Origin of the sequence: Synechocystis sp. PCC 6714 (assembly GCF_000478825.2) — a bacterium.
Taxonomy (GTDB): domain Bacteria; phylum Cyanobacteriota; class Cyanobacteriia; order Cyanobacteriales; family Microcystaceae; genus Synechocystis.
The window spans coordinates 2,878,190-2,935,860 of the sequence record NZ_CP007542.1; the positions used below are offsets into that span (position 1 = coordinate 2,878,190).

Annotated in this window: 55 protein-coding genes and 2 tRNA genes (2 of these 57 running past the window's edge); 25 read left to right on the forward strand and 32 right to left on the reverse strand. The window is 49.0% G+C overall.

Annotated features, from left to right (window positions below; all coding sequences use genetic code 11):
* Positions 1-4,368, reverse strand: the 5' portion of a protein-coding gene (locus D082_RS13160; RefSeq protein ID WP_028947200.1) for a response regulator. 33 nt of this gene lie to the left of the window's left edge; 4,368 of the gene's 4,401 nt are visible here — the first part of the coding sequence; it begins with the start codon at positions 4,366-4,368; its stop codon lies off the left edge, out of view.
* A 51-nt stretch (positions 4,369-4,419) separates the two neighbouring features.
* Positions 4,420-4,492, reverse strand: a tRNA-Ile gene (locus D082_RS13165).
* Positions 4,493-4,674: 182 nt separating this feature from the next.
* Between D082_RS13165 and cax the strand changes: the two genes are divergently transcribed.
* Entirely contained in the window at positions 4,675-5,793 is a 1,119-nt protein-coding gene (gene cax / locus D082_RS13170; RefSeq protein ID WP_028947199.1) for a calcium/proton exchanger, read from the forward strand.
* 21 nt (positions 5,794-5,814) lie between these two features.
* Here the strand turns inward: cax and dcd are convergent, their stop codons facing one another.
* Positions 5,815-6,396 carry a dCTP deaminase gene (gene dcd, locus D082_RS13175; protein WP_028947198.1) on the reverse strand — a complete coding sequence of 194 codons (582 nt, stop codon included), beginning with the start codon at positions 6,394-6,396 and terminating at the stop codon, positions 5,815-5,817.
* A gap of 195 nt (positions 6,397-6,591) precedes the next feature.
* Here dcd and D082_RS13180 point away from each other — a divergent pair, with 195 nt between their 5' ends.
* The gene (locus D082_RS13180) at positions 6,592-7,986 is read left to right on the forward strand and encodes a cation:proton antiporter (RefSeq protein WP_028947197.1); all 1,395 of its coding nucleotides are present in this window, start codon (positions 6,592-6,594) and stop codon (positions 7,984-7,986) included.
* A gap of 566 nt (positions 7,987-8,552) precedes the next feature.
* Here the strand turns inward: D082_RS13180 and D082_RS13185 are convergent.
* Entirely contained in the window at positions 8,553-8,744 is a 192-nt protein-coding gene (locus tag D082_RS13185) for a hypothetical protein (RefSeq protein ID WP_028947196.1), read from the reverse strand.
* A 321-nt stretch (positions 8,745-9,065) separates the two neighbouring features.
* Here D082_RS13185 and D082_RS13190 point away from each other — a divergent pair.
* Positions 9,066-9,155: transfer RNA gene (locus tag D082_RS13190), tRNA-Ser, on the forward strand.
* Between the two features lie 344 nt (positions 9,156-9,499).
* Here the strand turns inward: D082_RS13190 and D082_RS13195 are convergent.
* From D082_RS13195 to D082_RS13230, 8 genes are all read right to left on the reverse strand, one after another.
* A complete protein-coding gene (locus D082_RS13195) occupies positions 9,500-10,444 on the reverse strand; it encodes a F0F1 ATP synthase subunit gamma (protein WP_028947195.1) in 945 nt (314 codons plus the stop codon).
* 132 nt (positions 10,445-10,576) lie between these two features.
* The gene (gene atpA / locus D082_RS13200; RefSeq protein ID WP_028947194.1) at positions 10,577-12,088 is read right to left on the reverse strand and encodes a F0F1 ATP synthase subunit alpha; all 1,512 of its coding nucleotides are present in this window, start codon (positions 12,086-12,088) and stop codon (positions 10,577-10,579) included.
* Between the two features lie 61 nt (positions 12,089-12,149).
* Positions 12,150-12,707 carry an ATP synthase F1 subunit delta gene (gene atpH, locus D082_RS13205; protein ID WP_028947193.1) on the reverse strand — a complete coding sequence of 186 codons (558 nt, stop codon included), beginning with the start codon at positions 12,705-12,707 and terminating at the stop codon, positions 12,150-12,152.
* On the reverse strand, positions 12,707-13,246 hold the full coding sequence (locus D082_RS13210) for a F0F1 ATP synthase subunit B (protein WP_028947192.1): 540 nt from the start codon (positions 13,244-13,246) through the stop codon (positions 12,707-12,709). Before D082_RS13210 ends, atpH begins: the two co-directional genes overlap by 1 nt.
* Before the next feature lie 25 nt (positions 13,247-13,271).
* A complete protein-coding gene (locus D082_RS13215; RefSeq protein WP_028947191.1) occupies positions 13,272-13,703 on the reverse strand; it encodes a F0F1 ATP synthase subunit B' in 432 nt (143 codons plus the stop codon).
* A 116-nt stretch (positions 13,704-13,819) separates the two neighbouring features.
* Positions 13,820-14,065, reverse strand: a complete 246-nt coding sequence (gene atpE, locus D082_RS13220; protein WP_010871369.1) for an ATP synthase F0 subunit C — start codon at positions 14,063-14,065, stop codon at positions 13,820-13,822.
* A gap of 193 nt (positions 14,066-14,258) precedes the next feature.
* On the reverse strand, positions 14,259-15,005 hold the full coding sequence (gene atpB, locus D082_RS13225) for a F0F1 ATP synthase subunit A (protein WP_028947190.1): 747 nt from the start codon (positions 15,003-15,005) through the stop codon (positions 14,259-14,261).
* Between the two features lie 152 nt (positions 15,006-15,157).
* Positions 15,158-15,664 carry an ATP synthase subunit I gene (locus D082_RS13230; RefSeq protein WP_238546730.1) on the reverse strand — a complete coding sequence of 169 codons (507 nt, stop codon included), beginning with the start codon at positions 15,662-15,664 and terminating at the stop codon, positions 15,158-15,160.
* Positions 15,665-15,859: 195 nt separating this feature from the next.
* Here D082_RS13230 and D082_RS13235 point away from each other — a divergent pair, with 195 nt between their 5' ends.
* From D082_RS13235 to D082_RS13255, 5 genes are all read left to right on the forward strand, one after another.
* The gene (locus D082_RS13235) at positions 15,860-17,242 is read left to right on the forward strand and encodes a YcjF family protein (protein ID WP_081857665.1); all 1,383 of its coding nucleotides are present in this window, start codon (positions 15,860-15,862) and stop codon (positions 17,240-17,242) included.
* Positions 17,243-17,288: 46 nt separating this feature from the next.
* Positions 17,289-18,599 (forward strand): sensor histidine kinase KdpD, encoded by a 1,311-nt coding sequence (locus D082_RS13240; protein ID WP_028947187.1) that lies wholly within the window; start codon positions 17,289-17,291, stop codon positions 18,597-18,599.
* Between the two features lie 41 nt (positions 18,600-18,640).
* Positions 18,641-19,717 carry a DUF4350 domain-containing protein gene (locus D082_RS13245; protein ID WP_038531688.1) on the forward strand — a complete coding sequence of 359 codons (1,077 nt, stop codon included), beginning with the start codon at positions 18,641-18,643 and terminating at the stop codon, positions 19,715-19,717.
* A 52-nt stretch (positions 19,718-19,769) separates the two neighbouring features.
* On the forward strand, positions 19,770-20,714 hold the full coding sequence (locus tag D082_RS13250) for a MoxR family ATPase (protein WP_028947186.1): 945 nt from the start codon (positions 19,770-19,772) through the stop codon (positions 20,712-20,714).
* Positions 20,715-20,908: 194 nt separating this feature from the next.
* Positions 20,909-21,265, forward strand: coding sequence for an iron-sulfur cluster assembly accessory protein (locus D082_RS13255; protein ID WP_028947185.1), 357 nt, complete (start codon positions 20,909-20,911; stop codon positions 21,263-21,265).
* Positions 21,266-21,361: 96 nt separating this feature from the next.
* On the opposite strand, the gene D082_RS13260 is transcribed toward D082_RS13255, so the two are convergent.
* The 3 genes from D082_RS13260 to D082_RS13270 form a co-directional block, all read right to left on the reverse strand.
* Positions 21,362-22,351, reverse strand: a complete 990-nt coding sequence (locus tag D082_RS13260; protein ID WP_028947184.1) for a DMT family transporter — start codon at positions 22,349-22,351, stop codon at positions 21,362-21,364.
* A 44-nt stretch (positions 22,352-22,395) separates the two neighbouring features.
* Complete coding sequence (locus D082_RS13265; protein WP_028947183.1) at positions 22,396-23,064, reverse strand: HAS-barrel domain-containing protein; 669 nt, start codon at positions 23,062-23,064, stop codon at positions 22,396-22,398.
* 135 nt (positions 23,065-23,199) lie between these two features.
* Positions 23,200-23,982: an ABC transporter ATP-binding protein gene (locus tag D082_RS13270; protein ID WP_028947182.1), complete on the reverse strand. Its 783-nt coding sequence runs from the start codon at positions 23,980-23,982 to the stop codon at positions 23,200-23,202.
* Between the two features lie 258 nt (positions 23,983-24,240).
* On the opposite strand from D082_RS13270, the gene D082_RS13275 reads away from it, so the two are divergent.
* Positions 24,241-24,753, forward strand: coding sequence for a hypothetical protein (locus D082_RS13275; protein ID WP_028947181.1), 513 nt, complete (start codon positions 24,241-24,243; stop codon positions 24,751-24,753).
* Between the two features lie 219 nt (positions 24,754-24,972).
* Entirely contained in the window at positions 24,973-25,827 is an 855-nt protein-coding gene (locus D082_RS13280) for a DUF4922 domain-containing protein (protein ID WP_028947180.1), read from the forward strand.
* A 52-nt stretch (positions 25,828-25,879) separates the two neighbouring features.
* Here D082_RS13280 and hemE read toward each other — a convergent pair whose 3' ends face one another.
* The 6 genes from hemE to D082_RS13310 form a co-directional block, all read right to left on the reverse strand.
* Positions 25,880-26,932 carry a uroporphyrinogen decarboxylase gene (hemE, locus tag D082_RS13285; RefSeq protein WP_028947179.1) on the reverse strand — a complete coding sequence of 351 codons (1,053 nt, stop codon included), beginning with the start codon at positions 26,930-26,932 and terminating at the stop codon, positions 25,880-25,882.
* 114 nt (positions 26,933-27,046) lie between these two features.
* Positions 27,047-28,888, reverse strand: coding sequence for a DUF5942 domain-containing protein (locus D082_RS13290; protein ID WP_028947178.1), 1,842 nt, complete (start codon positions 28,886-28,888; stop codon positions 27,047-27,049).
* 327 nt (positions 28,889-29,215) lie between these two features.
* Positions 29,216-29,569 carry a DUF3593 domain-containing protein gene (locus D082_RS13295; RefSeq protein WP_081857666.1) on the reverse strand — a complete coding sequence of 118 codons (354 nt, stop codon included), beginning with the start codon at positions 29,567-29,569 and terminating at the stop codon, positions 29,216-29,218.
* Positions 29,524-29,838: a DUF2499 domain-containing protein gene (locus D082_RS13300; protein WP_028947176.1), complete on the reverse strand. Its 315-nt coding sequence runs from the start codon at positions 29,836-29,838 to the stop codon at positions 29,524-29,526. Before D082_RS13300 ends, D082_RS13295 begins: the two co-directional genes overlap by 46 nt.
* Before the next feature lie 227 nt (positions 29,839-30,065).
* Positions 30,066-31,589 (reverse strand): ammonium transporter, encoded by a 1,524-nt coding sequence (locus D082_RS13305; protein WP_028947175.1) that lies wholly within the window; start codon positions 31,587-31,589, stop codon positions 30,066-30,068.
* A gap of 276 nt (positions 31,590-31,865) precedes the next feature.
* Positions 31,866-32,516, reverse strand: coding sequence for a bifunctional 4-hydroxy-2-oxoglutarate aldolase/2-dehydro-3-deoxy-phosphogluconate aldolase (locus tag D082_RS13310; protein ID WP_255356954.1), 651 nt, complete (start codon positions 32,514-32,516; stop codon positions 31,866-31,868).
* A gap of 89 nt (positions 32,517-32,605) precedes the next feature.
* Here D082_RS13310 and D082_RS13315 point away from each other — a divergent pair, with 89 nt between their 5' ends.
* The 5 genes from D082_RS13315 to D082_RS13335 all read left to right on the forward strand — a co-directional run bounded on the left by D082_RS13315 (position 32,606) and on the right by D082_RS13335 (position 38,655).
* Positions 32,606-33,610 (forward strand): hypothetical protein, encoded by a 1,005-nt coding sequence (locus D082_RS13315; RefSeq protein ID WP_028947173.1) that lies wholly within the window; start codon positions 32,606-32,608, stop codon positions 33,608-33,610.
* Between the two features lie 45 nt (positions 33,611-33,655).
* Positions 33,656-36,094: an HD family phosphohydrolase gene (locus tag D082_RS13320; RefSeq protein ID WP_028947172.1), complete on the forward strand. Its 2,439-nt coding sequence runs from the start codon at positions 33,656-33,658 to the stop codon at positions 36,092-36,094.
* 356 nt (positions 36,095-36,450) lie between these two features.
* Positions 36,451-36,693 (forward strand): hypothetical protein, encoded by a 243-nt coding sequence (locus D082_RS13325; RefSeq protein WP_028947171.1) that lies wholly within the window; start codon positions 36,451-36,453, stop codon positions 36,691-36,693.
* A gap of 422 nt (positions 36,694-37,115) precedes the next feature.
* Positions 37,116-38,237, forward strand: coding sequence for a sodium-dependent bicarbonate transport family permease (locus D082_RS13330; RefSeq protein WP_028947170.1), 1,122 nt, complete (start codon positions 37,116-37,118; stop codon positions 38,235-38,237).
* A gap of 85 nt (positions 38,238-38,322) precedes the next feature.
* Complete coding sequence (locus D082_RS13335; RefSeq protein WP_010872646.1) at positions 38,323-38,655, forward strand: hypothetical protein; 333 nt, start codon at positions 38,323-38,325, stop codon at positions 38,653-38,655.
* 311 nt (positions 38,656-38,966) lie between these two features.
* Here D082_RS13335 and D082_RS13340 read toward each other — a convergent pair whose 3' ends face one another.
* Both D082_RS13340 and psb29 read right to left on the reverse strand, forming a co-directional pair.
* On the reverse strand, positions 38,967-39,890 hold the full coding sequence (locus D082_RS13340) for an NAD(+) kinase (protein ID WP_028947169.1): 924 nt from the start codon (positions 39,888-39,890) through the stop codon (positions 38,967-38,969).
* A 29-nt stretch (positions 39,891-39,919) separates the two neighbouring features.
* Positions 39,920-40,639: a photosystem II biogenesis protein Psp29 gene (gene psb29 / locus D082_RS13345; protein WP_028947168.1), complete on the reverse strand. Its 720-nt coding sequence runs from the start codon at positions 40,637-40,639 to the stop codon at positions 39,920-39,922.
* Between the two features lie 71 nt (positions 40,640-40,710).
* Between psb29 and D082_RS13350 the strand changes: the two genes are divergently transcribed.
* The 4 genes from D082_RS13350 (at position 40,711) to D082_RS13365 (ending at position 43,502) form a co-directional block, all read left to right on the forward strand.
* On the forward strand, positions 40,711-41,232 hold the full coding sequence (locus tag D082_RS13350) for a hypothetical protein (RefSeq protein WP_144428746.1): 522 nt from the start codon (positions 40,711-40,713) through the stop codon (positions 41,230-41,232).
* Positions 41,233-41,358: 126 nt separating this feature from the next.
* On the forward strand, positions 41,359-42,756 hold the full coding sequence (locus tag D082_RS13355) for an IctB family putative bicarbonate transporter (RefSeq protein WP_028947167.1): 1,398 nt from the start codon (positions 41,359-41,361) through the stop codon (positions 42,754-42,756).
* A gap of 300 nt (positions 42,757-43,056) precedes the next feature.
* Entirely contained in the window at positions 43,057-43,245 is a 189-nt protein-coding gene (locus D082_RS13360; RefSeq protein ID WP_028947166.1) for an NblA/ycf18 family protein, read from the forward strand.
* 74 nt (positions 43,246-43,319) lie between these two features.
* Entirely contained in the window at positions 43,320-43,502 is a 183-nt protein-coding gene (locus D082_RS13365) for an NblA/ycf18 family protein (protein ID WP_028947165.1), read from the forward strand.
* A gap of 181 nt (positions 43,503-43,683) precedes the next feature.
* Here D082_RS13365 and D082_RS13370 read toward each other — a convergent pair whose 3' ends face one another.
* The gene (locus D082_RS13370; protein ID WP_028947164.1) at positions 43,684-44,004 is read right to left on the reverse strand and encodes a DUF2605 domain-containing protein; all 321 of its coding nucleotides are present in this window, start codon (positions 44,002-44,004) and stop codon (positions 43,684-43,686) included.
* A gap of 83 nt (positions 44,005-44,087) precedes the next feature.
* Positions 44,088-44,699, reverse strand: a complete 612-nt coding sequence (locus tag D082_RS13375) for a hypothetical protein (RefSeq protein ID WP_028947163.1) — start codon at positions 44,697-44,699, stop codon at positions 44,088-44,090.
* A 61-nt stretch (positions 44,700-44,760) separates the two neighbouring features.
* Here D082_RS13375 and galE point away from each other — a divergent pair, with 61 nt between their 5' ends.
* Positions 44,761-45,756, forward strand: coding sequence for a UDP-glucose 4-epimerase GalE (galE, locus tag D082_RS13380; protein ID WP_028947162.1), 996 nt, complete (start codon positions 44,761-44,763; stop codon positions 45,754-45,756).
* On the opposite strand, the gene D082_RS13385 is transcribed toward galE, so the two are convergent.
* From D082_RS13385 to efp, 5 genes are all read right to left on the reverse strand, one after another.
* Positions 45,753-47,486, reverse strand: a complete 1,734-nt coding sequence (locus tag D082_RS13385; protein WP_051738946.1) for an alpha/beta hydrolase — start codon at positions 47,484-47,486, stop codon at positions 45,753-45,755. The genes galE and D082_RS13385 overlap by 4 nt on opposite strands.
* 270 nt (positions 47,487-47,756) lie before the next feature.
* Positions 47,757-48,806 carry a fatty acid desaturase gene (locus D082_RS13390; protein WP_028947161.1) on the reverse strand — a complete coding sequence of 350 codons (1,050 nt, stop codon included), beginning with the start codon at positions 48,804-48,806 and terminating at the stop codon, positions 47,757-47,759.
* Between the two features lie 214 nt (positions 48,807-49,020).
* Positions 49,021-50,616, reverse strand: a complete 1,596-nt coding sequence (locus tag D082_RS13395; RefSeq protein WP_028947160.1) for a glucose-6-phosphate isomerase — start codon at positions 50,614-50,616, stop codon at positions 49,021-49,023.
* Between the two features lie 260 nt (positions 50,617-50,876).
* The gene (accB, locus tag D082_RS13400; RefSeq protein WP_028947159.1) at positions 50,877-51,341 is read right to left on the reverse strand and encodes an acetyl-CoA carboxylase biotin carboxyl carrier protein; all 465 of its coding nucleotides are present in this window, start codon (positions 51,339-51,341) and stop codon (positions 50,877-50,879) included.
* A 108-nt stretch (positions 51,342-51,449) separates the two neighbouring features.
* Positions 51,450-52,013 (reverse strand): elongation factor P, encoded by a 564-nt coding sequence (gene efp / locus D082_RS13405; protein ID WP_028947158.1) that lies wholly within the window; start codon positions 52,011-52,013, stop codon positions 51,450-51,452.
* A 192-nt stretch (positions 52,014-52,205) separates the two neighbouring features.
* Between efp and D082_RS13410 the strand changes: the two genes are divergently transcribed.
* Positions 52,206-53,267: a peptidylprolyl isomerase gene (locus tag D082_RS13410; protein ID WP_238546731.1), complete on the forward strand. Its 1,062-nt coding sequence runs from the start codon at positions 52,206-52,208 to the stop codon at positions 53,265-53,267.
* A gap of 337 nt (positions 53,268-53,604) precedes the next feature.
* Positions 53,605-54,828, forward strand: coding sequence for an ABC transporter permease (locus tag D082_RS13415; RefSeq protein ID WP_081857667.1), 1,224 nt, complete (start codon positions 53,605-53,607; stop codon positions 54,826-54,828).
* Between the two features lie 150 nt (positions 54,829-54,978).
* On the opposite strand, the gene D082_RS13420 is transcribed toward D082_RS13415, so the two are convergent.
* The gene (locus D082_RS13420; RefSeq protein ID WP_028947155.1) at positions 54,979-55,476 is read right to left on the reverse strand and encodes a transcriptional repressor; all 498 of its coding nucleotides are present in this window, start codon (positions 55,474-55,476) and stop codon (positions 54,979-54,981) included.
* 225 nt (positions 55,477-55,701) lie between these two features.
* On the opposite strand from D082_RS13420, the gene D082_RS13425 reads away from it, so the two are divergent.
* Both D082_RS13425 and D082_RS13430 read left to right on the forward strand, forming a co-directional pair.
* Positions 55,702-55,914 (forward strand): DUF2839 domain-containing protein, encoded by a 213-nt coding sequence (locus D082_RS13425; protein WP_010873662.1) that lies wholly within the window; start codon positions 55,702-55,704, stop codon positions 55,912-55,914.
* Positions 55,915-55,950: 36 nt separating this feature from the next.
* Positions 55,951-57,186: an N-acetyltransferase gene (locus D082_RS13430; protein ID WP_238546732.1), complete on the forward strand. Its 1,236-nt coding sequence runs from the start codon at positions 55,951-55,953 to the stop codon at positions 57,184-57,186.
* 81 nt (positions 57,187-57,267) lie between these two features.
* Here the strand turns inward: D082_RS13430 and yidD are convergent, their stop codons facing one another.
* Positions 57,268-57,504 (reverse strand): membrane protein insertion efficiency factor YidD, encoded by a 237-nt coding sequence (gene yidD / locus D082_RS13435; protein ID WP_028947153.1) that lies wholly within the window; start codon positions 57,502-57,504, stop codon positions 57,268-57,270.
* 21 nt (positions 57,505-57,525) lie between these two features.
* Here yidD and D082_RS13440 point away from each other — a divergent pair, with 21 nt between their 5' ends.
* On the forward strand, positions 57,526-57,671 hold the 5' portion of the coding sequence (locus tag D082_RS13440; RefSeq protein WP_202963085.1) for a DNA adenine methylase. Its footprint extends 772 nt past the window's final position; the window shows 146 of its 918 coding nt (coding positions 1-146); the start codon lies at positions 57,526-57,528; the stop codon falls past the right edge of the window.

The window sequence follows — 57,671 nt, forward strand, 5'->3', positions numbered from 1 at the left end:
CGTTAGGGCGTCTACCACAGCGGTGTGCAAACTTCGACAATGGTGAATTATTTGGGTGACAGAACCTGACCCTAGATTACCCGATCCGGCCTCTTTTTCCAGTTGCTTGCAAAACAACGAAAATTGCTCTGCCCCTAAGGAAGCACTGCTGGATTTGAGGGAGTGGGCCGCCCGTTTAACCCGCATTAAATCCTCCACTTCCAGGCCCGCCACCAATTCGTCCATCAGCTTTTGGCTTTCTAGACAGTAACAAGCCACCATTTCCCCAAATAATTCCCCATCCCCGCCACAGAGTTCATCCCGCAAAAAGGCGATGGCCCCAGGATCTATGGCATCCAGGGGAAGCATAGGAACCTTACTAGGATTGCTTAGATCATTGGTGGTTGGTTCTTCTACGGTCAAACTTTTTTCCTCTGGGATGGTAGTTTTTTTCCCAGCCTTGGAAGCATTGATCAGGGCAGATGTATCTTGCAATACTTTTCGCAGTTGGCTAATGGCAATGGGTTTACTGATGTGGTCATCCATGCCGGCATCTAAACAGTCTTGGCGATCGCTGGCCATGGCATTGGCGGTCATGGCCACAATACGGGGTTGACGCTCCGGTGGTAGGGTTTGGCGGATCTGACGACAAGCAATTAAACCATCCATCACGGGCATTTGTACGTCCATCAATACCAAATCATAGTTTTTCTGCATCAATGCTTCGATTACTTCTTGCCCATTGTTGGCGATCGCCACCGGGTAACCCAAATTATTCAGCATCTGCTGGGCCACCTTCTGATTAATCAGATTATCTTCGGCTAAGACTATTTGCAGGGGAGGCTGTAACTTGGTGACGTTTTCCTCCGTCAAGGAACTATCTAGCTGAGTTGCTTCAATAAACTCAGGCAGGCCATCCAGACTGAACTGTAGTTGATGGTCGGCAATATCACCGGAGCATTGGAACAGATTGGCCAAAGTTTCAAATAAAAGAGATTGACGCACCGGCTTATTGAGCACCATTTGGAAGAGAGATAAATCATCCGTTTCTAACACCAGACCAGAGGAAAGCAGAATTATTGGCAAATCATTACCTTGGGGAAATTGTCGTAGATGTTGGGCCAGGCTAGCACCATCCATATTGGGCATTTGTAAATCCAAAATGGCCACATCCAGACTGGAACAGCGGGCAAACCAATCCAGGGCCGATTCCCCATCGGCAAAACAGTGACAGATTAGTCCCCAGGTTTGGCATTGCTCCTGCAAAATGCGGCGATTGGTTTCGTTATCGTCCACAATTAACACCTGTTTGCCCTTCATTTGTTGCACAGCATCCGCTTCCCCCAGGGCCGGTGCCTGGGCCGTGGTCAGAATGTGGAAACTGAACATGGAACCCACACCCGGTTCACTAGTTACGGCCAAAACTCCCCCCATCATTCGGGTTAGACGCTGGCTAATCACCAAACCCAAACCGGTGCCTCCATATTTGCGGGTGGTGGAAGAATCCACCTGGCTAAAGGATTTGAACAGGCGATCGAGGCGATCGACCGGGATGCCAATGCCCGTATCCCGCAGGTTGAAACAAAGGCGATGGCTGGGATGGGGTAAATCCAAAATAGTTTCGTAGGATTGGCTGGAGTCAAAAGGTTCCGCCCTGACTGTTAGAACCACTTCCCCTTTCTCCGTAAATTTGAGTGCGTTGCCAATTAGGTTGGAAAGAATTTGTCTTAATCTCACCTGGTCCCCCAAAATCCGGGTAGGGGTGCGGGGGTCGATGCCATAGGTCAGTTCCAAGTTTTTGACTCGGGCAATGGGGCCAAACATTTCAAATACCCCTTCAATGAGGGGTCGTAACTCAAATGCTTGGGTTTCCAACACCAACTTATCGGCTTCAATTTTGGAAAAGTCGAGAATATCGTTGATGATAGTCAGCAGAGTTTCCCCACTTTGACGGATGGTTTGGACGTAGTCTATTTGTCGGGGGTTTAGATCCGTCATAATCAGTAGTTCTGTCATGCCAATCACCCCGTTCATCGGTGTGCGAATTTCATGGCTCATCATGGCCAGAAATTCACTCTTGGCCCGGTTGGCGGCTTCGGCGGCCCATTTAGCTTTTTCTAGTTCGAGGTTTTTCTGGGCTAATTCTCGACGACGTTCCCGCTCTTTTTCCAACAGAGCTGCTTGGGCCAGGGCAATGCCCATTTGTTCGGCGATCGCCTCTAGGAGTTCAATTTCATCCGCCGTCCAAACCCGCTGTCGGTCGCATTGATGGAGAGCAATAATACCATTAGCCCTACCTTGATAGGATGTACGGACTGCCAGGAAGGACTGCACCTGGAAGTGACGATAAAATTCCTTGGAGCCAGTGGAATTCAAATCCTGGTCTATATCCACCACTGCCATGGCCCGATCGCCTTGGATAATGAGAGGATCGTAGGCATGGTCGACCACTATTTCCCCCGCCAGGAGAGAGGCAAAACTTCCTCCCAAATATTCCGCTACTACGGGTACCTGGAGGGTAGTAGCCTCCGAGTAATTATGGAGCAGGCAACGGCTCACTGCAAAGGCGTCCCCCACCTGCCGAGCCGCCGTTTGAAAAATTAAAGTTGGTTGTAAACTACGGCGGATTTCTTGGCTAATTTTCCGCATTAACAAAATTTGGGTAAGCTTTTTCTGGAGTGTTTCTTGGGCCTGTTTACGGTCAGTGATATCCATACAGGAACCCACATAACCCATAAATTTTCCGTCTTCTAGGTAGCGGGGTGCCCCTACGTTGACAATCCAGCGATATTGTTGGTCTGCCCGTTGGTAGCGGTATTCCAGCTCAAATCGCTGACGGGCGCCCCAGGATTGGGAATACACTGCAAGGTAATGGCCCCGGTCATCGGGGTGAATGCCTTTTAGGTAACCTTGCCCCAATTCCGCTTCCAAGGTGGAGCCCCGAAACTCTAACCAAGATTGATTAACGAAGGTCATTTTTTGGTCTTGATCCGCCACCCAGAGCATTATGGGGGAAGTGTCGGCCATCATGCGAAAGCGAGCTTCACTTTCCTTAAGGGTTTTCTCCGCTTGTTTGCTAGAGGTAATTTCAAAGCGGATGGCGAGGTATTGATAGGGCTTGCCATCACTGTCCAAGAACGGAACAACAGTGCTATCTACCCAGTAGCTTTGGTCGTACTTATTTTTATTTTTGATTTGCCCGTGCCACACTTCTCCGGCGGCAATGGTCTGCCAAAACTGCTGAAAGAACTCCGGTGGATGATAACCGGAATTCACTAAACGGTGGGTGTTACCAATCAACTCTTCCCGGCTATAACCTGACACCTGCAAAAATTTATCGTTAACGTAGGTAATTACCCCTTGGGTATCCGTGATGGCCACAATGGCGGCTTCGTCCAGGGCTGTTTTTTGCACCGCCAATTCCTGCAGGGTAATTTGCAAGCGCTCTTCAGCAGTTTGTTGCTGTTTGACTAAGTCGCTCAGTTGTTCCCCGTGTCTGCGACTTTTTTGCAGATAATAAACGGCGATCGCCACAGCCCAAGCCATGATCAAACCGCTCACCAAAGTCCAATCGGACCAGGAGGATTTGTACTGGTCGAGAATCAGTGGCCCCGGCACTAGTTGTAATTGCCAATAGCTGACCATGGTTTCCGCTAAGGGCAGGGAGTTATCCCATGCCAGTGTTTTCAGCAAAAAAATGTCCTGGGCCCATTCCTGGGGCACGTCGTTATAGACCAACTGGTTATCTTCAAAGATACGCAGGCCATAACTCCGAAGATTGCTATTTTCCACACTTGCATGGCTGGCCAAGGGGCGGACAGCGTCGATGAAACGGTTCAGTTCAAAAACCCCCACCACAAAACCATCAAACTCTTTATCGACAAACAGGGGAACACAGACTAAAAATCCCTTGCCCCCTTGAACCAAATCAATAACCTTGCTGACCGTCGTTGTCCTTGTGCGGGCCGCCATTTCCAAAGGAATTTGGCGATCAAGGTTGGCATTAGTGTGGCCAATGACCTGCCCATTGCCTTTTAACGGTTCAATCCACCGCACCACAAATTCTGAATCTACCCATTCGATCGCCTGATAACCACCAAAACTTTTCGCCTGGGCCCTAGCATCCAAGGACCATTCTGTTTGCTCCATTCCCGCTGGCGACCTTTCCCAGCGCCGGGCCATTTGCTCCAGTTGTTGGGTGTGAAAATTAAGTTGATTTTCAATCTGTTCGTGGATATTGGTCAGTCGATTGTCGAGAATCTGCTGAAGCTTCTGTTGGGATTGGGAGCGGAGAGAAAGGTAGGTATTCACCGCCATAACCGATAACCCTACCCCGATCACGACTGGCAATATTGGAGAAAGCAGGGGACGGCCCAGGGGAAATTTCATATCAAGCTATGGATGGCGTCCAGCACAGCGTTGCGACACTTCAAAGTCTAGTCCAGGGTACAGGAGTTGAACCTGTCTAGGGCGAATTATGAGTTCGCTGCCTCAACCGCTCGGCCAACCCTGGTGTTTATTGTCCCGACACCATATTGTAAACCACCACCAACCGCTACGGAGCAGGGAACTGATCGCCCATTTTGTCTAGGCCGGGTGGTCTAATTTTGAGATTTCCTAGGGCATAATGAATCGAGCTATCCAAAATTGCTCATCAAAAACCCATCTTCCCATTTCAATGGCGATCGCCAGGTTATGTCCACCAAAAGTAAGATTTTTCTAATTCTGCTGGTTTTTTGTCCCCTCTCCTGGGCCTCCCACTGGTTGGGTTGGGGGGAAACGACCGTGTTTATTCTGGCGGGTTTGGCCATTGTGCCCTTAGCGGCCTTTATGGGCACCGCCACCGAGGAAATTGCTGTGGTTATTGGCCCCAACGCTGGCGGGTTACTCAATGCCACCTTTGGCAACGCGACGGAACTAATTCTGGCTTACATTGCCCTCAAGGAAGGATTGATCGATGTGGTTAAGGCCACCCTGACGGGGTCAATCATTGGCAACCTACTCTTGGTGATGGGCTTCGCCGTACTGTTGGGGGGGCTGCGCTACAAGGAACAGAGTTTCCAACCGATCGCCGCGCGCCTAAATGCTTCCACCATGAATTTGGGGGTGGTGGCAATTCTTTTGCCCACAGCATTGCAATACACTTCCACCGGTGTAGCAGAAACGATTCTGCAAAATTTATCCGTAGCAGTGGCGGTGGTGCTAATTGGCGTTTACATGCTCTCCCTGGTATTTTCCATGGGCACCCATGCCTACCTCTACGATGTGGGGTTAGCGGAAAATATGGAAATGCCCGAAGCAGGGGAAAGTTTACCTACGCCCGAACCGCCTACGGAGGAAGAAAAACCCAACCTCTGGCTTTGGACCGGGGTTTTGCTGGCCGTCACCCTGGGGGTAGCAGTGGAATCGGAGTTATTGGTGGGCTCCTTGGAGGTGGCCACGGAATCCCTGGGATTAACTCCCCTGTTCACCGGGGTAATCCTCCTCCCCATCATTGGCAACGCCGCTGAACACGCTACCGCTGTCACTGTGGCCATGAAAGACAAAATGGATCTGTCCATGTCTGTGGTGATGGGATCGAGCCTGCAAATTGCCTTCTTCGTTGCTCCGGTGTTGGTGATTATCGGCTGGGCGATCGGTCAACCGATGGATCTAAACTTCAATCCGTTCGAGTTGGTGGCCGTATTAGTGGCGGTGTTGATTGTCAATTCCATTAGTGGCGACGGTAGTTCCAATTGGTTAGAAGGGGTTTTACTTTTGGCGACCTATGCCATCATTGCCCTGGCCTTTTACTTCCATCCCACCCTTATCTAGGACCTAGTTCTCGGGAAAACACTAAACTCGAGGTAATGTTACCGCTTGGGGCTGATTTTGATATTTGCCCCTCCTGGTTTCATAGCTAATGTCGCAATCTTCCCCTTCGAAAAATAGTAATTGCACAATGCCTTCGTTGGCGTAGATACGACAGTCGGCACTGGAAGAATTGGAAAATTCTAGGGTCAGATGACCGCACCACCCCGCTTCCCCTGGCGTCAAATTGGCGATGATACCGGCCCTAGCATAGGTACTTTTCCCAATGCAAAGCACAGTGACATTGGCGGGGATAGCTAGTCTTTCCACTGCCACCCCCAGACCGTAGGAATGGGCCGGCAAAATAAAATAAGTACCGCTGTCATCGCTGTGGAGTTGGGTCTGTTCTAAATTGTGGGGATTAAAATTTTTGGGGTCAACTACAGTACCAGGAATATGACGAAAAATACGAAAATCTGCTGCTGAAAGGCGAATATCGTAGCCAAAACTGCTCAAACCAAAGGAAATAGCTGGTTTTCCCCCTATCTGACGCATTAGTTTGGGCTCAAACGGCTCAATCATGCCTTGGGCGGCCTGGGTACGGATCCAAATATCGTTCTTGATCATGGGCTAAAGTAGAGGGCATAAAGCGGCAATTATTATCCCCTGTTCAGGCCCAGCATTTCAGATTTGTCCCCATAAGCTTCAACTTCGAGTCCTGTGAATGGTTTTGATTATATTTGGTTATATTTTCAGAGTCCTACACCACTAAAAATTTGGGAGCTTTTGCCTTATCCTGCTTAGAGACGACATCCACTGTAAATTTTTATGAACCCATTACTCTCCCCTTTGTGGCCTTTTATTGCCACCACCGTAGAAACAGGCACGGAAACAGAAATAGCCCCATTGGTTTTGGCAGGGGTACTCCTCAGCCTGGTGGTGGTCTATTTTGCCAGTAAGTTGGGGGGGGAAGTCTGTCTCCGGCTTAATTTACCGCCGGTGCTGGGGGAATTGGTTGGGGGCGTATTAGTGGGGGTTTCGGCTCTCAAGCTATTGTTATTTCCTGAAGGGGGACTGGCGCCGGAAGATTCCCTAATCATTCAGTTATTGATGGGGTCAGCGGATTTATCCCCAGAAGCGGCTCAGTCGGTCTTTAGTGCCCAGAGTGAGGTAATCTCTGTCATTTCTGAGTTGGGGGTAATTATTCTCCTGTTTGAAATTGGCTTAGAGTCTAATCTCAAGGAACTGATTCGGGTTGGCCCCCAGGCGGCGATCGTCGCAGTGGTAGGGGTAGTGACCCCTTTTAGTTTGGGCACCATTGGTCTGATGACCATTTTTGGGGTAGCGCCCATTCCAGCAATTTTTGCGGGGGCCGCCTTAACGGCTACCAGCATTGGTATTACAGCTAAGGTATTGGCAGAAATTAACCGTTTGAGTTCCAATGAAGGGCAAATTATTATTGGGGCGGCGGTATTGGACGATATCCTCGGCATTATTGTGCTGGCGGTGGTGGGCAGCCTGGTGAAAACTGGGGAAATCCAGATCAGCAATATCATTTATCTAATACTCAGTGCCACTGGTTTTGTGGTGGGTTCAATTTTAATCGGTCGTTTACTCAGCCCCTTCTATGTCAGCTTGGTCAACCGCATGAAGACCCGGGGACAGTTGCTCTTGGTTTCCATTTGCGTGGCTTTTGTCCTTTCCTACATCGCCCAAATTGTGCAGTTGGAAGCTATTTTGGGTTCCTTTGCGGCGGGTCTGATTTTGGCGGAAACGGAAAAACGGGAAGAGCTTGAAGAACAAATTCTCCCCCTAGCAGACTTTTTTGTACCGGTATTTTTTGTTTGTGTGGGGGCTAAAACCGATGTCAGTGTGCTCAACCCCGCTGTGCCCGCTAACCGGGAAGGTTTAATCATCGCTGCCTTTTTAATCCTGGTGGCAATTGTTGGTAAAGTAGTCACCGGTTTCACCCTGGTGGGCAACTCCGAGCTGAACAAATTGGCGATCGGGGTGGGAATGATTCCTCGAGGAGAAGTGGGTTTGGTGTTTGCTGGGGTAGGAGCCGCTAGTGGCGCTTTGGATCCCGCCACCGATGCCGCTATTATCGTTATGGTCATTGTTACCACCTTTGTGGCTCCTCCCTGGTTGCGGGCAGTATTTGAAGGTAAGAAAAAGGAAGAAGTCCCACAAAAAAACCTTCCTACCCCAGAACAATAAACTGGGTAATTCCCCCTCCATGCTGACTGATCGCTTTAGATGGGTTGCGGTCTACCAAAAATATTCACAGTACCTCGCCCATCACTGATAGGTTTTGGTGGTTAAGCGACCCTGGTGATAGTGAATAATTGTGGCACCGTGACTCAAGCAATAAAGCGAACATAGGATATCTCCTCCAGTAGGCTGCCCAGCAGTGAAGGTTAATAGGCTAATAATCTACCAGAGCAAACAGTAATTCAATTGAATAGATTAGTTTTCAGTCCTGCTTGGGGGCACAAAGTGAAGATTAGATGAAATCCCTGCAGAATTGACCTGACGGGGATTCATACTCAGAGCAGGGGACTAATTAAGAGGTTAAGAAGGAGAAAATCTTTGGTGTGATTCAAGGGATATTGCTGCATATCCTCTAGGGTTGCTGCAAGAATGCGTCAATGAATGGAACAGCGAAGCAATGACAATATTCACTTTTCTCAGTCAGGGCTATCCCCAGCCTTGGGCCATCGAAAGTATGTTAAGTCTCTATGTATTGTCGAAGTAGAGATTAACCCACCCCAATAATCAGTAGTTTAAAGGGAGTGGTTTAGTTGGGAGAGGCAATGGCCCATGAGAAAATATACGACTAGGGTAGCCGCCGCCGCCGCTGCCACCAAAGTTCCCGCCAGCATCAAAGAAAATTCCTGCTCTTCGATCGCCTGTTGCATTAAGTGGAGCGACCAAGCCACCAAAGCCACATCAAAAATGAGAATGGGCACCAACATATGTAACAAAATGTAAACCTTTCCGTTACATTCTAATCTATTCCCCAGCAGTGGGAATCAAAAATCTGAGAATTTAAGCTTTTCTCCGGTTTTTCGGCAATGTTAATGCCATTTTTTATCTGAATCTCTGATCCTCTAGAATCTATTCACTTTTGCCAATGACCAATGCCCTAGGGAAAAGCTAGTTCAAAGTGAACTACACAGACCATTAACAAGCAATTTAGTGCTCTCAGATTGTTTGTCCCCCGAGGAAGATAACAATTTGCTGGTCTAGGCAGTCCTAAGACGTCATTGTTTGCTATGATATTGAACTGTCAGTCTGGAGAGATGGCTGAGCGGTTGAAAGCGGCTCCCTGCTAAGGAGTTATGGGGTTTATAGCTCCATCGAGGGTTCGAATCCCTCTCTCTCCGTTTTTTTCTTAGAGATAATTTATTGGATACTGTCTCCGTTGCTTAGGAAACGATCTTTTCCTTTGCCTGCGTAGTGATCATGAACAGTGGTTAACGTTAAATATTGACGGATTACCTAGGTTGCAGAGAATGAGTTGATTAAGACCGTTGAAAATTCTTTTCTGCCATGGAGATAAAGTTGCAGGCTTGCGAGCGACGGTGTTCCAAGTGCCCTACTTTTGCCAAGGATACGGGGATTTTTCTACGATGCTCCGGATACCTTCAGAAAAATTAGGTTGAGCAAGGAACAAGAAAAAACCCCCACTGCTAAGAGCGGGAGTCTGTCAAAAAGATCACTAAATCGGCTAGAGGGAATTAGCCCCTGCCACCACTTCCAAAAGTTCCTGCGTAATTGCCGCCTGACGGGCTTTGTTATAGGACAAAGTGAGAGTGCCAATTAACTGTCCAGCGTTGTCACTGGCATTGCTCATGGCAGTCATCCGAGCCGCTAGCTCGCTGGCCGCCGACTCCTGCAGAGCCCGTAGCAATTGATTAGTGTTATATAAGGGCAACAAAGCTTCTAGAATTTGCACTGGATCCTGTTCAAAAATCATATCCTGGGGAAATGTTTCCACCGGAGCTTCCAGTTTTTCCCGTTCCACCTGGAACTTGCCTCCCCGGGTGATTAAACGGAAGATTTCGTCATCGGGGGCTTCTAATCCTTGGGGAGACAGGGGAAACAGGGTTTGCACCACCGGTTGGGAGCTAATCAGAGACACAAAACGAGTGTAAATTAGCTCCACCCGATCCACTGCCTCAGAAACAAACAAAGCCACCAGGGAATCCGCAATTTGGGCCGCTTCTGATGCGTTGGGGATTTGTTCTAAATTTGCATAGCTAGCGGCTACATCGTAGTCCCGTCGGCCAAAATACTGTTTGGCTTTACTACCTACCAATACCAGCTTGACGGCAATGCCTTGGCTTTTTAATTCCTTGGCCCTTTGCTCAGCCCGCTTAATGGCATTGACGTTATAGCCACCGCAGAGTCCCCGATCGCCAGTGACCACCAGGAGAGCCACGGATTTAGGTTCCCGTTCTTCAAACAAGGGCAATTCGGTTTCCGCAAAGGAAAGACGGTTTTGCAAGTTATAAAGTACCTGGGCTAAAGCATCGGCAAAGGGACGGGTAGAAAGCACCTGTTCTTGGGCCCGGCGCACCTTAGCGGCCGCCACTAGACGCATTGCTTCAGTAATTTTTTTTGTATTTTTGACCGACTGAATCCGGTCACGAATCGCTTTAAGGTTAGGCATAGGACGTTACACCCGTTAAATTTATCTTTTTTAATGTTCTGGAGCCTAAATATCGATCCCTAACACCAGGGGCAGGGGAAAAGTCGAGGTTTAACCCCAACCATTCCCCCCAACTCACCGATAGGGCAATGATTAGGCGGCAAAACCTTGGGTGAATTCTTTAATCCCTTCTTTCAACAAAGTTTCGGCTTCCTCACTCAGAGCTTTGGTGCTACTGATGATTTCTACGTACTTAGCTTTGTTGGCCTTGAGATAATCCCGCAGACCTTGGGAAAATTCGGTCACTTTGTCCACAGGAATGGTGTCAATGTAACCATTTAAACCGGCATAGCTGATGGCCACCTGTTCCCACACAGACAGAGGGGAATTTTCAGGTTGTTTCAGCAGTTGACGCAAACGCTGGCCCCGGGCCAATTGGGCTTGGGTAGCAGCGTCCAAATCGGAAGCAAATTGGGAAAAGGCTTCCAATTCCGCGAACTGAGCTAGTTCCAGTTTCAATTTACCAGCCACTTTTTTCATGGCTTTGGTTTGGGCGGCCGAACCTACCCGGCTTACCGAAATACCGGCGTTGATGGCAGGACGGAAACCAGCGTTGAATAGGTCAGTGGAAAGGAAAATTTGACCGTCGGTAATGGAAATTACGTTGGTGGGAATGTAGGCAGAAACGTCCCCAGCTTGGGTTTCAATCACCGGCAGGGCGGTCATGCTTCCACCACCGAGGGCATCGCTCAATTTAGCCGCCCGCTCTAACAAACGGGAGTGGATGTAGAATACGTCACCGGGGTAAGCTTCCCGACCGGGGGGACGACGCATTAACAGGGACATTTGACGGTAGGCCTGGGCTTGCTTGGACAAATCGTCGTAGATTACCAGGGTGCTCTTGCCTTGGTACATGAAATGTTCCGCCAAGGTGGCACCGGTGTAGGGGGCCAAATATTGCAGGGTGGCAGGGTCATTAGCATTGGCGGCCACCACGATGGTGTAGGCCATGGCACCTTTTTCCGTCAGGGTGTCAATGATTTGAGCAACGGTGGAAGCCTTTTGGCCGATCGCCACGTAAACGCAAATTACGTCTTCGGACTTCTGGTTAATGATGGTGTCAATGGCGATCGCCGTTTTACCGGTTTTACGGTCTCCAATGATCAACTCCCGCTGACCCCGACCAATGGGAATCATCGCGTCGATGGCGGTAATACCAGTTTGCATTGGCTCACAAACGGATTTCCGCTCAATAATCCCAGGAGCGGGGGATTCCAACAAACGGGTAGCAGTGGAAGTAATGGGGCCTTTCCCGTCGATGGGGCGACCAAGGGAATCCACCACCCGACCCACCATGGCATCCCCTACGGGAATTTGGGCAATCTGGCCAGTGGTTTTAACGGTACTGCCTTCTTGGATACCGAAACCGTCCCCCATCAACACCGCACCGACGTTATCCTCTTCCAGGTTCAGGGCGATACCAATGGTGCCATCTTCGAACTCCAGCAACTCCTGGGACATAACCTGCTCCAGACCGTAAATCCGCGCAGTACCATCTCCCACCTGGAGCACTGTACCCACGTTGGAAACCTGGACGCTCTGATCGTAGGACTCGATTTGCTGGCGGATAATACTGCTAATCTCGTCGGGTCTAATGCTTACCATAGTCTTAATTTTCCGTTGAAAAAGTGAATATAAAGCGTCGCTGGGCGACGGAAATTAACTGCTAGAGAGTGGCCCCGAGACTCAGACCAACCCGGCGGAGTTGACCCCGCAAACTGGAATCAAACACCTGGGAACCCACTTTGATGACAATGCCACCGAGGATGTCCTCGTCCACTTTGGTTTCTAGTTCCACTGCCTGGGCCCCAGTGAGTTGTTTAACTTTTTCCTTCACCCGATCCTTTTGGACATCGGTGAGCTTTAGGGCGGAGGTAACTTCAGCCAATACCGTATTGGTAAACTGCCGCAATAGGGCCAGGTATTGCTCACAAATGGCTTCGAGGAAAACAATGCGGCGTTTATCCACCAGCAACATCAAAAAGTTGAGCAGATAACCATTGCCCCCATCCCCTATCACAGAACGGAGCACAGACTTTTTATCTTCGTCCTTGACCACTGGGCTAGAAAGCACCGCAGACAAATCGGGGGAATCTTTGAGCAGGGCCAGGAGGGAACGTAAATCTTCTCCAAACACCTCGGTCAAATTTTGTTGTTGGGCTAACCCCATCAACGCCTGGGCGTAGGGTTCAGCAATCTTACTGCTGTATAAGGAACCTTTCATTAGCGACCTCCCAATTGGGCAATACTGCGTTCGATTAAGCGGTCCTGGGTGTTTTCATTCAGGCGATCACGCAGGTCAGCTTCGGCCTTAGCCACTGCCTGTTCAGCAATGCGACGCTTGAGTTCGGCAATCACCCGTTCCTGCTCAGCTCCCAAATCCTGGGCCGCCGTTTCCTGCATCCGACGCAGATCCGCTTCCGTCTGGGTCGCAATTTCCTGTTTAGCCACCTCTGCCCGTTGCCCAGCTTCTTGGACAATGCGAGTCGCTTCGGCTTTGGCCTGGGCTAGCTTTTTCTCTTCCTCCGCTAAAATCTCCGCAGATTTGCGTTGGCGAGTTTCCGCTTCTTCGATGGCATCGGCAATTTTTTGACGGCGATCGCCAAGGATTTTGCCCAAGGTTTTCGGTGCGTAGTAAATAATAATTCCCAGCAAAATGGCCAGGTTAAAGAGGTTGGCTTCCAGAAAATCTAAATTGATTCCGAAACCCCCTTCCCCCGCCCCATGGGCTTCGGCCGCTAGGATGAACAAGGTATTAAGCATAATGGCAACTAAGTCTATAGGGCACTTATTTAATCAATTCAGGGCCTAACAATTTCTGCAAAATCTGATCACTCAGGGCACCCACCTCCCGTTCCAAAGAACTGAGGGCAGACTGCCGTTGGGCCTCGATTTCCTGCGCCGCTGTTTCCTTTTGCCGTTGGGATTCCCTTTGGGCCTCCGCAATCTTTTCCGCCGCCAAACGCCTAGCCTCAGCTTGGGCCTCGGCGATCACAGTTTGGGACTGCCGACGAGCATCGGTAATCTGTTGCTCATACTCCTGGGTAATCGCCTTTGCTTTGGCTAACCGCTCCCGGGCATCCTCTTCATTGGTGCGAATGTAGTCAGCCCGTTCATCTAAAACCTTATTCATTGGCTTGTAGAAAATGGCATTGAGCAGAAACGCGAGAACCACGAACTGCAATGCCATCAGGGGCAGGGTGGCATCAAAATCAAACATTGTTTTACAAAAACTAGGTCAGGGATTAGCGGAATAATCCCCACAAACCCAACGAATAGCGGATTAGCGGGGTGAGGAGACGCGATCAAATCACGTCTCGGGCTACGAATCCGTCCTTACGCGAAGGGGTTGGCAAACAACAATACGAGGGCGATAACCAGACCGTAAATTGTCAAGGATTCCATGAATGCCAGGGTCAATAGCAAAGTACCCCGAATTTTTCCTTCAGCTTCGGGCTGGCGGGCAATACCGGAAACGGCTTGACCGGAAGCATTACCCTGACCGATACCAGGGCCAATGGCCCCTAAACCCACAGCAAGGGCAGCGGCAATGACGGAAGCGGCAGCAACGGTAGAATCCATAATTTTTTTCCTTTTAGCTAACAAAACGACAGTAAAGTTTAGGATTTTCGGAGTAAAGTTCCACCAGATTAAAAACAGCTCTGGGGAAAGGGACAACTCCTGGAGCAGACATCGGCCTAGGTAAGCATTGGGCAAGACAACCTCACCGCAAGCAGTGAAATCACCTTGGCCCCAGACGGCTCACATCGGGAGGCTAATGTTCTTCCCCTTCAGACTCGATCGCCTCATGGATATAGGCTCCGGCTAAAGTGGCAAACACCAAGGCCTGGATCGCACTGGTGAATAAACCCAATGCCATCAGGGGTAAAGGTACAAGCAAAGGGACAAGCAGTACAAGCACTGCCACCACCAACTCGTCCGCAAGGATGTTACCAAATAAACGGAAGCTCAGGGAAAGGGGCTTCGTGAAGTCTTCTAAAATCTTGATGGGTAAAAGAACGGGAATGGGTTGCACATAGTTGGCGAAATAGCCCAACCCCTTCTTGCTAAGACCTGCATAGAAGTAGGCCAAGGAGGTAAGCAACGCCAGGGCAACAGTTGTATTGATATCATTGGTAGGGGCTGCCAATTCCGCTCCATCAGGGATGTGAATTAGCTTCCAAGGCAAAAGGGCCCCGGACCAGTTAGATACAAAAATAAACAGAAACAATGTGCCGATAAACGGTAGCCAAGGACGGTACTCCTTTTCGCCTAATTGGTTCCGTGCCAGATCCCGGAGGAACTCCAACACGTATTCCATCAGGTTTTGGATGCCGCTGGGAACCCGTTGCACATTTCGCGTAGCCGCGAGGGAAGCAATTACCAGCAATAAAATGACAAACCAAGAGGTTGCAAATGTTTGCCCGTGTAATTTGAGGTTCCCAATTTCCCAATACCACTGCTGACCCACTTCCAGGGCAGCTAGAGGAAACAAATTTAAAACACTCAAACCAGCTAACATTGTTATTCGGTGAGATTGACGGGGTAAAGAGGAAAGCTGTTGGCGTTGAACAAACTCCAGCAACGGCACAAGACATTCCTCCGTTAATGGGGGAAGACCGCACCGGGAACTAAGCTGTCCCTAGCCCAGACCTTTCTTCAACCTCTCATCGTCTAATCCGCTGTAGGCGTGAATACGCTTTGCAGCATATAGAAAATGATCGCAGCTTTATAGGTTAGGAATCCCAGGAAAACAGGCAAAACCTGGATGCTTTCCCTTTGGGTGGCAATGATGATCAGCCCGACAAAAACCGCTAAGCCTTTCACCCCAGCCCGCCCAGATTGGGTTCCTATCCTTTCCACATCCTTTGCCAACAGTTTCAGATATATCAGCCCCACCAACGCTCCGAGCAAATAATTTAAGGCTATATTGAGGGAATAGGCCCAGACAACACAGGCAAAAATTACAGCTGTAGCCACCAAAGTCCAGGTTAGCAACTGTTGTTGTAACCGATAAAATTCGGCCATTCCGTTGTCCGCTACCGTTTCTGCTTCCGTAAGCTTTGGGGCAGGGGCACTAGGGGAACTTTGACCCTCAGACAATGGCGTTGGCGGTGTCACACTCTGACTACTGGCAAGGTGAAAAATGGATTTTGGGTAATAGCTTTCCTTGGCAATCAAGGGCCATATACCCCAAGCCAGAAGCGATCATATCACGCTGTCGCAACCCATTCTTAGTTTTTTGTGGGCAGGGCAGCTAGGGACGGCAATCCCTCTGGCGATCGCCAAGGAAAATTGTCAAGATCACCTAAGTAGCTGACCAAATGCAGAGCTGGCCAGTTGCCCAAAACTTTTCCAGCATTTTCCCCAGTGGCTATGGTTTCTCCATCTAACTCCCCCCAGCCCCAAGTAAACGAGGCGGAAAACGCCAACGACATTAAGCCTGAACTTGTCGAGCCCGTTGACCCTACCCCATTAACTTCCCCTTTCGGCAGCACCCCCAAAACCCTGCAAGTATGGTGGCAGAGCACCCGTCAGCACCTGGAAAAGTTTTTCCCCCTAGGAAACTTAAGTAAAAAAATTCTAGACCGCCTTTGGGTGGACGAAGCCCACATTGCCGATATTTTGACCCAGTTAAGGCAAGAACTCCCCACCACTGAAGCTCTGCTGATTGGTAAACCCCAGTCTGGCAAAAGTTCCCTGGTGCGGGGGTTGACTGGGGCCTCCGCTGAGATTGTTGGCCAAGGCTTCCAGCCCCATACCCAAAATACGGCCCGCTATGCTTACCCCTCTGAGGATCTTCCCCTGCTGATTTTTACCGATACCGTTGGCTTGGGAGATATAGGACACGACACCCAATCCCTGATTGCGGAACTAAAAGCTGACCTCGCAACCCCGGAGGATAGGGTCCCGGCGGCCAAAATTTTGTTACTCACCGTAAAAATTACTGATTTTGCCACCGATAGCCTCCAGCAAATCATCAAAAACTTAAAAACTGCCCATCCGGAAATCCCTTGTCTGTTGGTGGTGACCTGTCTCCATGAAGTCTATTGCCATCCGGGGGACGATCATCCCCCCTATTACCCTCCGGAGCAACCGGAAATAGAGCGGGCCTTTGCCGCCATTGCGAAGGACTTTGCACAGTGGATTGATGGGGCTGTAATGGTGGACTTTACCCAGGAAGAGGATGGTTATAACCCGGAGTTTTATGGTTTAGCTCACCTCCGTGATCAAATTGCAGAGAGACTGCCCAAAGCGGAAGCCCAAACCCTCCATCAGCTTTTGGATGGAGAAACTGGCGATCGCCTGGGCAATATTTATCGAGATGTCGCCCGTCGCTACATTCTTGCTTTTTCGGTGATGGCAGCAACCTTGGCCGCGGTACCCTTACCCTTTGCTACCATGCCAGTGTTGACGGCTCTCCAAGTTTCCCTGGTGGGTATACTGGGTAAACTCTATGGCCAGGATTTAACACCTTCCCAAGCAGGGGGAGTGGTCAGCGCCATTGCCGGAGGATTTTTGGCCCAGGCGGTGGGTCGGGAGCTGCTTAAATTTGTACCGGGGTTTGGCTCTGTGGTGGCCGCATCCTGGGCGGGGGCCTACACCTGGTCTCTGGGGGAAGGAGCCTGTGTCTATTTTGGTGATTTGCTGGGGGGTAAAAAGCCAGACCCCAAAAAAATCCAAGCAGTGATGCGCCATGCTTTCGATGAGGCTCAAAATCGTTTCACCCAAGCCCCCAATGGGGATAATTTAGGTTAAAGCTCCTAGGGGCCATTGCAGCAGAAAATTGGAGTTATCGTTACCCATGTTCAGATTGGTTCAGGGCCAGGCTCCCCATACCCTGCATACGCTGGGAACAGCGGCAGCGGTTCATTGGTTTAAGAATATTTGCCTAATTTTGGCGGACAATCAGATTGAGTGTACGCTCTGGGCCAAATTTGGTGTCCAGTCTCCCTGGCAAAAGGCGATCGCCGACTACGGGCAAACGGGTCTACTACGGCAGATTTATTGGTGTCGCACAGGGGAAAATCCAGGGCTGGGGGAGAGCTTAAAGTTAGACCAGTCCATCGGCATTACACCCTTGCTGTTGGAAGTTAATACCCATTGGCAGGGGGAGAATTTTTTTTGCTTTCTTAGCTCCCAGATTAACCTGTTGATTTTACTGGGTGAATCGCCGGAAAATCCCAAAGTTGTCAATATCTTACAAAGCTTTTCTCCCCGGGTAATTGGGTATTTTTTAAATGAATTGAAACAATCTTTAGTGGTGGCCGATGATTTATCAGTGGATTTATTTACACCGGAGGAATTGAACCCCAGTGCTGACTTAGATTTAGTTAATCAACTAGTGCAGGGGATGGGGCCCCAGCTTAAAAACTCCAGCACCGCGGTTCCCCAGTCTAATTCTTCGGCCATCGCCAACTCCTTTGTGGTTAATCTAATTCGGGAGTTGGGGATCCCCCTCACTAATATCAAAACTGCTTTGCAATTGTTGGAATCGTTGCAACAAAAAAAGGAAGCCCGTCAACGATATTTGGATTTAATTAAACAAAATTGCGATCGCCAAATGTCTTTGATCACAGGGCTACAGGAATTGTTGACCATTGAGGCCACAACTGCCCCTCTGGAATCGGTGCAAATTGCCGATTGTACTCTGAGCACAATTGGTATTTATCAACCCATTGCCCTGGAAAAATCGATTATCCTAAACTCCGTGGTGGCGGAAAATTGTCCTCCGGTGGCCTGCACTGGGGCGGATTTGCGGACTATTCTACAACGACTACTGGAAAACGCACTCAAATTTACTAACCCCGGGGGAAGGGTACAGATCAAAGCCTATCATCAGGGGCCCCAGGTGGAAATTGTGGTGAGCGATAATGGCTGTGGCATTGCCATGGCAGACATTCCCCATCTGTTTGACTGTTTTTTTCAGGGTCAAAATGCTCTCCCCGAAACCCAAGGAGCTGGGCTGGGCTTGACCATTGTCCAGAGTCTGGTGCAACGTTGGGGAGGAAAAATTACCGTCCGTAGTCGTCCGGGTCAAGGTAGTAATTTCCACGTTTTTCTGCCGGTGATGGTGGACCATTCCCTCGGGCATCGTTTTATCGTCCCCAGTTAAGTTTTCCAGACTGATTTGATCCCCTCTATTTTGTGTTATCCATGCCATTTAAATCCCACCGCAATCTGGTTCTTTTTCTGGCGATCGCCGTGGTGGCTTTTGGGGCATTTTTAGTGCTGACATCGAGCCGAGGAAGTAATTTGCAGGGCTCCACTTACAGCAATGCCCCCGGGGGCTATGGAGCTTGGTGGCAATGGATGGAGCAAGCTGGCACTCCGGTGCAACGATGGCGTAAATCCGGGGATAAGTTACAAAATCTACCTGGCCCGGCCACTCTGTTGAAAATCCAGCCCCAAGCCATTACCAATGTTGCTCCCTATGACGATGGCGGCAATATTACCCAACAGGAATACGAATGGGTAGGCCGGGGTAATCGTTTAGTTTATCTAGGACGATGGGCCGAATTAACGGATGCTCCCTTTAATCAAACCGTAGCAACGAACCATGGCCCCGTAAGCATCCAAGGGCGCAGGCGATCGCCACAAAAAGAAGGAAAAATATTAGCAGACCAGTACGGCATATTGATTTGGCGGCAACAACAAGGTGAAGGGGAAATTATTTGGGTGGTGCCTCCCTTTCTTGGGGCCAATGCTTTTCAGGATAATCAAGCCAACTTTGCCCTGCTCCAATCCCTCCTCAAGGAAGGCAATGGGTCTCTCTGGGTAGATGAATATTCACACGGCTATAAAGACCCCCAAACCCTACAAGAGGAAGGGTTGGCCTCAGTGTGGGCCTATCTGCAAAACACGTCCCTAATAGTTATTTTTCTCCAATGCCTATTGGTGTTGGTTTTGCTGGCTATTTTTGGAAATCGTCGTTTTGGTCGGCCCCAAGAACCAGCTAGCCTTGTTAATAACAATAATCAGACCTATATTAATGCCCTGGCCCAGGTTTTGGAAAAAGGCGATCGCCCCCAATTTGTGGTGCAACAATTGCTCCAGGCCCAAAGTGCTTCCTTAGAAAGGCGATTGGCTAACCTACCGACAACTAATCAAAGCACTGCGACTCTATTGTCGAAACTGAGCCAGCCAGACCAATGGCCCAAAAATGAGAGTGACTTACAGGTATGGTTAAAACAATGGCAACAGCTCCAAGCTCAATTGCCCCCTTCTAGCTGAAGTACATCTGCTGAGCCACTAAACTTCGATTCAGTTCCTTTGACAGAATCCTATGACCCGTCCCTTATTCAATGAACTCCGCTGCCACCTAGAAACATTTTTTGTGGGTCAATCCCCTCTCATCCAAGAATTACTGGTGGCCCTGTTGGCAGGGGGCCATGTGATCATCGAAGGGGTGCCGGGCACGGGCAAAACCCTGTTAGTTAAACTACTGGCCCAATCGATCCAATCCCAATTTCGCCGGGTGCAATTAACCCCAGATATGTTGCCCTCCGACATGGTGGGGGTGAACGTGTTCGATTTTAATCAACAGGCCTTTAGTCTTAAGCACGGCCCCGTGTTCACAGAAATTTTGCTGGCGGATGAAATTAACCGCACCCCTCCGAAAACCCAGTCTGCCCTACTGGAAGCAATGGAGGAGCAACAGGTCACTTTGGATGGCCAAACCCATCCCCTGCCATCTCTATTCTGGGTGGTGGCGACCCAAAACCCTTTGGAATTTGAAGGCACCTATCCCCTCCCGGAAGCGCAGTTAGACCGGTTTTTGTTCAAGTTAGTGGTGGACTATCCTCCCCAAGCAGCAGCCAAACAAATGTTGCTCAATTTTCAGCGGGGTTTCCAAGCCCAACGGCAAGACCTGGAGCAATTAACTGCCATTGCCACCGTGGAGCAAATCCTTGCCAGCCGGCGATCGGTGCAGGACATAACAGTGGATGAAAAACTGTTGGATTACCTATTGGAACTGGTGGAGAGAACCCGCCATCATCCCGATGTTCTAATTGGAGCTTCCCCCAGGGCATCCCTCCGTTGGCTCCAGGCGGCTAAGGCCGATGCTTGGCTTAATGGCCAGGAATATCTTTTGCCGGATAATCTCAAAACCGTTGCGCCGGCCCTGTTACGTCATCGCTTAATCCTGCGCCCCGAAGCCCAATTGGATGGCATTGCCATCGAGGATGTCATCAATGCCGTTGTTGAACAAACTGTAGTGCCCCGTTGACGAAAATAGTGGTAAATTTGTATACTCAATCTCCCATCCGTTGATCGTAAAAGAAGAAGTTTAGCCAAGACCCAATTGTTCCCATAGGGAATTTCCGCCCACAGCCTCCCCTGTTATCGCTAAGATGGAAGCTAAAGCCGTTGAATTTACTTTTAATTTTCCTCTAACTTTTGCATAGGAGTTCAAGCCTAACCATGAGCCAAGCCACTGCGACCCAAGCCAAGGGCATCCAACTTTCTGATGCGGCCCTCAAACACCTCCTGGCCTTGAAAGAACAACAGGGCAAAGACCTTTGTTTGCGGGTAGGGGTGCGCCAAGGAGGCTGTTCTGGTATGTCCTATATGATGGATTTTGAGGAACCCAATCGAGCCACGGAACATGATGAAGTGTTTGACTATGATGGTTTTCAAATCATTTGTGACCGGAAAAGTCTGTTATATCTCTATGGTTTGATGCTGGATTACAGTAATGCCCTCATCGGTGGCGGTTTCCAATTTACTAATCCCAATGCCAATCAAACTTGCGGTTGTGGTAAATCCTTCGGGGTTTAAAAATTTTTCCTGATTTAGATAATTAAACTTAGCGCAAACATACGACTGAAGATTTACAACTGGAGCAGGAAGGATAAACTCTGCTCTTTTTTTCGGTTATTTGAACTGCTTTTTCTCTGCACTGGGGACAGCTTTTTCATAATTAAGCAAGGCAATGCTGAAAGTAACCAGGCAAACCCCTAAAATTTGGGTATAACTCAGACTTTCTTGGATGGCTATTCCTGCCAAAACTACAGTTAAAGCCGGATTAGTTGCCCCTACAATAGCCGCTCGACTAGCACCAATTAAATGAATACCCCAATTGTTCAGCACATGGCCCGCCAGAGTAAATAAAGCTGACAACAGGGAACCAATGGTAATGGCAAGCCAAGGTAAATTACCTTCATCAGGTTGCCAAATGATTAAACAAAGAATGGACAGAATTAACGTGGTGGCAAAACTAATCCAGGTGAAGGGAACGGGATGCAGTCTTTGAAAGCTCTTTTGGGCAAACACCGTATAGCCCGCATAGACAATGCCCGAAGCTATGCCTGTGCTAACACCTAAAACTAAAGTTTTTTGCTCGCCCTCATAGGCATAGGGAATAGTTAAAAATGTACCAATTAGGGTTAAACCAATCACCAGCCAACGCAATAAACTGGGTACATCGTTGAAGATCCGCCAGGCCAATAATGCCGTAAAAATTGGATAGGTAAAAAATAAGGTGATGGCAATACCCGTGGGAATAAAGCTAATGGAAATGTAGAGTAAAACTAAGTAAAGAAACATCAAAAAGCCGCAGCCCATCGCTTCCCAGACCACCGGGCGATTAACGGGCTGTTTTAGTTGATTAATTTCCAGCCAAGTATTGCTGTAAAGACGATGGGAAATTAAGGCCATTAATGGCACAACCCAAAGCATTCTCAGTAGTAGAAGTAGGAAAGAGTGGCCCAAGGTAGGGGCAACAAAACCGCCAGTTTGCCAAATGCCTAAAATATTTTGCTGAGAGTATAAAATACGGACAATAACGTTGTGAAAACAAAAGAAAATAGCGGCAAGTAGGACTATTAGCAGCCCAGTCAGATTGATGTTGGACAAAGTTCGCATAAATTTTTCAGGCCGCTACTTGAAAATTTGCCTAAGAATAATGGCTAGAAATGTACCTGAACAAGAATATGCCGCAGGCGATCGTAGTCATCTTTAAGGAGCAAACTGAGGTGACGGCCAATGTTCACTAGCCAAGCCCGATCGCCTTGGCGGAGAAGATAAATTTCCCTCAGGGCGGCGGCAATCAGGGCATCCACTGGAGCATCGGTAATTTGCAAAAGAATCCGTAAAAAATCAGGGGAATTAGTAAACTCCATCACCTCCTGGCGATCGCACTGGAACACAGCTTGGTGAATTTGGGGCGGACGGGGGGGTAAATAGTGAAATACTCTACCTGCAATGGAGCTACGGCCATTTTGACCTGATTCTTGGGATTGGAAACCAATGATCGCCGCTTGAAATTCCGTAGTTAACATGGCAAAAATCTGGGGTTGTTGTTCCCGCAATTCTGCCAGGGACAGCCCTAGCGCCCTGGCCCGGTGAATGGAATCAATGGGCATGGTAGTGGCGTAACTGACCACAGCAAAAATGGTGTTACCGGAATCTTCATCTGTGGCTTTTACCCAACTACCAAAGGCGGGCATGATGGGAAAAGTTAATTCCTCCGGTTCCAAACATTGGGCTAAAAAACCGGTGGTGCTAGTTTCAATTACTTCAGCAATGTGGCGAGGATGGCGTTCATCAAGGCTAAACTCTACTAATGGTAATGGCATAAAACCGACAAAATTAAAGGATAATTAATAGACTTTTAAGGGAGCAATTTAAAATCAACAAAAATCTATAAAATCAAATTTTAATTTAATTATATTAAACCCAAATCACAATTTAATTAAAACAAAAAATAATAATTAACTGATCGGTCCATCGATGCTGCCGGAGAAAAATTGCTTCAATAAAGGATGGTCAGACTTGTAGGCATCCGCTGTCGAACCATCCCACTGAATTTTGCCTTCATAAAGAAAAATAATTCGGTCCGTGGTTCGCTCAATGGTGCTGAATTGGTGGGTAACAATTAAATAACAACAACAAACGTGATCTTGACTGAGCAGATGACGAATCAAACTTTCAATGCGAGTGGAAGCCACCGGATCTAGCCCAGCAGTGGGTTCATCGTAAAGCAAAATATTTTTATAGCGCTGATGTTGCTCTGGATTAATGACGATCGCCCGGGCTAAGCTGACCCTTTTACGCATACCACCGGATAGTTCCGCTGGAAATCGATCGCCAATGCCTGGTAGGCCCACCAACTCCAAATTGTCTTCCACAATGGCCCTAATTTCCCGGGGGCGCAGACCTGAGTCTCGATAGAGGGTAAAACCGATGTTTTCTGCCACAGTCAAGGAATCGAATAGGGCGGATTGTTGGAAGACCAAACCAACGCCTAACGCCTTTTCTCCTTCTTCAATGGAGCGTTGACGACGGTGGCCATGGACAATTACTTCGCCACTGTTGGGGGTAAGCAACCCGGAAACAATACGCAGAATGGTTGACTTACCTGTTCCCGAAGGGCCAATCACTCCCACTGCTTCCCCAGGGTAAATTTTTAGATCCACGTTATCGAGGATGACCTTACTGCCAAAGCGTTGGCTCACGCCACGGAATTCGATAATGGGCTGGATCGAGTCACTCATTGGTTATATTGAGAGAAGCAGAAGCAACGAAATGGCAATTAATTGGTATGTAGGTGCAAGTCGGGTCCATGGCTGGAAAACACAAACCTGGGGAAATTATTCTTCCGTTCAATGATACCAATTACCGCTGGTCTTCACTGATATCGGTGTCCTGGGAGCCCATGGTCATAAGCTTCACGGTAAAAACTAGACACTGTCTGTCATCCCCATCACTTTAGCTTAGTTTTCAAGTTGGCCCTCAAACACGATATTAAGACCATGTCTACCCCGATGTCGGAATGGCACCAATTCCTCACCTATTTTCCCCTCGATAAAGCCAATTGGAACTTCAAGGCTTCCCAAAATCTTACCTCCCCTCTAATTCTGTATTATTCCGGTATTTTAACTGCTACCCCAAGTCTGAGACATTTACTGCTAGTTTCCCAGCTCAAGGGCACGGATACGTTGAGTTTGGGCAATCAATCCATGCCCAGGCCGAAAATGTTTGACCATCGGGCCAGCCACGATCTCACTATGCTCTATGCCCACGGTTCGACTCCCCAGCGGCGGGATCTACTCTTCCATTTTCAGATCAGTGGTTCCGATATCACTGCCAAACAATTGGCTTATTTTTTGATTGAGGCCTCCGGTAAAGCCGAAACTAGCGACCAAATTTATCTCGGCGATCGCCGCCATCGAAATTTCTGGGCCGACCTGGCCCGCACTAAATTGAGCCAACTAAATGTGGATTGCCAAATTTGGGAAGACAATCAATCTCTACAAAATAGTTGATTACCTGATCAATAATGGTTTGTATTCTGGGCCCCTAGGTTTAAGATTATAACCCGATAGCCTTGAAAGATATGGAGTCAGGTTTCTTGGTAGGATCAAAGGGCGACTTTGGTAACATTACGCCATTAATAACCTCGACTTTTATCAGAACAAAAGGTTTTAAATTGTAATTATTGTTGCTCCCTCGGAAGAATGTAACTACTTACCTTCCCCACTGCCATGGCTGAATCCTATCTTTTACCTGGTCAATTGTGGCCCCGTTTACTGGCCCAGAGTGACTATGCACTCAAAACCGGCGCCCTTCAACCAATCACGACAGCGGTAACCACTTTGGCCGTGGGGGAAATAGATTTCGTGGTGCGAATTTTGACCCAAATCCATCGTAAAAAAATCACCACGGAACATCAACATCGCCAAAAGATCAACCCTTTTTTACCCTATGATCCAGATCTATTTGTGGGACATTTTTCCGATACCCATTTGGGCTTGCTAAATAAATTTAAGGTGGTGGATCAGCATTTATTAATTGTTACCCGCCAGTTTGAGGATCAACAACGCCCGTTAACTCCGGAAGATTTGGGAGCAGCGGTGACAGTATTACAAGAAAAGGAAGGCTTGGTTTTTTACAACAGTGGTCCCAAAGCGGGGGCTAGCCAGCCCCACCGTCACCTGCAATGGATCCCCTTTCCTTTGATAGAAAATGGCTACACATTTCCCCTGGCGGATCATTTTATTTCAGCCAAAAATCTGCCCTTCAAAACGGCGATCGCCCCTTTAACTATGGATATCATCAACAGTGATGACGGAGGTAAAATTTGCCATCAACTTTACAGAGATTTATTGGGGCAATTAAGTTTACAAACTACGGCAGAAGAAAAGCCCCATCCCTATAACCTATTAATGACCAGGGAATTTTTAGCTATTATTCCCCGTTGCCAAGAATCCTACCAGGACATTGAAGTTAATGCCCTGGGTTTTGCCGGTGGTTTGCTGGTGAGAAATCAACAGCAGTTGGAGCTTTTGCAACAATTGGGACCGTGGAAACTACTGCAAAATGTAGGAATAGCGCAATAGTTCCCTTTGGTTTTTCTGCCACCGTCCTGTAAACATCAAAAGTTAACTGGAATTACAGCAATTGGTCCACCTGCTTGGCCGTTTCAAAAAAGAAGCGCACGTTATCTTCGGGGGTGCCCACCAAAACACCGTGGCCGAGGTTGAAAATGTGGCCGCCTTGGCCGGCTTTACGGACAGTGTCTAAAATTCGTTCTTTAATGAAGGCTTGGGAACCAAAGAGTACGCCGGGGTCCATATTGCCTTGGACTTTCATCTCTTTACCGAGGCGTTGGCGGGCATCGGCCATGTCCACTGTCCAGTCCACACTGACAATGTCTACCCCGGATTTGCCCATGCGCTCCAAAATTCCCGCACTGCCGCTGATATAAAGGATTAACGGTGTGTCGGGATGGGTTTCTTTGACAAGTTTGACTACTTTTTGTTGATAGGGCAAAGCAAAAGTGTCGTAATCCTGGGGACTTAACTGCCCAGCCCAGGAGTCAAATAATTGCACCAGTTGGGCACCACAGTCGATTTGATAGCGCACATAAACGGCGATCGCCTCGGCAATTTTATCGAGGAAACTGTGGAGAATGGCCGGTTCAGAAAAGGCCATTTGCTTGATTATTTTGTAATCTTTGGAGCTTTTACCCTCAATGGCATAGGCAGCTAACGTCCAGGGGGCACCAACAAAACCTAGCACAGTGGATTGGTTGCCCACTTCCTTCCGCAACGTTCCTAAAATAGTTTTGATAAAGGGTAGGCTAGATTCGGGATCCAGGGCATGGAGTTGATCCACCTGGGCTTGGGTCCGGATGGGGGGATCGATGATGGGGCCTTTGCTTTCGATGATGTCGAAGGGAATGCCAATGCCGGGCAGAGGGGTTAGAATGTCGGAAAACATGATTACCCCATCGGGTTGAAACGCCCGCCAGGGTTGCAGGGAAATCTCAATGGCTAGGTCGGGATTTTCGGAACGTTCCCGGAAGCTAGGATGTTTATCCCGCAGATCTCGATAGACTTTCATATAACGGCCAGCTTGCCGCATCATCCACACTGGGGGACGCTTGACTATTTCACCCCTGGCTACCCGCAGAAGATAGGGCAGATCATTTGCTTCTGTCATTATTACTCCCAATAAAAGTTCTTTGTAAAATTAAGCCTTTGCTAGCTTATCATTTCGTCCGGTGCCCCCAATCCTTGGCGATCGGGGGATTCCATAGTTTTTAACTTACTCGACCTAATGCTCTCCCTTTGCCGCTAGGGAGCCCAATCCCAAACAAATTAGAGCATTGACCACCAAAAAGGCGATCGCCATATTGCCGGTGCCAATGAGCCAGAGGGGAGTGCCTAGGAAAGCGGCGGCTAAGAGGAAGACCGTTACCCCAAAACAAACTCCCAAAGACCACTGTTTACCACTGGGATTACCAAGCAGTAAAAGTAGTAAGGCAATGGGAATGAGGGCACTGGCAAAAAATGGGTTTAACAAGCCTGTGCCGGGGAGACTGTTGCCCAATTCCGGCAAAGAACTACCCATGGCGCGGAAAGGCCATTGGGGCAAGTCAAAAATGTACAAACCCTGTAGAAAAAATAAGCCGGAGCTACCGAAGATTAATCCCCAGTTGAAGGGCCAGGTAAATTGGAGTGGTAAATAAATCCGCAACAGCAACACCAACAAGTATGAGCCCAACACCATGGCCAATTTGGGCAGAAAGGTCACAGCTCCCCCGTCAAACCAAAAAATGGGATTGAGGTAGCCGTTATCCCGCAACCAGCGCATGAAGTCCCGGAAGGAAACCTGGCCCTGGTGGGCTTGCTTGACCGCTTCCCCAGCGTTGAGATGGCCCGCACCGTAATAGTTCAAACTATCGTTGGGCACAGAGCGGGCGGAGGCTTTGAGGATTTTCAGGACAGCTTCTGGCTCCGACACTTCGGCCACCGTTAACTTGTCAGAGGCTCCGGAGGACAAACCCACCTTAGCCTGCTGTAGTTGCACTGATTGGATCAACGCCGCCGTACCGGCCACATGGGGAGCCGCCATACTTGTGCCCTGGAAACCCATCAGCACTGGCTCCCTGGTATCGGGGTCAATGGTTTCTTGGAGAATTTTGCCGTCCTTGCCATCACTACTGCCCCCGGGAGCGGCAATGTCTACCCCTGCACCGTAATTGGAATAGTCGGCTTTATTGCCTGTGGCATCGGTGGCCGCAACGCTGATCACCTTCGGGTACCGACCGGGGTAAGCCGCTGCATTTTGTCCTTCATTACCCGCCGCCGCAATGATTACCACCCCTTTGCTGTAGGCGTAGTCAATGGCGTCGGCCAAGGTTTTACTTTCACCACCGCCCCCTAAGCTCATATTAATGACACTGGCCCCGTTATCCGCCGCATAGATAATCGCTTCGGCAATGTCCGCCACGGTGCCGCCGCCGTTGTCCCCCAACACTTTCAGGGGCATAATTTTAGCTTTGGGGGCCACCCCGGCCACCCCGTATTCATTGTTGGTTGCCTGGGCGATGGTTCCCGCCACATGGGTGCCATGGCCGTTGTAGTCAGTGGTGTCGCGGTTATCGTCCACAAAGTTATAGCCACTCACAAATTCCGTCTGTCGCAAATCTGGAACCCTGGTTACCCCGGTATCAATCACCGCCACTGTCACCCCTTCTCCCTTACTACCATCCCAGGCCGATTCCATGGCGATCGCCCGTAGATTCCACTGCTTACTGTATTCGGGATCATTGGGAATTTCCAGGGTCTGGTAAACATAATTGGGCTCGACGTAATCCACCTCCTTCATCAAAGGCGATCGCCGGAGACGTTTTAAATCCTCCCCGTCACCTTTAACGGTGTAAACATAATTTTTAATTGAAAAAATACTGTTAAAATCCACCGTCTTTTCCAACTTCTCGTCGATGGCCTGGATATCCGCCGTTAGGGTTTGGGTGGGAATATCATTTCTGAAATTAATGATCAAACTGTCGTAATTGCCGCGGTGGGCCAAACCGTGGTGTTGGAGGTAGAGGTTGAGGGCAAACCACAGCCCAGCTAAAAACAGAATAGTGAGGAAAAAACGTTTGATCATAATAAATGTGGGGAACGGGACCCATTTTTCCGGGCGGAAATCGGCAAATCACACCTTAACAGATGGACAAAACCTTGCCCGAGTGCCTGACTACTTGCAATTCTAATGGACGAGGGATGGGGACTGCCCACCCCCGGGGAAGTTTCGGATGTTTTACCCCAAATTTAGTTCAACTGAGGAGTGAATGCACTATGTCTGCCTGGGAGCGAGGATTGGGTCAAGGCTTCGGCGGATTTGCGAAAATGCTTTCAGTGGATGCCAGTGATGTTGATAATTTTAGTTGAATCCATTATTGGCAGTGCAAAACAGACAAATTTAGCCATTTTTTCACTTTTCTTCGGACTTTTGGGCTAGACCCTGGAGAAAGCCAAAAACCACCAGCAGGTTGGACAGGGATAAAAATACCTCTGCACTACCATGAAGCCAGTCCACATCTGCCAACTGAGCTTGGTAATGGCTTTCGGCATAAAGTCCAGCGGGGATAGTTACTAAAACAAAGACCAGTAAAACGTAAAACCCCACCATTACTAGCTTCGGTGTTTGCGGCGATCGCCGTAGAAACCAAAGGAAGCCGAGATAGGGAAAAAGGGAAACGGCAAAAAGATTTTCCTTGGCAAAAATTTGGTTAAGTTCCATCAGGACTTGGGGGCAGAGGGCAGGGCTGATTGACGATAAATCCACCAGGCCGCTAGACAAAGGGTGATGTTGCCAAGCACCGTAGTCAACGCCTGGATAGTTACTAGCCAATTTAACTGACTCGCATTATCAAAAAAATGCCAAGTGCAGGCACACATGGCACTCACCAGGGCCGGCACCATTGCCCAGGACAAAATCCGCCAGTGGCCATAACCCTCCCTAGTGGCATAGCGACTCACCAAGGCGATCGCCACCATCCATTCAATAACACTGGAAACATGGACCATCCACGTGGGAATTGAAAGAGCATTCATCGGGCACAACCCTGGATAACTTAGTTTTAGCCAACGGCCATTGAAGCAAACGGGAGCAGAAATTACCACCGACTAATGTTGAAACTGAGTTTGAGGCCTTCCATTGCAAATCTCTTTTGGTCTACACCCAGAAAAAAGAGGATCGGTCAAAACCCAATCCCCCAGAGGTAGTTGATAAATTTTTCGAGAGCTTGATGAAGAAAATCTATCGGCTTAGGGAGAAGTTACTATTCGGACACAGCGGCGCCGGAAACAGCACTACCAAAGGAATCCGTTTCCTTGACAAAGCCAGTGTAAGCTTCCATGCCATGTTCGCCGATGTCCAAACCGATCATTTCCTCTTCGGCGGACACCCGGATGCCCATGGTTTGCTTGAGGATAGCCCAGACAACAAAGCTAAAGATGGCGGTGAAAGCACCGATTGCTAAAATACCAACAATTTGGATGATTAGCTGGTTGATGCCACCGCCGTAGAACAGACCCTTCTCCATGTTAAAGAACCCCACTGCTAGGGTTCCCCAGATACCGTTGACCAAGTGGACGGAGATGGCACCCACGGGGTCATCAATTTTGATCTTGTCAAAAAAGGCAACGGAATACACCACCAAGATTCCGGCAATACCGCCAATGATTACTGAACCCCAGTAGGATACCCCAGCACAACCGGCGGTTACCCCCACCAGACCGGCCAGAACACCGTTAATCACCATGGTCAAATCAGGTTTCCCATCTTTGATCCAAGAGGTGAAAGTAGCGGTTAAACCACCGGCAGAGGCAGCGAGGTTAGTGGTAACGGCAATGTAGGCACAGGCCTCATCGGCCGCCAACTGGGAACCGGGGTTAAAACCAAACCAGCCGATCCAAAGAATCAGACAACCGAGCATGGCAAAGCCCATGTTATGGCCAGGAATGGCACCGGGACGGCCATCGACAAATTTACCCAGACGAGGCCCCAACATTAAGGCTCCAGCTAGGGCGGCCCAACCTCCCACGGAGTGGACCACGGTGGAGCCGGCAAAGTCCATGAAACCCATGGTGTAGAGCCAGCCGCCTGCGTCCCAAACCCAGTGACCGGTGATGGGATAGGCAATGCCAACCAACAAAACACTAAAGATCAAAAACTCATTGAACTTGATCCGTTCAGCTACAGCACCGGAAACAATGGTGGCGGCAGTGGCGGAGAATGCAACCTGGAATAGGAAAAATACTGCCACTGGCAAGCCTTCCGGAAATGGACTCAACCCATAGTTGGAATGGTCACCACCGAGGAAAAATCCCCCGAAACCAAAGAAGGGATTGCCACTGCTGCCGAACATGAGGGAAAAACCGATCGCCCAGTAGGCTATGGTGGCTAGGGCAAAAACGATCAGGTTTTTAGTCAGGATGTTGACGGCATTTTTCTGACGACAAAGGCCGGTTTCCAGCATGCCGAAACCAGCATTCATGAAGATAACCAGAATGGCGGCTATCAAAATCCAGATGGCATTGAGGGTTCCCTGGAGAGTGGCAACATTTTCGTTAACACTTTCAACGGTGATGTTGACGATTTCCGTTTCTTGGGCGATCGCCGCGGCATTCCACACCGCCACAATTAGCGCCGTCAAGGGGACACAGGCTAACCAGGGAGAATTAATTTTACGGCGTACAAAGCGAAAAAGAGAGGATTTTTCTGCCTCCGTACGCGAGGAATGTGTCCGATTAACAGGACTCCTCTCACCCACATTTAGTTTAGACAATATCGAATTAGACATTTTGTACTTCAATCTACATTGTTCTACGAAAGTCTTCCGCCACTCGTTTCTTCCAAATTATTGAGCCAGCTCTGGAATAGTGCTCTGCTATAAATTTGGTCGAACAATAGAGGAAAGTAGACTTTTTCGGACATCAAACCATTAGAGTATTCAATTTTTACATGATTGTTTTCTGTATGTTTTACTACTTTTCAAATGGAAAATTCGTTGTAAACCGTCCGGGTTGGGCGGTCACTCCCAGTTCCTAAACAGCACCAACCATGCTTTTGTACCAATTTAATTGGGGCTATTTTGTAACTGCTCGACCAGGGTGTGAATTCGATGGCCAATTTCTGGCCAGGCTTGGGCTTGCACTAGGTGGCGGGGGAAGAGTTGTCCAGATAAACCGACGGCGATCGCCCCGGCCCGGAGAAAAGCTTGGGCATTGTCTAGGGTTACCCCTCCGGTGGGAATGAGGGGAATTTGTCCGAGGGGCCCCTGGAGAGCTTTGATGTAGTCCACCCCCCCTAGGGCTTGAATGGGAAATACTTTGACGGCAGCGGCTCCCCTTTGCCATGCTTGGACAATTTCCGTAGGGGAAAAAGCACCGGGGATAATGGGTAAGGCGTGGGCGACGGCGGTGGTAATCAGTTCTGAATCGTTGTGGGGAGTGAAACAAAACTGAGCTCCACTGGCCACAGCTTGGAGTAAATCCCTCCGACTAAGCACTGTACCAGTGCCAATGGCACAATGGGGAAATTGATGACGTAGTTGTTCAATGGTTTTTTCCGGTTGGTCGCTATTCCAGGTAATTTCCACCAATCCCATGCCCGCCTCAATGGCCACCCGGGCCAGTTGCACACTTAGATCTAGACAATCGGTGCGGATAACAGCGATCGCCCGATGTTTGTGCAAAATCTCTAACCATGGCGATCGAAGGGCGGATATGGCTGACCCCTGCTTTGGACCAAAATCATCAATGATGGACAAATTCCAAACTTCCTACATTCAACACTGTTTCAGATTACCGCTCCACCATGGCCCTTTCTCCCTTTTCCCGCTTCCAAGCTTGCCTATTCCTGGCCTTGGGGGGAAAAGACCAGGATCAAGCCCAGCAAAATCAAGCTAATTTCCCCCGATGGGGCCAACCCTGGCAGCAGATACTATCCCAGCCTTACCAGACTCCTTTGCCGGAAATGTTCTGGCAGAATGCCTTGCTTCAACTTCCGGCCATGGCCTTTCCCGAGCTGGTTAACTGGTTGATTTTGCTCGCCCTGTACCACCATGAAAATCCCTTGGGTTTTAGGCAGGATTTGGGCCGTTGGCTCCATCTTTGTCAGAGTCGTTTTCCCGAATACCATGGTGGAGATAAAGCCCAGGAAATACTGCTGTTGTGGCAAAGGCTACTAACCCTAATCCTGGCAGAGAGATTGGCCATTCACCATTTACCCTCCCTACTAAAAGAGCCGGAGCGATGGTGGTCCGTTGCCCCTGCTCCCAGCTTTTCCCCGGATTTACTCAATGGCCTAACGGCGATCGCCAGAGGTCTGGAAAATAATACTCCCCCCCAAACCATGGTTCAACCTCTGGATACGTGGGTCAAATCCGTCAGCTATGGTATTTATCTCTGGGCTAAAAGTCCCGACCAGCCCCGGTTAATTATCCATCAACTACGGATGGCAGAACAATCTCCATCAAGGGCGATCGCCAATCTTGTTCAGAATCAAGCCGAGTATCCCACCCCTGATCATTGCTTAACCCGGACTTTATCTCCCCTGACCCTCGCCCTAGTGGGAGCCTATAATGGTATAGAGATCAGTCAACAAGCCGTTCAAACCGAACATCCCTCTTTAGTGAGTGCCAACCTTTTGTCATTGGGGCAACAGCTTTGGCAAAGATGGTCCGGTCTACTTTGGGTTGGTTCTGCCCAGGGAAACTTGCCCTTGGCCCTGTCCTCTCCCTTGGGAATGCAGCGTCGATCTAGTTTAAAATTGGTATCTCAACAGGAATATGGACAAATCCTGCCTTCCCACGGCAACTAACTGGATAGCCCAACATTTTCCAGCCATTGTCCATCCATTGGTACCATGAAAGCGATTTTTGCCCTCCGCCAAGCAGTGGTTTCCCAACTGAAAAAGTCTACTCCGGCCAATCCTTCCCCCGTCACCAGGGCTGTGGGAAAGGCTTCTCAGGACGACACCATTTGGCAGAAAATTCATCGTTCTCGGTTTGTACGCATTGCCCACCCGCCCATTATGCTGGGGGTCACAGTGGTTTCCCTCACGGGTATAGTTGGTTATCGGTTTTACAACCAACCCCAACTCAGTGTTGGCACCGAATCTCCCTACACCATCTATGCCCCTAAAGATGGTAGTTTTGTCGACGAAAGAACCACAGAAGAAAAGCGCAAAGAAGTGCGGGCCGGCACTATTCCCCGTCTGCAAAGAGATAGCGAATTAACCGCTCAATTAAAACAACAAAGAAGTCAGTATTTAGATTCTATTAACCAGTTACGTTATCTGGCGGGTACTTTTCCCTATCTGGATACCAATACTTTAACCCTAGAGCAACAACATCTGCTTCGCAGTCTGGATGAGGGGGAATGGCGACTGCTGGAAAGCTATCTTAACAACGGTGAACCTCTACCCACAGCCTCACCCCAGTTGGCCAAACTACAACAACTATTTGATCAGCAAAAGACTGCCAATTCTCCGGAAACCATAGGGGTTTTGCTGGCGGATATTCGTGCGGCTCGGGAACGATATAGTCGGGTATCCACCCGTTTGGCTGAGCTCAAAGCCGATCGCCAAATTACTAATAATCAGATAGCGGCATTGATGCTGGATGTGCCCACTTGGCAAACCACCCAACAAACCATCATCCAAGTTCATGACCGCATTCTCACCCAGGGGCTACCGGCGGGCATCACAGCTCCCCTGCTGGGAGAAACCCTACAACTACACTTGCGTAATATTCTGCCTCCCCAGGCCCATCGGGTGGCGGAGGATAGTTTGAAAAATTTACTGGGGGATAAGTACAATCTCACTGTTGATAAGGAAGCCACTAAAAATTTGGCGGAAAAAGCCGTATTGGCGATGGAAACCGTCAAAGTTTCAGCCGAAAAAAACAGTGTAATTGTGCGAGCAGGGGAAACCATTACCCAGGAACAGTTTGTGCTGCTGGACGGCTATGGCCTAAGTCAAAGACAGGTTAACTGGCAAGGACTATTGCACACGGCCGGATTGGTGGGGGGAGCCTTAGTCATCTTCTGTGGAGTCAGTCGTCGTATCCATCGACCGCTACGACGGCGAGACCATATTCTGCTCTGCATGTTGAGCATCAGTACGCCAATTCTATTTTTACTTGATCCCATATACAACAATTTGCCCGCCATTAGTCTACTCACTAGTAGTTTTTATGGACCTACCTTGGCAATTACCCAGGTGGTCTTAGTGGGGGGACTCTCCGCTTTTGCCATGGAGTCAATTGTTTGGGAATATTTACTGGCTGGGGGAGCGGCAGCCCTATTGGCGGGGATGATTGCCAGTAAGTTACGTTCCCGGGATGAGTTGGCCCTACTGGGGTTGGGGGTAGGCACGACCCAGGGAGTCGTCTATTTGTTCACATATTTGATTATCAATGCTTCGGCCGTCACCATTATTTGGTATACTGCGTTGCCCAGTGCCATTGTCTATGGCCTAGTGGGCCTAGCCTGGAGTGCTATGGCGATCGGCGTTTCCCCCTATCTAGAAAGACTGTTTGACGTGGTTACCCCCACCCGCTTGGTGGAATTGAGTAATCCCAATTGTCCGTTGCTGCAAAGATTAGCAAAGGAAGCCCCCGGCACCTTCCAACACACTCTGTTCGTGGCCTGCTTAGCCGAGTCAGCGGCAAGGGAATTGCGCTGTAACGTCGAATTGGTCAGGACTGGGACCCTTTACCATGACATTGGCAAAATGCACGACCCCCTGGGATTCATCGAAAATCAGATGGGGGGCCCCAATAAACACGATGAAATTAATGATCCCTACGTCAGTGTGGACATAATTAAGAAACATGTTTCTGAGGGACTGGTTATGGCCCGGAAATATGGCTTACCCCAAGTGGTGCGGGATTTTATTCCGGAACATCAAGGACAAATGCTAATTTCCTATTTTTATATTCAGGCTAAGGAAGCAGCGGAAAGAGCCGGGGAGCCACCGGTGGATGAGGGAGAGTTTCGTTACGCAGGCCCTATCCCCCAATCTCGGGAAACGGGCATTGTTATGCTGGCGGACAGTTGTGAGGCGGCGTTACGTTCTTTGGGGGAAGCGAATCCGGAAACGGCCATGGCCATGGTTAACCGCATTTTTAAGGCACGTTGGCGGGACAATCAGTTGCAGGATAGTGGTTTGAAATATGAAGAACTACCCATCATTGCCGATGTGTTTGTGCGGGTATGGCAACAGTTCCATCATCAGCGTATTGCTTACCCCAAAGCGGCATTGGACGTACAGGTGACTAGTCCTTCTACCACACGATTCTAGATTTCGTTGAGATCAAAGATTGATCTCAAATGGGCCCATGGCTCCAGGGTCTAGAGTCTCGGGTTTATTAGCCAGGACGTCAATTGATAAGTTTAAATTATTAAAAGAGTTGGTAAATTTGAGGCAATTTTTTTCACCAAAATACTACCTCTTGATTGGATATTGCATAAACTTAAGAGTATGGTCTTTTTCGGGAAAATAGTTTTATATCTATAACCCTTAACAGAGGCAATATAATGTCAAATCCTTTGTCTTCAGGCTATTGTAAGCATTTCGTGGGACTATACCCAGTGGATTTTTCCAAATTTTTTCAGTAGTCCGGTGGCAATAAAGATAATCACCATAGAGCAGAAACTATGAACAAGTTTGAACCGAAACAGTCTCAGCCGAAGATAGATATCCAGCCTGGGTGGGCAATTCATGTGTATGACAAAAGTCGGCGTTTACTGTTTGTGCTAGATCCATCCCATGCCTGGCTTTTTTTGTTGGGTTGCGGTGTTGGTTTACTGCTTTCTCTGACTTGGATTAATCTTGCCCATAAGAGTTCTCCGGTAGATAATGCCCCCACTCAGGGCGCCCCCTCTTGGCAGGTTGATTAGACAATTGTCCATTCAAGAGAACGAATAAAGGTATCATGCATGTCGATTAATGGCAGCGGTGTAGAGGGAAATTTTGGGATAGGATTTGCCTGCAATGGATGGTAATCGTCAACTAAAAGTAAAACTTATCATTTGAATTGGAAATTACTTAGCAGATCCAGGGAGACAGTCGCAAAATTGGGCGGATTTGCATATAGACTTTAGTTTATAGATTTACAGGCATAGATTTTGTTGTCTTAATAGACCTTTGTCTATGAAAGGCGATGCGCCCCGGTGATGTTTTTCCGCTCTCAATAGGGATCGATAGCGATAATCAGAGGGTTTCTTTGCCTCTGGGGAGATCAAGCAAGCTACTGAGGATTCGAGACGGAGCTTTACTACCCCAATCCCCATAAATTTCAACCAAGGAGACAATTTACATTATGGATTTTTTATCCCACTTTTTAACGGATTTTGTTGGACAGTTGCAGTCCCCAACCCTAGCCTTTTTGATTGGGGGGATGGTTATTGCCGCCCTTGGTACCCAATTGGTAATTCCAGAGGCGATTTCTACGATCATCGTCTTTATGTTGCTCACTAAGATTGGCCTGACCGGGGGCATGGCAATTCGCAACTCCAACTTAACGGAAATGCTCCTGCCGATGATATTCTCCGTAATATTGGGAATTCTAATTGTATTCATCGCCCGTTTTACCCTGGCTAAACTTCCCAATGTTAAAACCGTGGATGCCCTTGCCACTGGTGGCTTGTTTGGGGCAGTTAGTGGTTCTACGATGGCCGCCGCCCTAACTACGTTGGAAGAATCAAAAATTTCCTACGAAGCTTGGGCTGGTGCCCTCTATCCTTTTATGGATATTCCTGCCCTAGTAACGGCGATCGTAGTGGCCAATATTTATCTCAATAAGAAGAAGCGTCGTGCCGCGGCCGCCATTGAGGGATCTTTAAGCAAGCAACCCGTTGCCGCAGGGGATTATGGCGATCAGCAGGATTATCCTCGTACCCGCCAGGAGTATTTGAGCCAGCAGGAACCGGAGGATAATCGGGTCAAGATCTGGCCGATCATCGAAGAAAGTTTACAAGGTCCCGCCCTGTCAGCCATGTTATTAGGTCTTGCCCTTGGCATATTTACCAAGCCGGAAAGTGTCTATGAAGGTTTCTATGATCCTCTTTTTCGAGGCCTACTTTCTATCTTGATGCTCATTATGGGGATGGAGGCTTGGTCCAGAATTGGCGAACTACGTAAAGTAGCTCAATGGTATGTGGTCTATAGCCTGGTAGCTCCGATAGTGCACGGGTTTATTGCCTTTGGTCTTGGTATGATTGCCCACTACACTACGGGATTCAGCCTGGGCGGTGTCGTAGTTTTAGCAGTCATCGCCGCTTCTAGTTCTGATATCTCCGGCCCCCCCACCTTGCGAGCCGGTATCCCGTCGGCCAATCCCTCTGCTTATATTGGTGCATCCACCGCTATCGGTACTCCCATTGCCATCGGCGTGTGCATACCGCTTTTCATTGGGCTTGCCCAGACCCTTGGTGCAGGTTAATCCCCAACAGGTTATGGTCTTTCAGTACTCCCTTGACCGAACAGACCAAAAAGATTAACTTACATACTTCTAGGAGATAAACAAAATGGCTAAACCAGCTAATAAACTCGTCATCGTCACGGAAAAGATTCTACTGAAGAAAATTGCCAAAATCATTGACGAATCAGGTGCCAAAGGATACACAGTCATGAATACCGGTGGCAAAGGTAGCCGTAACGTGCGCTCGTCGGGTCAACCTAATACTTCTGACATTGAGGCCAATATCAAGTTCGAAATATTAACTGAAACCCGGGAAATGGCTGAAGAAATTGCTGATCGAGTTGCCGTCAAGTATTTTAATGATTACGCTGGCATCATCTACATTTGCAGCGCAGAAGTACTTTATGGTCACACGTTCTGTGGACCCGAAGGCTGCTGAATTAATTAAAGAAAACTAGGCTTGTTTCTATTCCGGCAACCGTATTCAAAACAAAACTGTTCTTGGGCGGTTGCTTTTTTGTTTTTTTCTCCAGGGGATTGTAGCTCTATTTCAACTGTTTAGAGAGTCACCATGTTTTTCGATCTTTTCAGTGCGACCTAAACCTACCGGCAAATCCTAGATAAAATGGTAGCCGACTACAAGCAGGATAAATTATCAGAAAAATGGTTCTAAAATCCCGTCCCTATTGCACTTTAACCTTTGCTTACAATAGGCCAGAGCTGTAGTTTTGAGTTTGACAACAGAATAGCTCAATTAACTTTGTTGTTGCCATCATACAAAAATCTAGCCCCGGCCCACTGCAACTTATCCCTTAGAGTTTTGTAAAAAGAGTAGCTTTCCCGTAGGAGGATAAATTGGGCTGCTCGATGGGCCATCCACACCCCTACCCTTTGTCCTGGCCAAACGCCTGTAGCCAGAGAACCATCAGTCCAGAGTTTAGTATTCAACTCAAAATCCCCCAGGGGCCAGATATTCACCGACGAGCCGGGGGGAATGACAATGGGACGACTGGATAAGCTCAGGGGACAAATGGGAGTAATGACAATGGCATCCATGCCAGGGTGCAAAATGGGGCCGTTAGCGGAGGAAGTGTAGCAAGTGGATCCCGTCGGGGTGGCGACTAAAAGACCGTCGCACTGATACTGATCAATTAACTCCCCATCCACCTCCACTTCTATGATGGCGGTGGGCATGCGGTCAATGCTGGCGGGCTTGATGCACATTTCGTTCAAGCAATAGTAAGTTTCCCCAACCATCTGGGGATCCCGGCGATCGCCTTCAAATAGACTAGCCGCTAACATCATGCGCTGGGAAACAGCATAACGGTCTTGACTAAGGCGGTCCCACACCGCTTGGGTATCTTTAAATAAGTCAAAGGGTTCCGTCAAAAAACCCAGATGTCCCCCTACATTGACGGACAGAATAGGGATACCTTCCGGGGATAAATGTCTGGCCGCCGCTAGGGTAGTGCCGTCCCCCCCCAAAACCAGGGCCAAATCGATTTTCTCCGTGGCGGAAGCTAAAAACACTGGATAGGGATTATCTTTAACGCCGCTGGGGCCCATCAACACCTTACAGCCCCTTGCTTCCAACTCCTTTGCACAATGTTCTGCATAGGTTTTACTTTCTGGATGCCCGGCTTTATGGGCGATAATCACCTGTTTTAGTTCCACAATGGGGCCTCATAGTGGGCATGGGTTAGTTAACTTTCAGCACTTTCCGCTGTAGTCGCCGCAGTTTCTTCGATCGCCGGAGGGGAAGTAGTTTGTTTTTCCTTTTTCTTCCGTTCTGCTTCTGCGGCATCTTCCAACACCTTGAGCAGTTGGTCGACTTTTTCGAGGTTACTACGGTACAAGTCTAGATCCTTAACTACTTTATCGAGGGATAGGCCCAACAGTTCCGATAGCTTAGTGAGGTAAGCTTGACGTTTTTCGTCATTTTCCTTCACTTCCGGATCCCGATCCGCCAGTAGGGTATAAAGACCAATGGTAAATAGACGGCTGTATTTAAACTTGTGGCGCTGATGAATGCCGGTAAGGGTATTGAGGAGAAGATTATCCCCGGACGGTTGCTCACTGGCGGCGGCGGTTACCCAGGCATCCAGACCAATGTGGTGGGCACTGGCGGCTACACTTTTGGCGTCTTGGCGCACTTGGTCGGGATTTTGATCCACCCCATGGCAGAGGGCATTGAAAATAGCAGGCAATTCTTCGGCGGGTTGATAGCCCTGCATGAAACTATCAAAGGAGGTGACGATACCTAGGGCATAGATGGGATCGTAGGCAAAGTCGATATTCACACTGAGCAAATGCATTTCCACCAATAATTCTTCGACAAAACGTCGGTAGATGGAACTAATGGGACGGCTGTAGTGGGTAAAAAATTTTCGTTTGGCTTCAGAAACAGTGCGAATTTTAGTCACAGGGCCGATTACAAAGGGGGGGATAGGACTTCTATTTTCTCCTGTTAAGCCGCCTTTGCCAACCTGGGTTGTTGCCGGAGGATGTTAATCACCGGGCATTGCTAGAATGGGACAGCCCCAGGGAAAAGACCATGCTGGATTTTCAGGCATTTATTGCCATAATTACTGCCATTTTGGTGTTTGTGACCGGAGTAGCCCTCAAATATGAAACCATCCACTTCAAAAACTACGAACTCCCTATCCCCCAATGGGCCGGACTCAGCTTCGCCGGGGTTACTTTCACGTTTGTGGTCTTGGATCAAATCCTACGGGGGTTTGTCCGACTTGAGGAAGTACAACGAAGAGATGAAGAAGTACAACGAAGAGATGAGGAAAGAAACCGCAGAGATGAGGAGGCTAGAGCACGAAAAGCAGATGCGGCACGAGCAGAGGATGAAAGAATTAGAGCTACAGAACGAGAAACTCGCCGAACTAGAATCGAAACTCGATATCGTACTGCGCTCGCCAGATTCCACCTTGACCCCAGCCAATTCCACCGAAAACAGTTAGCGGACATTTTAGCCCTCCTTGAAGAATACCGGGATACGTTGTGAAATTTTGTCACTATGCTTTTGTCGGAGCCACTGAGTCCAATTTTGGCTGTATCTCTACCAAGAATATTCCCCATGGCCTAGGCTAATTGGTGAGAAAGTTGTTCAGAATTCACGGGCTAAGTGTTAATGGTTTCTCCCATGGCTATCTGGCGATCATTGATGTTCAACAGTTTTTCCCCCCAGGAATGGGGCCGGGGCAGTGTGCTCCATCGGTTGGTCGGCTGGGGACGGGATTGGATACAGGCTAGTGTGCTTTGGCCCCATTTCGAGACATTGGGCACGGTGCTGTTGGCCATAATTTTTATAGCGGCTCCCTTCACCTCCACCACCATGTTGGGCATATTTATGCTCCTCTGTGGCGCATTTTGGGCCTTACTCACCTTGGCTGATCAGCCGGGCACAGGGCTAACCCCCATTCATATTTTGGTATTTATCTACTGGTGTATTTCGGCGATCGCCGTAGGTTTTTCCCCGGTTAAAATGGCCGCGGCGTCGGGTTTAGCCAAGTTGACAGCCAATTTATGCTTATTTCTCTTGGCGGCAAGGCTGTTTCAAAATAAAGCCTGGTTGAACCGATTGGTGACAATTATTTTGCTAGTGGGACTATTGGTGGGGAGTTACGGCCTACGGCAACAGGTGGACGGGGTGGAGCAATTGGCCACCTGGAATGACCCCACTTCCACTTTGGCGGGAGCCACTAGGGTCTATAGCTTTTTGGGCAACCCCAATCTTTTAGCCGCGTACCTTTTGCCCATGACTGGTCTGAGCCTAAGTGCTCTAATGGTATGGCGACGGTGGTGGCCCAAACTGTTGGGGACCACCATGGTGATTGTTAACCTACTCTGTCTCTTTTTTACCCAAAGCCGGGGGGGTTGGCTGGCGGTGTTGGCCCTGGGGGGAACATTTTTGATTCTTTGCTATTTCTGGTGGTTTCCCCAATTACCTAAATTTTGGCAACGGTGGTCTTTACCTTTGGCGATCGCCATTGGCTTAGGAGGCACAGCGGTGGCGTTGATTGCAGTGGAACCCATCCGCCTTCGGGCCATGAGCATTTTTGCTGGGCGGGAAGATAGTAGTAATAACTTTCGTATTAACGTTTGGGAAGGGGTAAAAGCCATGATCCTGGCCCGCCCCATTATTGGCATTGGTCCCGGCAATGAAGCCTTTAATCAGATTTACCCTTACTATATGCGGCCCCGCTTTACTGCCCTGAGTGCCTATTCTATCTACCTAGAAATTTTGGTGGAAACTGGTATTGTCGGCTTCACTTGTATGCTCTGGATTTTGCTCGTAACTGTGGGCAAAGCTCTCCAACTGATTAACCGCTGTCGTCAAACCTTAGCCCCGGAAGGTATTTGGATTATGGGCACCCTGGCGGCGATCGTCGGTTTATTAGTCCACGGCCTTGTGGATACGGTCTGGTACCGTCCCCCAGTGAGCAGTTTATGGTGGTTGCTGGTAGCCATTATTGCTGGCCAATGGGCCAGTGCCCAAGCGCAGTGGCAAACAAAGACAAAACAGTGAACCAATTTGCGCCGGATTAGCGCCCTTTCTGGCTTTTTCTCCCAACATTTTTCTAGCTCCAACCCAGGGAAGATGTTCAAATTGAGCATTTTTTTCTGAAAGCCCTTGCTAAAACAGACCACATATGCAGTTAAGCTCTAGGGCAGAGTCATTAGCCAGATTAAACCTTATTTTTTCCTAAGGTTGCTCGGTTCAGCCACCCTTTTGGGCAAGCTTGTATAAGCAGATACCGTTAACTCGGTCAACTTTTTGTTACATTTGTTTACAATTGCAAGGTAACCGCCTTGGAGGGCAATAGCAATGAAATCCGAATCCTTCGATCTCACCATTGAGCAGATGTTTGAGTTCCGTCGCATGCAGGATGCCACCGCTGACATTAGCAAGGAGCAAGCCCTGGAACTGTTAGTTCAGGCCTCCCGACTGTTGATGATTAAATCCAATGTTATCCGGGACCTGATGCGCCAAGCTCCCCTCGAACCCCTCGGCTGAGGACAAAATTAGTCCACTTTTCGGTCATTAACTATCAACATTTGACCGTCCATTTTTTAAGGAGTGAGATCACCATGATCAACAACGAAGCCTTTAACCTGTCCTTGGAGCAGAAATTTCAACTGCAGTGCTTGCAACAGGAGTATCAAGATCTAGACCGGGAGCAAACCGTCAACTACCTACTGGAAACCATGCAACAAATCATGGTGCGGGACAATCTTATCCGGGACCTAATGAAAAATTCCCTTTTGTCTTAGCAGGACCTTGGGGTTAGGCACCAAGCAGGGTAAAACTTAACGGAATTAGACATTGAACACCTTGCTTAGTTACGACGGAAAAATCCCCCATCAGCGGTAATGGTCAACGATCATCAGCAATTCTGTACTCCTCACCGTCGACTTTGTCTCTTCACCACATTGTTACTCGCTTTTCTCACTTTCAACGGGCGGCTTGCATTTGACGATGGCGTTGGGCCACTTGCCAGCATTCCGTCACCAAATTATGCCAGGGGACCAGGACACTAAACTCAACTCCCACCTGCTCCCCAGTGGCTTGAAACATTAGTTGTGTACACTTTACTTCTTCCCTAGCTTGTCGTACCCGATCAAGCAGATCCTGTTGCTGTTCCGGGGTGAGAAAAGCGATGGGTTGGCTTTCCAACAGTTGGCAAGAGCGGCTAAACCAATGCTCAAAATCTCCCAACAGCGGCTCGAGAATAGTTTTTAATAGCTCTTTTTCATCTGGTTGCTGGTTGATCATTTGATTCCAATTAGCCCGGGTTTAATAAACTTTTCTAAGAATGCTATTTACATTTGTTTATATTTTAACCAAAAGAACCAAAATTATGCCATTGGAGGACTGCTCCAGAGCAGTAGACCGATCGCCAGTTCACTGCCCCAAAGTAAGAATGTAAATAGTAGTAGCAGTAGATACATCCATGGTTGGGAGAGGGGGCGCACATCTTGGGTGTCAATGTCCGCACGAAGGCTGACCAGTTGGGTCAAGCGGTTAAAGCCGGCCACCCGCATGGGCAAGAGATAGGCCTTCTCTTTCGACTCTGTGAGGAAGTAGTATACTAGTCCGCCCTGTCCTGTGGTGCGGCATTTTAGGGCAGTGATGTCTGACCAAGGTAACTGCCAACCGGAGCGGAAAAAATGTGGGACCCAGCGGGGATAACGCACGACAATTTGGTCAGCATTAAGCACCACCTGTTCTGCCAATGCCCCTAGTAGGGCCATTAAACCCAGCCCCAGCCCAACGGCCAACAGGATTGTTAAAAGCAGATTGCCCTGGGTCAGCTGAGCCAGAATAGGCAGGGGCACCGTCAGAGCTAGGTAAAGATTAATCAGGGTAATACTAATTAGGGGAGAAATAGGGAACACTTCCTGGCGATCGCCAGTAATGATATCTAGGTTAGCTGCGGTAGAAGGTGGTTGCGGCAAAGTGGGGGGCATAGGAAAGGTTAAGAATGGTATGCTCTAGGCCAGGAAATCAGCTAGGGTTAACGGTTAAGCAATGGCCACGGGACAAACAATTTTGGTCACTGGGGGGGCGGGTTACATCGGCTCCCACGCAGTTCTAGCTCTACAACAGGCAGGCTTTGATGTTCTTATCTACGATAACCTCAGCTACGGCCACCGGGAACTAGCCCAATCCCTTGGGGCTGAATTGGTTATTGGCCACACCGGCGATCGCCAAAAACTAGACCAACTTTTTGCTACTAGGAATATTGCCGCTGTTATGCACTTTGCCGCCTTCATTGCGGTGGGGGAATCGGTGCAAAAACCTGATATGTATTATCAGAATAATGTGATGGGAACCCTTACCCTTCTAGAATCCATGCTGGAAGCGGGCATTAAAAAATTTGTTTTTTCCTCCACCTGTGCGGTTTATGGCATGCCCAAGGAAATTCCCATGACGGAAAGCCATCCCCTTGATCCCCTCAGTCCCTATGCCGCCAGTAAACGAATGGTGGAACAAATCCTGGCTGATTTTGACCAAGCCTACGGTTTAAAATCTGTCATCTTTCGCTATTTCAATGCTTCCGGCGCAGATCCCCAGGGTCGTTTAGGGGAAGACCATAACCCCGAAACCCATCTGATCCCCCTGGCCCTGTTGACGGCCCTAAAAAAACGCCCCCAACTTTCGATTTTTGGCACCGACTACGATACCCCCGACGGCACTGCCCTAAGGGATTACATCCATGTCTGCGACTTGGCGATCGCCCATGTATTAGGCCTGCAATATTTACTAAAAGGAGGGGAAAGCAACATTTTTAACCTGGGTAATGGCAACGGTTTTTCTGTACGCCAAGTGATCGAAGCCGCTAAAACCGTTACAGGATTAGATATTCCCCACCAAGAATGTCCCCGTCGTCCGGGCGATGCTCCAGTGTTAGTGGGCAGTAGTGCTAAAGCTGGGGAAATCCTCGGCTGGAATCCCCAATACCCTGATTTAAACACCATCATTGACCATGCCTGGCGGTGGCACCAAAAGCGCCATGGAAATTAAAAATTATCGGAAATGGTTTGGGAGGGAAACTCATTGGGAGGAGGAGTCAAACCATTGGTGCGACGGAACTGATTAATTTCCTTGATCAAAGCCCCCTCGGATTTTTGGCTAATCAGATAAAACTTGAATTGTTGATCCCGACTCAAATAGGCGGCGTGGGCAGCACCATTCTCCACGAGGGGACGGAAACTCTCATCGCCGGCGACGTATAACTGAAAGAAGGGCACCATGACAGCGGAACCATAGGTGTGGAGTAGGTTCGGATCGGGCAGTTTTAAACTAACCGCCTCCACTGATTCGACCACGTTTTTTATGTTGGCATCAATTTTGGAAAAATCTACGTGGGCTTGCCCTTCCATCAAGGTCAGATACTTATCACGGCTGGCTAAACGGGGAAAAGAACGGGCCTGCTCCAACACAAAGGGAGTGGCTGGATCGTAACTGCCCCCTAGTAACAACACCGGCACTGTAACCTTATGCAGTCCTGATACACCAAAGATAGCGCTGTTAACCGGATTGGCCGCGAGCACTGCCACCACTCGGGGGTCCCGGAAGTCATAATCGGACCGGGGTAGGGTTAGGGCATCACATTGCAGTAACAAGGCCGTGTTGGGTACCCCTTGGCCAATACGGCATTCTGATTCTAGAAATTCCCAGTCAATGGTGGCTCCGGCCACGGCCAATGCTCCGTAACCTCCAAAGGAATGACCCCCTACCCCCACCTCAGTTAGATTAAGGCGATCGCCGAATTCGCTAGCATTACGACGTCCCAGCTCATCAATGACGTAGCTGATGTCTTTGGGGCGGTCAATAAACTCCGTAGGATAGTAACCTTGACGGGAAGTGCGATTGAGCAAAGCTTGGGCCTGGAGAATGTCACTGCCGGGATGCTGGGGCAAAGCCACCAGGAACCCATAGGAAGCCATTTTTTCCGCCGCATTGTCAAAATCTTCCGGGCGGGAAGCCAAACCATGGGAAAAAACTATGACAGGGGTTTTGCCCGGTTTCCACCGTTGAGGGCGGTAAACATCCACATAAAAACGACGGTTTCGGCTGCCATCGGTTAACCACCAAGTTTGCTTGGGGGCCACACCGTAGGGGCCCATTTCCGTTGGATCTGGCAAGACACTAAAGTCTATCTCCCCTTCCGAAGCCGCCTCAATTTCCGATAGGGCAATCATCTTATCAATGAAGTGCTCAGAGGCTTTGACCAACAGTTGTACTGCCCTAGCCCGTTCTTCCACCACTTCCCCTTGGAAATGGATGTCGGTGGGGTACTTCTTGATGAAATTGATTAGGCTTAGTCCCCCTTCTGGATCTTGGGCTGCCTGCACGATTGCTGCCCGAATGCCATATTTTGAATTACTGCCCCAGGGAGCATTGAGAATAAACGCAGCTCTGGCCAAAGCATCTTCCCCCAGACTGGTGTTGAAAAAATTGCTAAGCACAACGGGGTCCACTTCGGCCCGTAGTCCCATAATTTCCCGCAATTTGGTGCGTTTTTCCTCTGAAGCCCCCACCAGGTTAAATAAAAAACCTAGATTAGAATCCACAGTACCGTCTTGTACAAAGCGCTCTAGGGATGCCACCCGCACTGTTAACTTCACCGGTCCATAGGTAAAAAAAATGTTTTCTGCAGTTTTGCCCGGTAATTGAACGGCGATCGCCGTGAGGGCTCCCAAACAAACGGACTGGAACCAACGATTTAAGGTTTTTGGGAAAGTTGCCATGGAAGCCATAAGGGTTAATTAGGGGGGGGGATAAATAGGCTGAGCGGGCGTGTTGGAACAGAACCTGAGCTACATTCTAGGCAATTTTTTTGCCATTGCCCCCAACGTAAAGTTACTTAACGTATTTAGCCAATTTTGGTTGTTACTCTCCCTTTGGGTAGGGTAAATGGGGCTAATAAAAAGGAATCCAGAGCAACGGTCTGAATCCCTTTGTTAGTTCCTAATTACTTAATTGTTTGATTACATCAAGTCACCTAATTTTATTTAAGTTTATTTGAGGGAGCTAAAGGTGCGGTAGCCATTGTCAGGATCGTACAAATGACACTGACCGCTAATTTGTTGCATCAGCCCCCAGTTGAAGGTGCGTTCGTAGAGAAAAGGTCCCCAGTTCTGTTTCAGGCTGGCATGGGCTAAACGCAAATTGTAGGAGGGAATGGCCACAGAGAGGTGATGGGGGATGTGCACATTAATGTCGTGGCAAAGTACTTCCACCCAACGGGGATAATCACAGTGGACAGTCCCATTTAACTGGGCTTCGGCAGCACTCCAATCTTCGGCGGGACGGAAACGAATTTCAGGAATGGTGTGGTGAACGATGGTAAAGGTGCTCATCCAGAAGTGGTACACTAACCAGGGCATCAGCCAAAACTTGACAAAGCCCCACACTCCGGTGGTGATGATCAGAGCAGGAAAGGCGACCGCCGCAAAGAGAAAGACAACGGCAATGGAGAGTTTAACTTTATTGCGGTCCCGCTCAGCAAAGTTGGAGAGTTTAAAGTGCATTAAACCCCAGTGGAAAATGGAACCAGTCCACCAGAAGGGGCCCCGGATGGCACGGTAAAATAGCCGCACGATCGCCGGGCTAGCTTGAAAAGCCTCCACACTCCAAGGGTCCCAGGCGTTGTCCACTTCAATTTTATTGGTGTGGAGATGGTGGTGGTCGTGGAGTAAACGCCAGCTATGGAAAGGGTAAATGAGGGGAGCAAAGGCGATGTGGCCGACTAAATCATTGACCCAACGTTTTTTTGCGAAGGAGCGGTGCCCACAGTCATGGCCCACCACAAAGGCCCCCGTTAAGGCTGTTCCTGTCCAGATCCAGGTGAAAGGCAAACAGTACCAGGGCAAGTAAATAATGCCCAGATAGCCCAAGGCGATCGCCCCTAGGGTAATCAAAACAGAAGCCCAGGCTTTGCTCGCTTTTTTCTCGAAGCATTCCTTGGGCAGGGTTTTGATGATGTCTTGTAGTTTTAGATCCGCAATCGGGCGATCGGGATTGCTAGATGTTTCCGTTGGCCTCAACGGGGGAATCGTGGCAGTCATTTATAAAGTTTTATCTCCAAAGGGAAGGTCGGACAGATTTTTGTTTAAGGATTCATGGGCTAAAAGCGGCCAAGGTTCGCCGTGCCTAGGAATTAATACTCAGCTAAACAAACTTTTCTTTTTATAGCACGTTGCCATTGACCAGGAACTGAATTGCCCCGGTTGATCTACGAGGGCCTGGTTTGAACAATAAGGTTAATTGACCCCAACCCCCCTAGCCCTGCCACTGCACTTGGAGACGTTGGGGGAATTGGCGATCGCCTTGGAGTAATACCCCCCGGTCATTGGCGGCCAGATGGCGGACGATTTTATACACCGTTTCCACCTTGTCTGGGGCTTGCACTTTAGCGGCTAGGGCTTCCAGAGTAATGGGACTGGATTCAGTTTGCACAGTGGCGAGAATTGCCTTTTGTAGTTCCAAAATAGAGGCGGCCGCTTTTTTTCCCGCTTCCACCCCCGGTTGGTGGTAGGCGTTGACATTGACCAGGGAGCCATAGAAACTCACCGCCCGTTCATAGAGGGCAATTAACGCCCCAATGCTAGTGGCATCTACCTGGGGGATAGTTACGGTGATGGAGTCCCGTTGGTTTTCAAATAAAGCTTGCCTGGTCCCCTGTAAAAAGCCCGATAGATAATCCCCACTGGTCACCCCCGGTTCCAGTTCGATGGATTTACCATGGCGATCGTGCAACACCTCGATAAAAGTGGCGAAAAAGTTAGGCACCCCATCCCTTAACTGCTGCACATAGGCGTGTTGATCCGTTGACCCCTTATTGCCATAAACCGCAATGCCCTGGTGCACAATCTTCCCATCCAAATCCCGTTCTTTGCCCAGGGACTCCATCACCAACTGCTGAAGATAGCGACTGAACAGCAGCAGCCTGTCTTTATAGGGCAGAATCACCATGTCCTTTTTGCCTTGGCCGTCCCCAGCGTAATACCAAGATAGGGCCAGTAGAGCCGCTGGATTTTGCTTTAACTCCCTAACCCTAGTGGCTTCGTCCATGGTTCTAGCTCCGTCGAGCATAGCCTGGATATCAATGCCCTGGAGGGCGGCGGGTAATAGCCCCACGGCAGATAATTCTGAAGTTCTACCTCCCACCCAGTCCTGCATGGGAAAAGCCTGCAACCATTTTTCTGCTTGGGCTTGTTGGGAAAGTTTACTGCCGGGCATGGTCACCGCCACAGCATAATCGGCAAAATGTAAGCCCTGGCCTTCAAATAAGGCTTTAGTTTCTGCTAAGCCATTGCGGGGTTCGGGGGTGCCGCCGGATTTACTGGTGGTGATGACCAAGGTACTTTTGAGTTTGTCCTTAGCTTTTAGGTTATTCAGCACCCGGTCAATGCCGTCAGGGTCAGAATTATCGATGAAATGAATTTCCAGGGGAGGAAAATCCGGCGCTAGGGCCTGGGCCACAAACTGGGGGCCGAGGGCGGAACCGCCAATGCCGATCGCCAAAAGATCGGTAAATTTATCAGCAGTGGGTGGTTTAACGAGGCCCTGGTGGACAGCGGTCGCAAAGGCTTTAATTTGTTGCAGGGGTTCCGTGATTTCAGCCCGGATAGCATCGTTGGGGGCTAGGGCCGGATTCCGCAACCAGTAATGCCCCACCATTCGTTGTTCATCCGGGTTGGCGATCGCCCCTTTTTCCAAAGCCACCATATCCTGAAAAGCCTTGGCAAACTTAGGCTGGAGGCTCTCTACAAAAGCGTCACTAAATCCCATGCGGCTGACATCAAGGTAAAAATCAAGGCCACCATGGTAGTAAAGCCAGTCTTGATAACGTTGCCAAAGTTCTTGGTTATTCATCGGAAAAATGGGTCTGAAACCCCGCCCTTGAGGACGGCTTTGTGTTCACATCTTAGGACAATTAGCAAGATTTGATTGCACAGGAAAAAACATCTAGCAAAAAAACTAGGGCGGTGAAAAAGGCGATCGCCCTGGCTTTTCGCAAAACATTGGGCTGGGAAAATGTGTCCATCACCCAGTGATTAGAGTCACACCTTCGCCATATCCAGTGTCATTTTGGAGCCACAACCGAGGGGCCAATGCAGTGGATGCAATCAATGCTAAGGCTTAATCCACATTAGGGTTTGGCCGTATTCCACCGGCTCCCCATTTTCCACGACAATTTCCATGACTTGCCCCGCCACCTCCGCTTCAATTTCGTTCATTAACTTCATCGCTTCGATAATGCAAACTCCCTGACCTTTGCTCACCGCATCCCCCACTTCCACAAAGGGCGGTTCATCGGGGGCTGGGGCCCGGTAAAAAGTGCCCACCATGGGAGACACGATCGCCGTCCATTTTTGATCCGCTGGGGAGGGGGCAGATACTTCGGAGGCGGGGGCGGGGGTGGAAACAACTGGGGCAGGCTGGGAGGCGATCGCCTGGGGCACAACGGTAACGCCGCTGGCCACACCATCCTTACGGACCGAAACCTCAAAATCACCACTTTTCAGGCTGAACTCAGTGATGTTGCTCTGGGAAATTACCCCCAACAATTCCCGTAGTTCCGTAAAGTTAATAGCCACGAATTACCCACCCCCCAATACAACAAAATAGAATTATTTAAAGCTTGAGCTGATCAACGGCATAGGGGTCAACAATCCCTCAGCCCAGTTGATCAAGTTAAGCACAGCTTAGGCATTATCACGCCCCAGATAGGAGCCATCCCTGGTGTCTACCTTAATTCTTTCTCCTTGGGCAATAAACAGGGGAACCATCACCTGGGCACCGGTTTCCAAAATAGCTGGCTTAGTTCCACCGGTGGCCGTATCGCCCTTAACCCCAGGATCGGTTTCCACAATTTCCAAAACAACACTGGTGGGTAAATCCACATCTAGGATAGTTCCATCCCAGGTAATAACACTAACTTCCATCTCTTCTTTGATGAATTTAGCCTTATCGCCCAACACATCTGGGGCAATGCTCACCTCTTCAAAGGTTTCCATATCCATAAAGACGTATTGATCACCATCTTTATAGGTGTGTTGCATCACCGATTTTTCAATGTTGGCCTGGGGCACCGTTTCCCCTGCCCGGAAAGTTTTCTCCACCACGTTACCGGTTTGAACACTTTTGAGCTTGGTACGAACAAAGGCGGAACCCTTGCCTGGCTTGACGTGGAGGAATTCCACCACCTTCCAGACTGCGCCGTCCATCACAATACTCGTACCTGTGCGAAAATCATTACTGGATATCATGGAAGCCAAAAAAGACTCAAAAGTTCACCCAACATTCTACTAGGGGATGGGGCGTTGAAGTGGGAAAATTTTGCTGTTGCCCCCTATGCTGGAGAACAAACCACGATCATTATGATGCAAATTATTAGAATTTTCCTGGGGATAGTTACTCGACAGGGCCTGCGATTGGGCTTGTTGTCCTTGCTGCTAACCATGCTATCTCTAACATGGGATATGCCGGGGTGGAGCTTACCTTTGGGCAAATCGATGCTGTTGGGTGCCTTGGCCCAGGGCAATGCTATCACAGACCCCAACGCCATTTTGCGCTATGCCCTGCCCATTAATAATCCAGAAGTACGGCAGTTGCAGGACAGCTTGGAAGATATTTCCAACCATATCCGGGCCAAACGCTGGCCAGCGATTAAAAAGGATGTGCGGGCTGCTAACCTGACCCTAACCCTTAAGGAAGAGAAAATTCTCGCTGGGGTACCAGCCGATCGCCAACCGGAGGCGGGAACTTTATTAAGTACCATCAAAACAGATTTAACTGACCTAACCGAGGCCGTGGAAGCCAAGGACAAGGAACAAGTTATTGCCCTGCGCCAATCGGCCCTAAAGGCGATCGGAGATTTGGAAGCTTTGATGGTAACGGACTTTCCCTTTGCTGTTCCCGAAGAATTTGCCAGCTTGCCCCAATTGAAGGGCCGGGCCGCCGTGGAAATGACCACCAATAAGGGCCCCCTGACCATTGTGGTGGATGGTTACAGCGCCCCCATCAATGCCGGTAACTTTGTTGATTTGGTGCAACGCAAGTTTTATGACGGCTTGCCTTTCATTCGTTCGGAAGATTTCTTTGTTACCCAAGCAGGGGATCCCCCAGGGCCCGAAGCTGGTTTTATTGATCCGCAAACCAAAGAATACCGCGCCATCCCCCTGGAAATTTTGGTCAAGGGAGAAGAAGGGCCCATCTATGGTATGACCTTGGAAGATGCAGGCATGTATCTTCCAGAATTGGCTTTACCTTTCAATGCCTATGGGGCGATCGCCCTAGCTCGGCCGGAAACAGAACCAAACGGTGGTTCTTCCCAATTTTTCTTTTTCAAGTTCGATACAGAACTGACTCCCCCAGGTTTTAACTTAATGGATGGTCGTTATTCCGTCTTTGGTTACGTGGTGGACGGGAAAGAAACTCTTGAACAGTTGAGCGAAGGAGACAAAATTGTTGCTGCCAAAGTAATTGATGGTGCTGAAAATTTAGTCAACGGCAACAGTTAGTTAGGCAGCTCTAGTGACGGTTGCCAGGGAATGGGCAGGCCTATCCTGCGCTCCAGGTCAGTGACGGGTAATTGACCCACTATCAAATGTTTATAGAGTATCGAGGGAGGTTAAGAACCTCTCTTTTTTTATAATCACCGCATTCTTGCCCAACCTTATCTCGCCATTTCATGCAAATCTCTGACCGCAAACTCTAATTCTTTCAGTGACTTTGACTGATTGGGTACTGGTTGGGAGAAAATTCTGACTTAATCCCGAGACCAAGGGCGGTCAAATCGACCCAATCGATAAAATAGATTAAATGGATTAGCTGAAGATACTAACAGCCGAGGTAACGGTGATTGAATTTCGGGAAAGTCTGAAAATGGCCACCAGCATGTTGCTGGCTAATAAGCTCCGCAGTAGTTTGACCATGTTGGGGATTGTCATTGGCAATGCGTCTGTGGTGGCTATGTTGGGCATTGGCCAAGGGGCCCAGCGTTTAGCCACCTCCCAGTTAGAAGATTTGGGTCCCAATGTCCTATTCGTTCTGCCTGGTTCCCAACGCAACCGTCGGGCCAGTTTCAATTTGCCCAAAACTTTAGTCTTAAGTGATGCAGAGGCGATCGCGGCCCAGGTGCCCAGTGTGGCCGGAGTTGCTCCGGAGATCAACCGGAGGTTATTGGTATCCCATCGAAACGTAAACACCAATGCTACGGTGGTGGGTACTACCCCGGAATATCCTGCTATTCGTAATTTTTCCGTGGCCCAGGGGCGCTTTCTCAACATCTTAGATTTGGAGCGCCATCGCCGAGTAGCGGTGATTGGTAGTGAGATTGCCGATCGCCTTTATCAAACCCAAACTCCCCTAGGACAGAATATTCGTATTAGTAATATTACTTTTGAAGTTATTGGGGTAATGGAAACCAAGGGGTCTTCCCTAGGCAGTAACCAGGATGAATTTATTTTTATTCCCCTCGATACCATGGTGGCCCAACTGGTGGGTAGAACATCTCCCTACGGCATTGAATTGAGTTGGATTAACGTTAAAGCCAAGGACAGCAACTCCGTGCGGGCGGCCACGTTCCAAATGGAAAACCTACTACGTCTACGCCACAACATTCAGAATGGGGAAGATGATTTTGGCGTTAGTTCTGCTAAACAAATGCTAGATATTGTCAACACCATCACCGGCGGGTTAACTATTCTCCTGGCGGCGATCGCCGGTATTTCCCTCATCGTGGGGGGCATTGGCGTAATGAATATTATGTTGGTGTCCGTAACGGAGCGTACCCAGGAAATTGGCCTCCGCAAAGCCCTCGGAGCCGGGGAGCAGGATATTCTCAGTCAATTTCTCATTGAGGCCGTGATCGTTTCCGCCAGTGGAGGCGTAATTGGGGTGGTGTTGGGCATGGCCATTGTGGCGATCGTGGGCAGCCTTTCTCCCCTAATTACAGTCATCTCCCCCACCGCTGTGGTGGTTTCTCTAACTATTTCCGGCAGTATTGGCCTATTTTTTGGCGTTGTCCCCGCCCGTCAAGCCGCTAAATTAGATCCCATTGTGGCCCTGCGTAATGCCTAGGAGAATGTGTCAGTTTTTTAGAACCTGTTTGAAAAAACCCCCACCTCCCAATATTGAGGGATTGTAGGGGGCAAATTAACAATTTCAAAATACTCCCTCACTTGTCTCTACTCGCAAAACAAAGCATTGGATTCTCGTCAAAATCCGGCCCTAAGCCAAGGAAATACTGCGGGTGCAAGCCCAATTAGTGGGCAAAGTAGAAGGCCAGCCCATGCGAATGGCTTCAGGACAAATGGTAGTAACAGTTAACTGACAATCGATTAATTGGAAACCCTCTTTTTCACACTGCTTTAAGCTTTGTTTCAAAATGGAATCATTTTTAAATTCAATGGTGCGATTGCACTGTACACAGACCACATGGTGATGGTGATGGGGGGACGCCTGTTGCAATTCATAGTGCTTGTGCCCCTCCGCCAGTTCCAACTCCCGCAGAATGCCCATGCGGGACATCAACTTAACACTGCGATAGACTGTGGAAAGGCTGATTTTCTCCTTTTCTTCCTCCAGGCGATGGTGCAACTCCTCGGCGCTTAGGTGCTCGCCCTCGGGCAGGTTTTGAAAAATTTTGAGGATTTTTTCCCGTTGGGGAGTCAGTCGCCAGCCACGGGCATTGAGTTCGGCTTTGAGGGAATCGGCAGTGTAGGACATGTTCTATGGTGGGGGCTTAGAAGCAGTCTGGGAGATGGGATCCATCATAGTCGGTCGGCTCGGTAGTTGCAATAGTGAAGTCTTATTGAGAATAGATCCTAGAAAAAGTTTTATTTCTGGGGTTGCATTTCCTTTGGGATATTATTTGGACAAGCGCCCTGGATGATCAAATTTGAGGAAAAATGTAAAATTGGCGCAATTTATTCATCTGAGATAAGGACCAATATGGGAGAATCAAAACGTCGTAAACAATCCCTTGGCGATCGTTATGGCCAGGATCAAAGGGTTGTGGAGTGGCTTCCTTTGACAAAAAAACAGGCCGAAGATTTCTACAAGTGGACTACTAAAGGAGCCTGGATTGGCATCGGTGTCATGGCGGGACTCTGGGTAACCGTAAGATTTATTGGTCCTACTTTTGGCTGGTGGACTGTGCAGTAAGCGGGCTCCAAGACTGGGAAAAGCAGTTAATATGGAATGGACGCCATTCTTTGCCGCTCTATGGTTACCCTCAGTGAAACTGACTTGTTGGTGGTTCGGGGAGTTCAGTTCCGGGACCTAGAAGATTTGGATAAACTAGCCAACCAACAGGGGGCGACGTCCAGCTCTCCATTGGGGAGTAAGTTACCCCAAAGTCGTTTTTGGTACAGTGTGCTCAGGGGCCTAGGCTGTTTTCCCAATCCTTTGCAATATCTTTTCCATTGTTTTGTGGCCGAAAGGAGGCCCCAGGGTACCGTTGGGGGCTTTGTACGGGTGGCACCGTTTAATACCAGTCGCTCCACCTGGAAAATAGAGCAATTGTCCGTGGAACCACAAGCGATTCAGCCAGAATTAGTTACCGATCCCAAGGGGGTTGGTTCCCAGTTGTTGCGCCACTGTTTCCAGAATGTCTGGGAGGCCCGCACCTGGGTGCTAGATGTGGACGTGAACGATAAAAATATCCTCGCCCTCTACCGCCAAAACGGTTTTCAACCCCTAGCCCAAATTACCCATTGGTCTTTGTCGGCGGAGCTATTGACCAGTTTGGCCCAGAATGACCCCGATTTGCCTAATTTATTGCCCGTCAGTAACGCTGATGCGGGACTGCTCTGTCAGCTAGACTGTGTGTCTATGCCGCCCTTGATGCGCCAGGTGTTCGATCGCCATGTGGCGGATTTTAAGCGCCGCTTTTTGAGTTCTCTGTTTGACCGTTGGCAAAATTGGTACACCCACCGGGAAGAAGTGGATGGCTATGTGTTTGAGCCCCAACGCAAAGCGGCGATCGCCTATTTCAAGCTCACCCTTTCCACCGATGGCCAAAAGCCCCACCAAGCAGAGTTAACCGTACATCCTGCCTATACTTGGCTCTATCCTAAATTGCTAGTGAAAATGGCCCAGCTAGTCCAAGGACTCCCCCCCCAAGCCCTAATGTTGGAATCGGCAGATTATCAGCATGAACGGGAGGAATATTTAGAGCAATTGGGGGCCCAACGTCAGCAACACCGCCTGTTGATGTCCCGTTCCGTCTGGCATAAGCTTAAGGAAACGAAGCCAGAACGCCTGCAACTATCAGAAGTATTGCAAGGTTTACAACCATTGCCCCGTACCCCCATTCCCAGCCGTATTTCCCTGCTCAATTTGCCGTTAAAGTCCCAAAAAGACCAACCGGATAGCAAGGATAAGCAGACCGGCTTGGGCCATGAAGATTTACCGGAAAATGGCCATCATGTTTAAGTACTTTGGGAAATATTAATCGAGATTTTCAGAGGTAAGATATCCCTTGGTTTGGGAAACCGGGGAGACTTTTTCATAACATCAGAGGGGATTTTGGTCCTTTTCTAGCGGAGGCACCGGGTCGTAACCGCTGGGGTGGAGAGGATGACAGCGCAAAATTCTTTTCACAGCTAGGTAACTGCCCCGCAAAGGTCCGTGAATTTCTACGGCATCCAGGGCGTACTGGGAGCAGGTGGGCTGGAAACGACAACTGGGGGGAAACAGGGGCGAAATCAAAGCTCGATAAAGCTTGATCAACATTAAAATAATTTTTTTCATGGTTGTGAGGAAGCTAGAAGCGTGGAAACACCATTGGCAAAACCATTTTTAAAATGGGCTGGGGGGAAGGGACAACTATTGTCTCAACTACGTTCCCTTTATCCCAAGGAATTACAGAAACAGGAAATTAATTGTTACATAGAGCCCTTCATTGGTGGTGGGGCATT

Excerpts from the sequence above, each read along its gene's own strand:
- hemE (WP_028947179.1), bottom strand. The coding sequence starts at position 26,932 with ATGACAGAAGCAAATGATCTGCCCTATCTTCTGCGGGTAGCCAGGGGT.
- D082_RS13320 (WP_028947172.1), top strand. The coding sequence starts at position 33,656 with ATGAAAGCGATTTTTGCCCTCCGCCAAGCAGTGGTTTCCCAACTGAAA.
- atpB (WP_028947190.1), bottom strand. The coding sequence starts at position 15,005 with ATGTTAGCTGGTTTGAGTGTTTTAAATTTGTTTCCTCTAGCTGCCCTG.
- D082_RS13210 (WP_028947192.1), bottom strand. The coding sequence starts at position 13,246 with ATGCTTAATACCTTGTTCATCCTAGCGGCCGAAGCCCATGGGGCGGGG.
- D082_RS13265 (WP_028947183.1), bottom strand. The coding sequence starts at position 23,064 with ATGCCATTACCATTAGTAGAGTTTAGCCTTGATGAACGCCATCCTCGC.
- cax (WP_028947199.1), top strand. The coding sequence starts at position 4,675 with ATGTCCACCAAAAGTAAGATTTTTCTAATTCTGCTGGTTTTTTGTCCC.
- D082_RS13330 (WP_028947170.1), top strand. The coding sequence starts at position 37,116 with ATGGATTTTTTATCCCACTTTTTAACGGATTTTGTTGGACAGTTGCAG.
- D082_RS13365 (WP_028947165.1), top strand. The coding sequence starts at position 43,320 with ATGATCAACAACGAAGCCTTTAACCTGTCCTTGGAGCAGAAATTTCAA.
- D082_RS13235 (WP_081857665.1), top strand. The coding sequence starts at position 15,860 with ATGGTTTCTCCATCTAACTCCCCCCAGCCCCAAGTAAACGAGGCGGAA.
- D082_RS13280 (WP_028947180.1), top strand. The coding sequence starts at position 24,973 with ATGGCTGAATCCTATCTTTTACCTGGTCAATTGTGGCCCCGTTTACTG.
- D082_RS13375 (WP_028947163.1), bottom strand. The coding sequence starts at position 44,699 with ATGCCCCCCACTTTGCCGCAACCACCTTCTACCGCAGCTAACCTAGAT.
- D082_RS13420 (WP_028947155.1), bottom strand. The coding sequence starts at position 55,476 with ATGTCCTACACTGCCGATTCCCTCAAAGCCGAACTCAATGCCCGTGGC.
- D082_RS13240 (WP_028947187.1), top strand. The coding sequence starts at position 17,289 with ATGTTCAGATTGGTTCAGGGCCAGGCTCCCCATACCCTGCATACGCTG.
- D082_RS13305 (WP_028947175.1), bottom strand. The coding sequence starts at position 31,589 with ATGTCTAATTCGATATTGTCTAAACTAAATGTGGGTGAGAGGAGTCCT.
- D082_RS13245 (WP_038531688.1), top strand. The coding sequence starts at position 18,641 with ATGCCATTTAAATCCCACCGCAATCTGGTTCTTTTTCTGGCGATCGCC.
- yidD (WP_028947153.1), bottom strand. The coding sequence starts at position 57,504 with ATGAAAAAAATTATTTTAATGTTGATCAAGCTTTATCGAGCTTTGATT.
- D082_RS13270 (WP_028947182.1), bottom strand. The coding sequence starts at position 23,982 with ATGAGTGACTCGATCCAGCCCATTATCGAATTCCGTGGCGTGAGCCAA.
- D082_RS13395 (WP_028947160.1), bottom strand. The coding sequence starts at position 50,616 with ATGAATAACCAAGAACTTTGGCAACGTTATCAAGACTGGCTTTACTAC.
- D082_RS13260 (WP_028947184.1), bottom strand. The coding sequence starts at position 22,351 with ATGCGAACTTTGTCCAACATCAATCTGACTGGGCTGCTAATAGTCCTA.
- D082_RS13360 (WP_028947166.1), top strand. The coding sequence starts at position 43,057 with ATGAAATCCGAATCCTTCGATCTCACCATTGAGCAGATGTTTGAGTTC.
- D082_RS13275 (WP_028947181.1), top strand. The coding sequence starts at position 24,241 with ATGTCTACCCCGATGTCGGAATGGCACCAATTCCTCACCTATTTTCCC.
- galE (WP_028947162.1), top strand. The coding sequence starts at position 44,761 with ATGGCCACGGGACAAACAATTTTGGTCACTGGGGGGGCGGGTTACATC.
- D082_RS13195 (WP_028947195.1), bottom strand. The coding sequence starts at position 10,444 with ATGCCTAACCTTAAAGCGATTCGTGACCGGATTCAGTCGGTCAAAAAT.
- D082_RS13390 (WP_028947161.1), bottom strand. The coding sequence starts at position 48,806 with ATGACTGCCACGATTCCCCCGTTGAGGCCAACGGAAACATCTAGCAAT.
- D082_RS13250 (WP_028947186.1), top strand. The coding sequence starts at position 19,770 with ATGACCCGTCCCTTATTCAATGAACTCCGCTGCCACCTAGAAACATTT.
- D082_RS13255 (WP_028947185.1), top strand. The coding sequence starts at position 20,909 with ATGAGCCAAGCCACTGCGACCCAAGCCAAGGGCATCCAACTTTCTGAT.
- D082_RS13430 (WP_238546732.1), top strand. The coding sequence starts at position 55,951 with ATGGACGCCATTCTTTGCCGCTCTATGGTTACCCTCAGTGAAACTGAC.
- D082_RS13185 (WP_028947196.1), bottom strand. The coding sequence starts at position 8,744 with ATGTTGGTGCCCATTCTCATTTTTGATGTGGCTTTGGTGGCTTGGTCG.
- D082_RS13410 (WP_238546731.1), top strand. The coding sequence starts at position 52,206 with ATGCTATCTCTAACATGGGATATGCCGGGGTGGAGCTTACCTTTGGGC.
- D082_RS13290 (WP_028947178.1), bottom strand. The coding sequence starts at position 28,888 with ATGATCAAACGTTTTTTCCTCACTATTCTGTTTTTAGCTGGGCTGTGG.
- D082_RS13355 (WP_028947167.1), top strand. The coding sequence starts at position 41,359 with ATGGTTTCTCCCATGGCTATCTGGCGATCATTGATGTTCAACAGTTTT.
- atpH (WP_028947193.1), bottom strand. The coding sequence starts at position 12,707 with ATGAAAGGTTCCTTATACAGCAGTAAGATTGCTGAACCCTACGCCCAG.
- D082_RS13425 (WP_010873662.1), top strand. The coding sequence starts at position 55,702 with ATGGGAGAATCAAAACGTCGTAAACAATCCCTTGGCGATCGTTATGGC.
- efp (WP_028947158.1), bottom strand. The coding sequence starts at position 52,013 with ATGATATCCAGTAATGATTTTCGCACAGGTACGAGTATTGTGATGGAC.
- atpE (WP_010871369.1), bottom strand. The coding sequence starts at position 14,065 with ATGGATTCTACCGTTGCTGCCGCTTCCGTCATTGCCGCTGCCCTTGCT.
- D082_RS13300 (WP_028947176.1), bottom strand. The coding sequence starts at position 29,838 with ATGAATGCTCTTTCAATTCCCACGTGGATGGTCCATGTTTCCAGTGTT.
- dcd (WP_028947198.1), bottom strand. The coding sequence starts at position 6,396 with ATGATCAAGAACGATATTTGGATCCGTACCCAGGCCGCCCAAGGCATG.
- D082_RS13335 (WP_010872646.1), top strand. The coding sequence starts at position 38,323 with ATGGCTAAACCAGCTAATAAACTCGTCATCGTCACGGAAAAGATTCTA.
- D082_RS13370 (WP_028947164.1), bottom strand. The coding sequence starts at position 44,004 with ATGATCAACCAGCAACCAGATGAAAAAGAGCTATTAAAAACTATTCTC.
- D082_RS13215 (WP_028947191.1), bottom strand. The coding sequence starts at position 13,703 with ATGTTTGATTTTGATGCCACCCTGCCCCTGATGGCATTGCAGTTCGTG.
- D082_RS13385 (WP_051738946.1), bottom strand. The coding sequence starts at position 47,486 with ATGGCAACTTTCCCAAAAACCTTAAATCGTTGGTTCCAGTCCGTTTGT.
- atpA (WP_028947194.1), bottom strand. The coding sequence starts at position 12,088 with ATGGTAAGCATTAGACCCGACGAGATTAGCAGTATTATCCGCCAGCAA.
- D082_RS13315 (WP_028947173.1), top strand. The coding sequence starts at position 32,606 with ATGGCCCTTTCTCCCTTTTCCCGCTTCCAAGCTTGCCTATTCCTGGCC.
- D082_RS13325 (WP_028947171.1), top strand. The coding sequence starts at position 36,451 with ATGAACAAGTTTGAACCGAAACAGTCTCAGCCGAAGATAGATATCCAG.